This window comes from Halobiforma nitratireducens JCM 10879 (assembly GCF_000337895.1).
Taxonomy (GTDB): Archaea; Halobacteriota; Halobacteria; order Halobacteriales; family Natrialbaceae; genus Natronobacterium; species Natronobacterium nitratireducens.
In genome coordinates, this window is sequence record NZ_AOMA01000069.1 from 1 (window position 1) to 48,440 (window position 48,440).

Consider the following 48,440-nt stretch of genomic DNA (forward strand, 5'->3'; position numbering starts at 1 on the left):
AAACCGACGCACATCCTCATTCAGCAATAGCTTTAGTCACGTCGATCCAGCCACCGCTGAAACATGGCTGCAAGCCTTCGCAGTCTGGTGGAATTCGCTTAACTAAACACGATGATTTCGGTAGACGTAACATCTAATGTGGGGGCTGCAGTAGGGACGGCTGGTGGTTTCGAATGGTAACTCACGGTAGGTGGTCCGGGGATGCGTGAAACCGAACGAACGTCGACGACGCTAACTACGGAGGCGACGCCATCGCTCGATCGCGTGTTCGACCTGCTATCGGATCGCCGGCGACGGTATGTACTGTACTACTTGAACGACCGGGACGACGGTGTCGCGACCATCGGCGAGATTACGAACCACATCTTGTCCCTCGAGCGTCGAGAGAGCGGTTCCACCATCGGTAGCGGTACCGAGGTCGACGCCGGTAGCGACTCCGAAACGGGAAGCGATATCGACGCCGGGACCGACTCGGCCGAACGAATTCGCACCGAACTGTGTCACGTCCACCTCCCGAAACTCGAGGAGGTCGGCGTCGTCGAACACGATCAACGAAGCGAAACCGTTCGGTATTGGACCCAGCCGTCGCTCGAGGAGTGGCTCGAACACGCCGAACACAAGGAGTTGTAACGGGTTCTCGCAGTGGTCGTGTCTCCGGAGAATGTGTCGATCGACGGGTGGCTCTGTCCACGATACGAACCCCTCCTCTCGTTGCTGAAAGATTTAAGAGTGCGTCCGTGGTGTAAGTCGACGCAACGCCGCCCACGAGACCGGACATCGGATCTCGTGAGCCGTGATATCGTTTCACTCCTCAACGTTTAACAGGGGTGGAACCATAGAACTGTCACAGGTGTGTACCTATGACTGACCACGAATTACCACCGCTCCCATACGACTACGACGCACTGGAACCAGCGATCTCCGAGCAGGTCGTCACCTGGCATCACGACACCCACCATCAGGGATACGTAAACGGTCTCAACGCCGCCGAGGAGACCCTCGCCGAGAACCGCGAGTCCGGCGACTTCGACTCGACGCCGGGCGCGCTCTCGAACGTGACCCACAACGGCTGTGGTCACTACCTCCACACGCTGTTCTGGAAGAACATGTCCCCGGACGGTGGCGGTGAACCCGAGGGCGACCTCGCCGACCGTATCAAGGAGGACTTCGGCTCCTACGAGGGCTGGAAAGGCGAGTTCGAGGCCGCTGCCGGCGCTGCCGGAGGCTGGGCGCTGCTGGTGTACGACCCGGTCGCCAAGCAACTGCGCAACGTCGCGGTCGACAAGCACGACCAGGGTGCACTCTGGGGCTCCCATCCGATCCTCGCGCTGGACGTCTGGGAGCACTCCTACTACTACGACTACGGCCCCGACCGCGGCAGCTTCATCGATGGGTTCTTCGACGTGGTCAACTGGGACAAGGCCGAAGAAGAGTACCAGACGTGTCTCGACCACTTCGAGTAAGCGCACGCGACGAGTAGCCGCTCCGACGACACGGTCGATCCCGATTTCTTTCGGCAGTTACACGCGAGCAACCCCGGGTGCGTTCCCGTCACAGAGGCCGGTACGAAGCTGGGCCGACGGAAGCGGTGGGTCGGATCGACCGGGCAATTTCTGGGGGTTCGGCGTGGTCGTCCCGTTCCAGTAGTCGACGTTCAGCGTCGTCGCCGACTTCCCCGAACTCGGCAGTCGGTACCATCGTTCGTGCCCCAGGGCATGGAGTTCGACGGAGTCTCGGGGCAGGTCCCGGAAGCGTCAAACGAGTAACTGTACGTCCGATTCGGCCATGTGCTGGAGGGCTGTCGCCGCGCCGACGCCGGTCGTGACCTCGTCGTAGAAGTCGTCTTCGTCGTAGTCCATCAACTCGACGGTCATCTGACAGGCCTGCAGGTCGACACCCTGGTCGAGCGCGAGGTCGACCAGTTCCTCGATGGTAGCAGTGTCGTTGTCGTCGATGCGCTTTCGCATCATCTTCGTCGCCATCGCATCCATCCCCGGCAGCGCGGCGACGGCGTTTGGCATCGGCATATTCGGGTTGCCGACCGCACTCAGCTTGAGGTTCTTCGAGTGTTCCTCATGAAGGATGTCGAGCCCCCAGAAGGTATGGAAGACGACGACCTCCCAGTCGAAGGCCGCCGCCGTACTCGCGAGGATCAGCGGCGGGTACGCCATATCGAGCGTGCCCTTCGTGGCGACGATCGTCATCTTCTGTCCGCCGTCGTCGGCCGTCTCGGCGACCGACTCCTCGAGTTCCGCGACCCGTTCGCGCAGGGCCTCGAGTTCCGCGGGGTCGAACTCGTCGGACGATGCCGTAGGGGTGTCCGTACTCATCGTCTTAGCTCGTCTTCTTCACGTAGTGTGTGTACGTGTCGTCGCCCTCGACCTGCTCGAGCAGTTCGACCCCGGCGGTTCCGTCGGCCCAGCCCTGGATGTCGCTCATACTTCCCGAATCGGTCGCGACGACCTCGAGCACTGCACCGGTCTCGAGATCGTCGATGGCCTGTTTCGTCTTGACGACGGGCATCGGGCAGGACTGTCCTTTTACGTCGAGCGTCTCCGTGGTATCGTGTTCCGAACTCATGTGTAATCGTCCCGCTCTATATTGGAGCTAATACACAATATTGCGTGTGGCTATAAAAGCGTGCCGGTCATTGTCCATCGCCTGAACAGCCGTCGTTCGACGGAACGTATTTTCTCCCTCGAAATAACTTCTCCGGCGATCTACCGTCAGTTCGCTGGTTTTGACTGTGGGAGGTGTATTGCTCTGTTGTTGAAATACCACACAAACGCTTAAGTGAGCGTAGCCGGTAGAAGGGAGTATACTCATGGACGAGTTCGACTTCCCGACGCCGGACGTGCCGGTCGACTCGGTGACGCCCGGCGAGTTGAAAGCACGTCTCGACGCGGCCGAAGCCGTGACGATTCTCGACGTGCGGATGGAAAACGAGTACGAAGAGTGGCGCATCGACGGCGATCCTGTCGAATCGATCAACGTCCCGTACTTTCATTTCCTCGACGAGGATATCGACGACGACGTTCTTGCACGAGTTCCGGACGACCGGGAGCTGACGGTCCTCTGTGCGAAAGGCGGCGCTAGCGAGTACGTCGCCGGCACGCTGGACGAACACGGGTACGAGGTCGACCACCTCGAGGAGGGAATGAACGGCTGGGCACGTATCTACGAGGCCGTCGAGGTCGAGCGGTACGACGGTCCCGGGACGGTCTTGCAGTACCAACGTCCCTCCTCGGGTTGTCTCGGCTACTTCGTCTACGACGACGGCGAGGCGGCCGTAATCGACCCGCTGTGGGCGTTCACGGACCGGTATCTCGAGGACGCGAACGAACTCGGCGTCGACCTGCAGTACGCGATCGACACGCACGTCCACGCGGATCACATCTCGGGGCTTCGTACACTCGCTGCGGAGGGCGTCGAGGGCGTCGTCCCCGAAGCTGCCGTCGATCGCGGCGTCACCTACGCCGACGAGATGCTGCTGGCCGAAGACGGCGACGAGTTCCAGGTCGGCGACGTCACCATCGAGACCGTTTCCACGCCCGGTCACACCTCCGGAATGACGTCGTACCTGATCGGCGACGCGCTGCTTGCGACCGGCGACGGCCTGTTCGTCGAGAGCGTCGCCCGCCCCGACCTGGAGGAGGGTGACGATGGCGCGCCAGAGGCGGCTACACAGCTTTACGAGTCGCTTCAGGAACGCGTGCTCACTCAGCCCGACGAGGTGCTGATCGGCGGCGCACACGTCAGCGACGCAGCCGACCCCGCCGAGGACGGCACCTACACCGCACCGGTCGGCCAGCTCGTCGAAGAGATGGACGCGCTGACGATGGACGAAGACGAGTTCGTCGAGTTGCTCCTCTCGGACATGCCACCCCGGCCGGCCAACTACGAGGACATTATCGCGACGAACCTCGGCCGACACGAGGTCGACGACGAGGAGGCGTTCGAACTCGAGCTCGGTCCGAACAACTGCGCCGCCAGCCAGGAATCCCTGGCCGGTGACTGACACGCTTTCTCCGCCGAATGGGACCTGAACTCTTCGCACCTGCGCTGTACGAGACGCTGTTCCCGGTCGGGATCAGCCGCTACGCCATCGGCGGACTGCTCGTCGGCCTCGGGGCGACCGTCATCTATCTCGGCACCGGCATTCCCGCAGGGGCGAGTACGTTTCTCGAGTCGACGCTGTCGTACGCCTCGGACCAGTCGCGGTTCCAGCAGTACGTTTCCTCACGGGACTGGCGGGTCGTCTTCACGCTCGGGATCGTCGCCGGCGCGTTCGTCTACGCGCTGACCTTCCAGTCCGGGCTGGTCTCGAGCGGGCTCTACGAGTCAGGAACGACCGGCCGGCTGTACGATGTCGGCGGGCTCTCGCTCTGGCTGACGGATGTCCAGCCGTGGCGGCTGTTCCTCGGGGGCGTGCTCGTCGGGATCGGCACGCGGCTCGGCAAAGGCTGTACGTCGGGCCACGGCGTCTGTGGCGTCGGCTCGGCTTCGAAGACGTCGATCGTCGGCGTGATCACGTTTCTGGTCGTGGCGATCGTGACGGCCCAGGTCGTGCTGGCACTGGGGGTGACGCCGTAGCCATGGCTGGCAGACATCCCCTGTTCGTGCCGCTGATCTTCGTCGGCGGCCTGATCTTCGGGTTCGGACTCGGATTTAGCCACATGGCTCGCCCCGAAGTCGTCCTGCAGTTCCTGCAGTTCGAGGACTTCGGCCTGCTGTTCGTCATGTTCGGTGCGGCGATCGTCACCGGAATCGCCTTCGCGGTGATGCCGCGGCTCCGCGATCGTGCGCCCCTGACCGACCGCCCCTACGGTCGGCGACTGAAGTCGCTCGATCGTAACGTCCTGATCGGCGGCGCGATCTTCGGCGTCGGCTGGGGACTCTCGGGAATCTGCCCTGGTGCGGCCTACGCCAGCCTCGGCGTCGGCAACGTCACGATCCTCTGGGCACTGGCCGGCATGTTCGTGGGCGCGTACGTCCAGGGCGTCGTCCGTTCCCAGCGGACGACGACGAACCGGGGCGTCTCGAGCGACGATTGAACTCCGCCACGTTCGCGAGCCGTTTGTGATTTTCATCAGATGGGAACGAGAGGGGGGACGATTGTATCCGGTATTCGTACATCCAACCATGAGCCAGCCGGCAACTGCAGACAAGGGGGGAGGGGGAGCCGCCGAGAGGGTCGAAGATCGGACGCTCAGGGTCGTCCTGGAGATCGTTCGCGGCGGGTCCTGTTTCATGGACGACCTCGACGGCGAAATCATCGACGCCGACGTCCGGTTCGAGAACGATCAGTGTCACTGCGACGTCTCCGTTCGCAAAGAGGACGAAGAGGGAGACCGAATCGAAACGAAGTTCGGCTCCGAGGAGATCTGCACTCACTGCCCAGGGGTTCTCTTCGCCAAGCACGACTGTATCCCGCGATTTCTCGGGATCGGAGATGGGTGGTTCGTCGTCGAGACGTACGCGGCTGACACGGATACCGTCTCGTCGCTGGTAACGGACATTCGACGGGCCTGCGAGCGAGTCACGGTCAAGAGTCTCGTCTCGACCAGCCGCGACGAACACGACGACGTCTGTACGATCGATATCTCGCCGCTGACGCCGAAACAGCGGGAGGCGGTCCACCACGCGCTCGAGTCGGGGTACTACGATCCCGATACGCGGGTGCCACTCGACGACCTGGCAGCGCAACTCGACATCTCCCCGTCGGCGCTCTCCCAGCGCCTTCGTCGGGCCGAGAGCAACGTCATGCGGCAGTTCTCCGAGAGTTGCGACTGTCTCGGCCCGGAGTAGGCGGACGTGACGGTCGCCGACTGCGTGTTTCCGCTTTTCGTCCGGGGACCGGCCTCGGTCGTCCGATCCCGTCGACGATCGTGACGCCGTCACATCCTATATAAAACCTTCATCGTTTCCGAGATATCGCTACCCCCTCGAGGCGGCTAGTTGTACGTGTATGAACAGCATCAATCGGCGGCGGTTCCTGGGTGCAGCCGGCGCGGTGGGTCTGTCCACGATCGCGGGCTGTACTGGTGAGGAACCCGAAGAAACGGTCGAGGAGGAGCCCGAACAGGAGACAGACGAGACCGGGGAAACGGTCGAGGAGGAACCCGAAGAGGAGCCCGACGAGGAGGATGCCGATCCGCCGGACCCGACGGCCACCGACAACGCCTTGATCGAACCGGCGACGTTCCACGAGTGGTACGAAGCGGGACTGGTGAACAACGACGACCCGAGCGGGTCCCACCGCGTCGTGACACTTCGAATCGACGACTGGTACCCCGAGGACGGCGCGATACAGTCGTTCGAAGACGGTCACGTTCCGGGCGCGGTCCCCTGGGAACCCAGTGCCATCCACGCCCAGCGCGAGGAGGGACTGGGCGTTGCGGCACCGATGGTCGCACCCGGCGACGTCATCGACGACGTCCTGCAGAAAGCCGGCGTCTGCCCGCGGACGACCCTCGTCGTCTCCGGGTCGAGTCCGCTCCGGCAGGCTCGAGGCTACTGGACGCTGCGGTACTGGGGCTTCCCCCGAGAGCGCGTCAAAGTACTCAACGGCGCGTACACCCGCTACGGTGAGGAGTACGACCTCGAGACGGGGGCCTTCGATCCGGCCGAAATCCCGGACTCGACGTTCAGCGTCCAGGCGAACGGGGAGCTGAACAACGACCTCCGGCTTGGCATCGGACAGATGATCCAGCGGGTCGACAACGTCAACGACGGCGAAAGCGACGACGTGATCCTCGAGAACCGGAGCGATCCGAAGCCGGACGTGATGATCCAGAACGCCATCTGGGACGATCCGGCGGGCGCTCACGAGGGAGATCACTTCCTCGATACCTTCGAAGAGGGCGCGTACTGGAAGGACGCGGATGCGGTTCGCTCCCACTACGACGACCTGGGTGTCTCGGCCGACGACACCATCCTCACGTACTGTGGCTCCGGCTACCGGGCCACGAAGAGCTTCTTCGCGCTCGACGGCATCCTCGAGTACGACGACGTGATGATGTACGACGGCTCGTGGGGCCAGTGGGTCCAGTACGCTGGCGACGACGTTCCCGAAGAGTGGCGCGTCGACATGCACGATCGGACCGACGGGGAGTTCGACGGCGGCGGTCTCGAGATCACCGTCGACGAGACCCCAGCGGTCGATTCGGCCGATGGCAACCAGCTCGAAGCGACCGACATGGAGTACATCGCCGGTGGTGACGTCGATATCGCCGACGGGGGCGGAGACGGCGGCGGCGATTTCGCGTGTTAGCTCGACGGGTCGGCTCCTCCCCCGCGGTGGGAGAAACCGGCCGTTCTCGAGCCTCGGTCACACGGAGAAACGACGACCCGCGCAGTTTCCTTTTTTCGATCGGACGCTCGAGTTCGTCGAGCGACTGGTGAGTATTGTGTCAGGAGTGAAATCACACACAGCTTACTTATAAAACCCAATTTGGTCCAGAGTGGGTGATACCGTCCCGCCGCCCCTCCGTTTAGATGGAGGGAACGCTATGCACCAGCTCTCACACTTCCGGCACGAACTGCCGGACAGGACGACGGATGCAGACGGTCGTGAACCGGTACCACCCGGGACGGACGTGCTCCGTTTCGGGCCGCAAACGGAGGTGACGGACCCGTGAGCGAACGCGATCGAGGCGGTGACGGGGTCGATCTCACCCGCCGGAGCCTGCTACAGACGGCTGGGGCTGCTGCGGTCGCGACGAGTCTCGGCGGCTGTCTCTCCGGCGACGAGAGCCCGGCGGCAGGCCCGAACGTCGACGAGGAGACGGCCTACGGCACCTGCTGGATGTGCCATCACGCCTGCGGTCAGAAACTGACCGTTCGCGACGGAACGGCCGTCGACATCACTGGCGTCGACGGACACCCACGAGGCAGCGCCGGCCCCGGAACCGAGGGCACGCTCTGTCCCAAGGGACAGGCCGAACTCGAGAAGCTGTACGATCCCGACCGGATCACACAGCCGTACATCCGTGAAGACGGTGAACTTCGCGAAGCCGACTGGGACGAGGCGTTCGAGTACACGGCCCGGCGACTCGAGGAGTTCGCGGACGAACACGGCTCGGAGAAGATGCTCGACGCGGCCAGTTGGTCGACGACGAACGTTCACAGTTACTTCTGGGGGAACCTGTACGGAACGCCCGAGCGGATCGGTCGCGGTCGACACGTCTGTCACGGCGGCTCGCACGTAAGTGGCGATCTGATGGGGATCGGGACGTCCGATATTCGGTTCGTCGACTACCAGCACTCCGACTACATCATCATGTGGGGCCGGAACGTCTTCGAGGCGTTCGCCGGCCAGTGGGAGGCAAAACAGCTCCTCGATGCCATAGACGACGGAGCGACGCTCGTCACCATCGATCCACAGCACACGCAGACGGCGGAGAAAGCCGACTACTGGCTCCCGATCGAGCCACGGACCGACGGTGCTCTCGCGCTGGCGATGGGCCACGTGATACTCGAGGAAGAACTGCACGACGAGGAGTTCATCGAAGAACAGACGTACGGGTTCGACAGTTACCGCGAGGCTGTCGAAGACAAGACGCCGGAGTGGGCCGCGGAGATCACTGGGATCGATGCCGACCTCATCCGCGAGATCGCGATCGGGTTCGCCGAGGCGGCTCCGGCAGCGGGGATCGCGATGTGGACCGGTGTCGGCCAGTACTCGGAAGCACAGAAGGCCTCACAGAACATCTTCGCGTTACACGGGCTCGTCGGAAACATCGACCGGCCGGGCGGGCTCCGCATGTGGCAACCGCCGGCGATGAGTCTGAACCCGTTCGCCGAACGGGGTATCGACCTCCCGAACAACGCGGCCGACAAGACCCCAGCTCTCCGCAAGTACGACGAGTACGCGGGCATCCCAGCGCGCCATCTCTCGGGGATCGTCCACGACCTGGTTCCCGAGATGGTGGACAACGGGCACATCATGGGGATGTTCAACCACTACGACAACCCGCTGAACGACGGCTCGACGCAGGCCTGGCTCGAGGCGGTCGAGACCATGGACCTCGTGATCACCATCGACGCGTACTGGAACGACCTCACCCGGAACGCCGACGTCGTCTTCCCCGAGGCGATCCAACTCGAGAAGGACACGCTGATCAACTACGCGCCGCTGTGGAGCGCCTACAACGATCGGACGTGGGTTACTGCCTCGAAGGCAGTTCACGAACCGATGGGTGAGTGCAAGTCGGGCTACCAGATCTACAAAGGGATCGCCGAGGAGATGGGCTGGGGCGAGTACTTCCCCTGGGAGAACGAGGCCGAGTACAGCGACGACATGCTGGCGAACATCGACTACTCGTTCGAGGAAGTGGCGGCGGAGAACTACGTCCTCCTCGACGAGTACGGCTACGAGCAGTGGGAAGATCGCGGCTTCCCGACCGCGACCGGGAGGTTCCAGTTCGATCTCGATCAAGAACACGAGTACCTGCAAGCCGCGATGGAAGCCGGGATCGAGACCGGCCCTCAGTGGCAACCACCGGGGACGTGGGGCCACGAGACCGACGAGGAGTACCCGCTGCACCTCTATGACACGCGCAGCGTGTTCTTTACGTTCTCTGCCGATCAGGTACTCGACCACCTCACAGAACAGTACGCCAGGAAACACGGTCTGGAAGCCGAAGACTACCGTGGCAACTACCTGGCCATCAATCCGGCTGACGCGGAGCCACGGGACATCGAAACCGGCGACATGGTGACCGTCGAGACGCCCACCGGATCGGGCGAACTCATGGCTTACGTCAGCGAACGGACCCGGCCCGGGTTCGCCACCGCCGAGTTCGGGTTCGGCACCGGAACCGGACACGAGGAAGGGACAAACACCATGATGCTTCACGACGGCCAGTTCGATCCGATATCGTCCCAGGTGGACAGACACATGCCTGGTGAAGTGCGGAAGAACGGAGGTGACTGACGATGGGCGAACAATGGATGTTCTACTTCGACCCGAACCGGTGTATCGGCTGCCACGCCTGTTCGGTCGCGTGCAAGCAGCGTCACGACCGGGACGCCGACGCCGACGACTGGCGGACGGTTACCCACGTCTCGAAGGGTGAGTATCCCGACTTCGAGCAGATACCGGTATCGATGTCGTGTATCTGTCTCTTATACACATCTCTGATGGCGCGAGGGAGGCNCATCAGAGATGTGTATAAGAGACAGCGTGACGAGGACGGCATCGTGACGGTCGATCGCGACCGATGTATCGGCTGTCACTACTGTGCGTGGGCCTGTCCCTACGGCGCGCCGACCTACGACGACGAGGGGCTGATGTCGAAGTGTAACTTCTGTCTCGGCGAAGGGCCGGGCGGCGGGCACGGACAGCCCGAACGCAAGACCCCCGAAGAGGGTGGAGCGGAGCCGGCCTGTGTCGCCGACTGCGTCGGTGACGCGATCAAGGCCGGGCCCAAAAGCGAGGTCATGTCGGAGGCGTCGGACCGTGCGGCCGAACGGTTCGAAGCCGGAGCCTACGAGGGGCGCGTCATCGTCGAACCGATGGCGGAGGACGCCGACCTCGCGGAGTCGATCCGCGAGGGTGAGACCGCCGCCGGTGCCGTCACGTACGAGGGGTGATCCCGATGAGCCCCGATCTCACCCAGGCGGCCGTCCTCGCCCCCGGGTTCGCCGAGCCCTACTGGCTCCCGGCCGACTACTGGGACCTCTCGATCCCGGTCTACCTGTTCCTGGCGGTCGTCGCCGGGGGCGGGTTCCTCACCGGCGCGTCCGCCTCGCTGCTGGGCTCGCGGACCGACGCGGACGCCGACGGCCTCGAGGGCGAACTCGCCCGATGGGGGTTCCTGGTTGCGGTCGTCGGCGCAGCCGGGGCGGGGCTTGCGGTGCTCTCGCACCTGGCAGTGATCCACCGGGCGCTGCTGTTCCCGATCTACCTGACGAACTTCGGGTCGTGGATCACAATCGGGACGTGGATCCTCGTCCTGTTGGCCGTGGTCGCCGTGCTCTCGCTGGCGTTCGAGGTGTTCGGCGAGGAGGCGGCCGACCAGGACGGCGCGAGCCTGTTCCCCCGGACGATCGTCGCCAAGCTAGGGTTGCTCGAGACGATCGACAGCCTCGTCGATCGCGTGCGACCGTCCGAGACGGTTCTGACGGGACTGTACGTCGTCGGGGGCGTGCTCGCGCTGGGAACGGTGTACACCGGATTCGAACTCGCCATCGTCGAGACGGTGCCGCTGTGGAACATGCCGGTCGTGGTTCCGGCGGCGTTTCTCCTGACCGGGCTCGCCTCCGGCGTGGGACTGACCGTCGCCGTGACGGCGCTGTTCGAACGCGAGGTGGACTCCGTCCTCGGCGGCTACGCCGTCGTGACTGGTCTGTGCTCCGGAATCGGTCTGGCAGTCGTCTGGTACGGCTGGACGGGGATCGCGACAAGCGACGCACCGGCTGCGGCCGCGTCTTCGGTCGCACTCTCGGAGGGGAGCCTCGCCGTCGGTTCGTGGCTCGTCGTCGTCGGTCTCGCCGTCGGTCTGCTGGCGGGGCTCGTCGTCGGCGGCGCAGCGTTGGTCGACAGACGGGTACCGGCACTCGAGCGCGCCGCGGTGCCGGCGCTGGTCGGCTCGTTCGGGCTGCTCGTGGTCGGCAGTCTGGCGCTGCGAATCGTACTGTTACTCGCGGCCCAGCAGGACCCGGTGGTGGTCGTCGGATGACGTCCGCGACGACACCGTCGGCCGCGACGGACGGACGCGGCGAGGTCGACCAGCGACGGACGCTCTCGGAGCTGTATGCGCTGCTCGCGACGTGTTTCGCCCACCCCGACGAGACGTTCCACCGCGCCGCCAGCAGCGGCGAGTTCGAAGCGCAAGTCCGCACTCGCCTCGAGCGACTCGAGCGACTCGAGCCGGACACGGATACAGATGCGGATGCGGACCCGCTTCCGGCTCCGTCGCCGCCCGTCGAACCCGATCTCGACGCACACAGGAAGGCGTATCTGCGGACGTTCGAGGGATTCGACGGCCCCTCGGCTCCGCCAGTCGAGTCGGTGTACGAACCGTGGTGGGACGGACAAGAGCGGGAACTGCTGTCCGGCCCCGCGGCAGTCGACGCTGAACGGCGGTACGAAGCGATCGACGCCGATCTCCCCGACGTTTACCCGGCGGACCACCTCGCCGTCTTACTCGAGTACGCGTCACTGGCCCTCGAGGCCGGGCGGGACGACGAGTACGCCGACTTCCACGCTCGCCACTTCGACTGGATCGACGCGTTCGCCGACCGCGTCGACGAGACGGCCGACGCACCGTTCTACGAGTGGACGGTCGACGTACTCGAGACAGTCGTTTTGACGGCCGAGCGGCGCTATCTGACCGACAAAGCGGGGGAGGACCGTGGTGATGCTGGATGAACGCAGCCGCCGACGAACGCCAGTTCCGAATGACGCTGTCGTGGACGGAGCCGGGCATCGGGAACGACATTCTCGAGTGTCTGGCGACGGCGACCGACGAGGGTGCCGTCTCGGTCGACGCAGTGGTGCGAACGGACGGTGTCCGGACGGGGCCCCGACAGTTGTCGATCGACGTCGGGCCGCTGACGCGAAAACAGCTCGAGGCGGCACGACTGGCGGTCGATGCGGGGTACTACGACGCACCGCGTCGCGCTCGACTGGCTGACCTCGCGGCGGAACTGGGTATCTCCGAGTCGGCGGTCTCCCAACGGCTGGCAAACGTCGAGCGGACGCTGATGCTGGCGCTTGCCGAGGCTGAGGCTGAAGCCGAGGCCGAGGCCGAGGACGGTGGGACACGTTGAACGGCCGGCTGCGGTCCGTCCGTCCGTCGTTCTCGTTCCGGCCCGTTCAGGCGTACTGTTCGATCAGTTGCTCGAGTCGTCCCTTGTTCTGTGCACCGACCAGCCGCTGGACCGGCTCCCCGTCCGCGTAGAGGACCAGCGTCGGCACGCTCTGTGCCCCGAGTTGCTGGGCCAGTTGCTGGTGGGCGTCGATATCGACTTTCGCGACTGCGGCGTCGGTTTCGGCCGCCAGCGCCTCGATCGTCGGCTCGAGCATCTGACAGGGGCCACACCAGTCGGCATAGCAGTCCACGAGCACCACGTCGTGTTCGGCTAGTACCTCGTCGAGGTGGCTCCGACCACCGATTCCGATCGGTTCCCCTGGCGTCTCGGCGGCGTCGTCACCCACTTCCCCGCCGTTCTCGAGACGCTGTTGGAGCTCCCGTTTCTTCCGTTCTCGGATTCGCTTTCGTTCCTCGTCCGGTAACTCGCTCATCGGGACGACGTACGGGCTCGACGGACATAAAATTGTTCAGACATCACAATACTATACTGTGGGGCGGAACGAGTCGAGACTCGGTTGCCGAACGACGGCCGATCACCAGCTCCGGTTGGCCGATACCGTACCGGCACTCTATAGTCCCAACTGCAACGAGTTTGCACACCGAGTGCCGATCCGTCTGGCGATCAGGTGCGCACTGACTTGCAATGGCTACTATACAAAAAGGGTCGATCGGACGGCGGCGTCCGTCCTCACGGACCCGGTACTTTCCCGAACGGCCTCACGGTGACGCGTCAGAGGCGTGCGTTCCGTGAGACCGGGTGGACGTTCACGCAGGTCCGTAGTTATCGTTTCGGCCGTCACGCCGAGGGCGGCCGCTGGGGTCGCCGTATCGGGTACGGTCAGCTTTCCGGGCTCGGCGACTGCAGCCGCGAGAGGTACGACGCCAGGTCAGTCGTCGTAACGATCCCGATGACGCCCTCCGTCTCGTCGACGACGGGGACGTGTTTGAACCCGTGCTCGATCATCAGGTCCGCGACATCACGGATCGAATCCTGGGCCGACACAGTGACGACATCGGTGGTCATGTACCGCGAGACGGTCGTCTCCGCTTTCGGGTGACTCTGTGCGACGATGTTCACGAAGTCGGTCGTGGTGAGTATCCCCTCGAGGCCCCCGTCCTTGTCGACGACGATAACCGAGCCGATCTCGTTGTCGAGCATCGCCTGGCCGGCGTCCTCCACCAGGGTGTCCGGTGTGACGGTGTGCAGCGACGAGGACATGACTCGCGCCACAAAAATGTCTTCCATACGGAAGCGTTGTCAGGTAGCGCTATTAAGCGTTGGCGAACCGGAACGGCTACGCCCGCTGTCGTCGTCGGAACCGACAGCACAGAGAGCGGCTGTACTCGTGGCTCCCGGGCGAGATATCGTTCGACGACAGTCCCACTCGGTCACGGTCGCAGCCTCCCCGTTCGAATCACATCCTCAACCTTTACGCTTCGCACCCAATATTGCCAGGTATGCAGATCAACGAGGCCGTCATCGATCGCCTGGTGGCAAACGACATCAGCGTGCTGTTCGGAATCCCCGGCAAGCAGACGTTGCCGTTGAACGAGTCGGTCAGCGAGCGCGAGGACGTCGAGTTCGTGATGGCTCGCCACGAGACCGCAGTCTCCCATCAGGCGTGGGGATACGCCGAGACCAGCGGCGAGATGGCCGCGACGGTCGTCATCCCCGGTCCCGGTGACATGAACGCGATGAACGGCCTGAAGAACGCGAAAAACGACTGTACACCGCTGCTTCACATCGCAGTCGAGACCGAGCCCGACATTCGCGGCGGCGACGGCATCCACGAGACCCCACCCGACACCTACGACAACGTCGTCAAGGAGAACATCACTGTCGAGACGCCCCACAGCACGGTCGCCGAACTCCAGCGTGCGATCGACATCGCCCGCACACCACCGAACGGACCGGTCCGTGTCGGTATCCCGAAGAACTTCCTCCCCATGGACGTGCCGCTTGCCACACCTGCCGACTCCGTGGCTGCGCCCCACGCAGACGACGCCGCGGACGAGGTTCCGCGCGACGAACTCGAGGCCGCCGCCGACCTCCTCGCGGACGCGACGGCTCCGATCGTCGTCGCCGGCGGCGGCGTCCGATCGGCCGAGGCGAGCGACGAACTCCGCTCGCTCGCGGAACGGCTCGAGGCTCCGGTTATCACGACGTACAAGGGCAAAGGCGTCTTCCCGGACGATCACGATCTCGCGGCGGGGACGCTGTGTGGGGGCACCGGAACGGCAGTCAAGGAGTGTCTCGCCGAAGCCGACGCGGCGCTCGGCGTCGGCACCGACTTCGACGCGGTGACGACGAAAGCCTGGTCGATCGACGTACCCGACGATCTCGTCCACGTTACGCTCGAGGCCGCGGACATCGGTACTGGCTACGAGCCGACGGTCGGAATCGTCGCCGACGCCGCGGCGACGCTGGCGGCCATAGAGGAGACACTCGCCGAGCGTGGGCTCGCCGCCGACGCCGGCGACGAACGCGCCCGGCGCGCTCGAGCAGGCACGCGAGCCCGCATCGAAGAGCTACGGGAGGGTGACGAGCCGCCGCTTACGTCCGTCAGTGCTCTCGATGCACTCCGCGATGCGATCCCGCGGGATGCGGTCGTTGCCGCCGACGCGGGCGGGTTCCGCCTCTGGACGCTGGTCGCGTTCGAGGCCTACGATCCTCGCGACTACGTCAACCCCGGTTCGTGGGCGACGATGGGGACCGGCGTCCCGTCGGCGATCGGCGCGGCCGCGGCGAATCCCGACCAGGACATCGTCGCGCTCACCGGTGATGGCGGCCTGATGATGTGTATCCACGAACTCCACACGATAGCCGAGGAGGGATTCGACGTCACCGTCGTCGTTCTCAACAACGCCGACTACGCGATCATCAGCGAGGAGGCCGAGCGTAGCTACCGGATGGACGCCGGCGAGTACGGCTGGGAGGGTGTTCCGATCGACTTCACGACCGTCGCCGACGGTATGGGTCTCGAGACGATGCGGGCCGAGACGCCCGAGGAGATCGAGTCGACGGTCACGGAGGCCGTCGACAGCGATGGCCCGACGCTGGTCGAAGTACCGACCGATCCGTCCGAACCACAGGCGAGTGTCTGGATGAACGAGTAGCGTTCGGCTCTCGGCCCCCAGCTCCCAGCTCCCGGCTCTCGGCTTCCGGATCGACGGCACTGCGTCCGCCTGCTCGGCCACGAAACCGTTCAATTCTGCCGGTTTCGCCCGTCTGGAGTTAGCAACCGTTATGCATGCGGCTCTCCGTCTGTCGACACACATGAGTACGGAGCAGTCGGGCGGAATGAACGACAACGATAGATCCATCACGGGGTTCGTGATGATCTCCCACGCCGTCGTTCATACCTACGAGCTCTCGATTCCGATCTTGATGGTGATCTGGCTCGCCGAGTTCGGGGTAGGGACGGCGATTCTCGGCACCGCGGTCGCGGTCGGCTACGGCCTGTTCGGCATCGGCGCGTTGCCCGCCGGCGTCCTCGTCGACAGGTTCGGCTCCCGCGAACTCGTGTTGGTCTGTCTCGCCGGAATGGGTGGCTCGTTCCTCCTGTTGAGCATCGCACAGGGCGTCTGGTCGATCACCCTCGCGCTCTGTGTCTGGGGAATCGCGGCCAGCATCTACCACCCCGCCGGTCTCTCGCTGATTTCGACCGGCGTCGAACAACGGGGCACCGGCTTCGCCTACCACGGGATGGCCGGTAACTTCGGCATCGCGTTCGGGCCGCTGATCACCGCCGTGTTGCTGCTGTTTTTCGACTGGCGAGTCGTCACCACTCTCCTCGTGGTGCCGTCCGTGATCGCGATCGCCTACGCGATTACCGCCAGTTTCGACGAGAAGGCAGCCGTGCGTGCTGACGGCGGCACCGATACGGACGATCCCGACCCCGACGACGGGAGCCCGACCTCCCTGTCCGGGTTCGTCGCGGATAGCCGCGCCCTGTTTACTTTCGGGTTCACGATCGCGATCCTCGTGGTGATGATGAACGGGCTGTTCTACCGTGGAACCCTGACGTTCCTGCCGGACGTGCTGAGCGACTTCCTGCCGGATGTCGCCGACCAACTGCAACTGTTCGATCCCGATAGCCCGATGGCCGAGGAGTTCGACCCGGCCTCGTACCTCTACGCCGGGCTGTTGATGGTCGGGATGGCCGGCCAGTACGTCGGCGGCAAGCTGACCGACCGGATTCCGACCGAGACTGGACTGATCGCGATCTTCGGCTCGCTGGCCGTCGTCGCCGTCCTCTTCGTCCCGGCCGCCGAGGCCGGGATGACATCGCTGTTGCTCGTCAGCGCAGTGCTCGGATTCTTGCTGTTCTCCCTGCAGCCGATGTACCAGGCGACGATCGCCGAGTACAGCCCACCCGGCGACCGCGGTCTCTCGTATGGCTACACCTACCTGGGCACCTTCGGTATCGGCGCTGCCGGGGCGGCGATCGCCGGCTACCTCCTCGAACTCACCACGGTGATGGGGACGTTCGTCGGCCTCGCGGTGTTCCCCGCGCTGGGTGCCGTGCTGGCGGTCGTCCTCTACCGGTACGGCACGCGTCGGGTCTGACCCACAGCGCCGAGCGGCGGTCGTCGGCGCGTTCGTCCGGCGGTCGATCGATGTGGTGTGTCGTCGTCTTCGACGGTTCGACTCCGACTTTGACTCTGACTCCCCTGCGTGCTTGCTCTTTTCTCCACTTCGACGGGATCGCCCGTCAGCTCCGGGGTTCGCCCGTGGCGAAACTGAATCCGAACGGCAACGGCGGTCCCCGCGAGTGCTGCCCCGCCGGGACTGTCCGACCATACCCCCGCGGCCGGGTGCCACGCGTTCGAAAGGCGTTAAAGGTCCTCTCCCGTTCGTTTGGCCTATGGGGTCGAACAGCGACGAGGGGGCCGGAATCAAGGCGACGGAGACGACGTTTGCCATCGTCGAAACGCTCGCCGACCTCGAGCGGGCGCGGTTGACGGAGATCGCCGACGCGGTCGGTATCGCCAACAGCACGGCGTCGGACCACCTCCGGACGCTCCGTGAGCACGGCTACGTCGTCGCGGACGACGAGGGGTACCGCCTCGGGCTCGCGTTCATGGACACGGGAACGCGGGCAAAGCGGTACTACCGGGACCTCCTCGAGGCCGCGGACCCGGTGCTCGAGCAGTTGGTCGAGGAGACCAACGAGACCGTCAACCTCGTGGCCGAGGAGAACGGGGAGGGGGTCTACGTGGATCGTCGCGTCGGCGAACGCGGCGTCCCGACCGATTCGTGGGTCGGCAGGCGAAAGCCCCTGCACACGATTTCGGCCGGGAAAGCGATCCTGGCGGAGCTTTCCGAGCAGCGCCGCGACGACATCCTCGATCACGGGCTGGCTGCGCCGGCCGAACGGACGATCACCGACCGGGCGGAACTCGAGGCGGAGCTCGCTTCGGTCCGGGACGACGGCGTCGCGTTCAACGATCGGGAGTCCCACGGGCGGATTCGGGCCGTCGGCTCCCCCATCGTCCTCGAGGACGAGGTAGACGCCGCGGTCTCGGTCGCGGGGCCTGCAAAGCGGCTCACAGACGACTACTTCCGGGAGGAGATACCGTCCCTGCTGCAGGGTGCGGTCAACGAGATCGAACTGAAGCTCACCTACCGGTGACGGCGTCGGCCCGCCGCTGCTTTTGCCTCTGGTCTCACACGGCTCGCCGCCGCATCTTTAAGTACGGACTCGCCCCTACAGGAGACGTATCGACCGATGTCATCGCCACCCGCTCCCTCGTCTCCGTCTCCGTCCTCGGCTGCGGTCCCGCTCGAGGGCGTCTGCAAGCTTCGCCCGGTCCCCGCAAGCGACCCGCTCGAGGTCGTCGCCGACGAGTACGCGGCCCTCGCGGCGGAGCACGGGGCACGGAACGTTCTGGTGCTGAAGCGACACCCGACCAGCCTCGAGGCGGTTCGACGGCGACTCGCGGACGCGACCGACGGCACGTCCCGTTCCGCTCGCGTCGAATCGGTACCCGAGCACGCCTCGAAGGTTCTCGAGGAGTACGACCCGACGCTGGACCGACTCGAGTACGAGGAACGGATCGAACTCATCTCGCTCGTGATCGACGGGGCCAGCCGGGACGTGCCCGACTACCTCCGGCGGGCCGCCGAACGCGAGAGCTTCGCCAGGGACGTCGGGCAACTGCTGCTCGAGGCGACGCGCCAGCGACTCCGGCTCGAGGACCTGCCGCCGGCAGACGAACGGGCCGACTCGATCGAGGACTGCCTGGCGTTCCTCTACGCGATGAACGATCGGTTCCACGACGAACTCGAGGACCGAGGCTACGTCGAGCGAGCCGACGTGATCCCGCGAGTCGTCGACCTCCTCGAGGCCGACGCCGACGGGCTGTGCTCGCGCGTGACCGACTCCTTCGACGCGGTGTTGGCCATCGAGTTCGAGGAGTTCCGGCGACTCGACCGACGATACCTCGGCGCGCTCACGGCCGACGCCCGGCTGGTCTGTCTCGGCGAGCGCCACGCCAGCGTCGAGCGCACCCGCGTCGAATCCGGCCGCATCGACGCCCTCGTCGGCGACGGACTCGAGGTCGAGGTCGAACTGCTCGAAGACGGCCCCGAAGACGCGGCTGAGCCGCCCCACGCGGAGATCGTTCGGTACCTGGCGACCGGCACCAGTTCCCCTTCCGCTGTCGAGAACGCGACCGAGGACTCGAGTGCACAGCGATCGGAGAACACGAGCGAACCCGAGCCCGAGAGTCGAGCGTACCGCATCCGCGCTCGGACGCCTCGCGAGCAGGTTCGAGCGGTCGCGACCGAGATACAGTCGCTCTCGGACCGGCGTGACTGGCGTTACGACGACGTGGCGGTCGCCGTCCCCTCGATCGAGCGGGTCCCGGAAACCCGGCGTCGACTCCGCGAGGCCGGCGTCCCGACGGCGACGATCGGAACCCCGTCGCTCGCCGAGGACCCCGCAGTCAACGAGCTCTACGCGTTCGTCACGCTCCAGTGCGAACTGGACCGCGCGGATGCGACGGCCTCGGTCGACACCGTCGTCCTCGCGGACGACGCGGACGGAGCCGCGACGCCCGGCGACGGCCGGGAAGCCGCCCTCGAGCGCCTGCGGGCCCGCGTCGATGGGTTCTCGCCGGCCCTGCTCGAGTCGTGTCGCGATCCGAGCGTCGTCCGTTCGCTGCAACTGTGGCTCCGTCGGACGGACCTCAAGGACCGCATCGCCGCCGAGGAGGAGTGGGTCGACGCCCGCGAGCAGTACGAGGGTATCCGGCGTGTCCTCGAGGTCGCGTCGTTCGTCGAGGAGACCGACCTCGTTGCACCGGACTGGGACGGGCTCCGACGGATGCTCCGCCGGACGATTCAGTACGACGCACCGTACGTCCACGCCGTCGAGACCCGCCCACTCTCCGGCGGCGTCACGGTCTGTGTGGTCGACGACCTCAAGTACGACTCGCGGGCGGTCGTCTTCCTGCTCGATCTCGTCGACGACGTGTACCCGGGCGAACAGTTCCTCTCGCAACTGTTCCCGTCGGCGTGGCTCCGCGACGCCGCGGCCTACCCCGCCGTCACGGACCCGTCGGCCGAGACCGTCGCGGCGACGTTCGGCGCGATCGATGCCCCCGACGAGGTCGGGGACCCCTTCGAAACGTACCACGCACAACGGGCGCGAAGAACGCTCGCTCTCGGCGCTCGCGCCGCCCGGGACCGGCTGTACTGTTGCTCTTACGAGCGCGGCTCGGGAGGGCTGCGCCGAACGTACGACGAGTCACGGTACCTGCAGGGAATCGCCGCGACGCCCGGCCTCGAACTCGTGGACGCCGACACCCGGTCGAACGCGGCCATCTATGGCGAGACCAACGCCGTCGAAGCACTGCTGGACCAGCCACGCGGGGAACTCGAGCGCGTCCTCCGGGAGGCCAGCACGGGCGGGGACGCCGACCTCGCGGCGACTGAAGCACTGTTCGAGGAGATCGCCGTGGTGCTCGCGGAAGGCGACATCGACGAGGAGCTGGCCGAGGCCGTCCGTTCGCAGTTCGAGTTCGCGGCCGGGGAGGTGGTACGCGATGACTGACGGCACGGCCGTCCCCGACGACAGGAGCGACGACGTCGGCCCGTCGTTCTCCGTCGACGGGCTTCGGACGTACCTCCGGTGTCCCCGACGGTACGAGTTCACCCACGTCCACGACCTCGAGGGAGCCGCCGACGTTGCTACCGGTTCCGGCGGGCCCGAGGCCGAGGCGACGGTCGAGCGCGTCGCACTGTTGCGGACAGCGATCTGTGACGCCCTCGAGGACGGCGCGTCGGACGCCGACGCTGACGCCCTCGCCGAGCGGGTCGCCGCGCGGTTGGCGTCGCTGTGGGCCGACCACGACGAGCGGTTCCACTCCCGTGCACAGCGACGCCACGAGCGACGGATGCTCGAGGCGACGGTCGAGGCCTACGCCGAACGGTTCGGGGCCGATCACGCGGCAGGGGTTCGGCGGCTCGAAGAGGAGTTTGCCGACGGCAGTCGCGATCACGACCGGAACGCAAACGCTCACGACAGCGAACGCCACACGGAGACCGACGCGGGCTCGCCGTTCGTCGGTCCCGACCTCCGGCTCTCGAGTTCGGTTCGTCCCGCACGCTCCACCGAGGGCGGCCCGCGCAGCGACCTGGCCGGCAGAGAGGAGGAGCCGGCCCCCGTCGAGATCACGGCGTCGATCGACTACGTTTACGCGGACGACGCTTCGCTCGTCGCCGTGCGCTTCGTCCCGACGCTGTGGTCGCTTGGCTCCCTTCGGTATCGCTCGGACTGGGAGCGCGTCGAGGACCTGTTCGTCGACCACTTCGATCCCGAGGCCAACGCGTTCGACCCCGACCCGGCCGCGGCCCTGCTCGAGACCGCGGTCGTCCTCGACGGGCTGCGGAACTACCGCGACCGGCTCGGGCTCTCGGCTCGGACCTGTCGGTACGTCCAGATTCCGCTTGCGGACCGCTCGGACGCGTCGATCAACTGGGTCAGGGACACCGTCGAGACGACGATCGACGCCGCGGACCTCACCGACGTCTACGTCGACCACCACACGTTCGGGATGACCCACGAGCACCGCAACGAGACGGTCGACGACCGGCTCGAGTCGGTCGTCGGAGAGATTCGGTCGGGGGCGTTCGATCCGAGCGAACGATGGGACGACATCGCTTCCGACGCTTGCCCGGACTGTGCCTACCGGGTGTGCTGTGGCGACTTCCTCGAGACGGAGGTGGGATTCGATGCGTGAGCCCGACCGCGATGAGGACGGGAACGGGAACGGGAACGGGGACGGCGACAGCGACAGCGACGTGCCCGAGACGACCGCCGGCGCGGCCGACCTACTGACCGGCGACGACGGCGACCTCAACCCACGGGGGAACCAGCGGGCCGTCATCGAGAGTACGGCCGCCTGCACCTCCGTCGACGCCGGCGCGGGGACCGGGAAGACGACGACGATGCTCATGCGGATCGAGCGCGCCATCGACCGGGGTGAGGTCGACCCCGAGGACGTGCTCGTGCTCACCTTCGCCAACGAGGCCGCCGGCAGCATCCGCGAGGCCGTCGCCGAGCGACTCGACCCCGAGGCAGCCGCGGCGATCGACGTCTACACCTATCACTCGTTTTGCCATCGGCTGGTCCGGGAGTACGCCTACTACCTCGGGCTCGACCCCGAGTTCGACGTGGTCACCGACCGCAAGCGACGCCGGCTCGTCGGCCGGCTGCTCGCCGAGAACGACTACGACTTCGCGGCCGCGACCGGCGACGGCTCCCCCGCCGAGCTCACACGCGAGGTAGACCAGTTCGTTCGGGAAATGAGCCAGGAAGACGTCACCCCCGACGACCTTCGCGAGCGGCTCCCCACGATCGAAACTCTCGAGTTGTGCGCCGAGTTCGTCCTCTGGCTCGAGCGCAGGGCACAGGACGACCTCTCGTTCGACGCCGACTCGCTCCGATACTTCAACGAGCCCGACCACCTCGAGACGGCGACGGCGTCGCTGATCGACTACGGGAAACTCATTCAGTACTGCCGCGAGAAGATCGAGGAGTCGCCGGCGTTTACCGACGAGGGCGTCGTCAGCGATGTCGATCGCTATCTCGGGGTCCTGCAGGACTGTGTCACCCGAACGATCGAGACACTCTCGCTCGAGGACTCGGAGACGAAACAGCTCCCGCGGGCGCTGTTTTGCAACGTGATCCGCCGGGACGCCACGGGGCAGCTCGAACAGAGCCCGTTCGGCCGGCTGAAACACTACGTCGAGTTCCTGCGGCTCGCACGCCACTACGCCGACGTCTACGCGGCCTACCACACCGAACTCGAGACGCGAGGCGCACTGGACTTCGACGAACTCGTCCGGACGGCGACGGACCTACTCGCGGACGAGCAGGTCGCCGACGAGATCGCCGGACAGTGGCATCAGGTCTACTGCGACGAGTTCCAGGACACCGACGAGACCCAGTTCGAGTTGCTGACCGAGCTTACGCACGGGCCCGACCGGCCGTCGCTGTTCGCGATCGGCGACAAGGACCAGTCGATCTACGGCTGGCGCGGGACCGACCGAAAGGGGCTGGATCGGCTCGAGAACGTCTACGACGATCACGAGACGATCGAACTCGGACTCAACTTCCGGTCGCGCCAGGAGATTCTCGAGCTCACCAACCGCTGTGAGTACGGCCACCAGTCCTCGAAGACGCTGCGGGAGGTGGATCGGGACCGAGACGAGTACGGCGCGTACGACGGGTACGAGTACGCTGGCGGGAGCGATGGCGATGGCGATGGAGACGGCGACGGCGACGGAAACGACGGGAACGACCTCGAGCCCCCCTTCGACCACGTCGTCAAGATCGAAAGCGACGAGATCGAACGCGCGACGGCCGATCAGGTCGCGACGACCGTCTCGCGGCTGCTCAACGGCGAGGCGGAGAACGTGCCCCGACGCCGCCTCGCGGACCTCGCGGTCGTCGTCCGGACGAACCGTCACGCCCAGGCAGTCGCGGACGCGCTGCAGGAACGCCGGATACCCCACGAAGTATCCGGGTCACCCGGTGGGGAGGTCTCGCCCGGGATTCGAACCGTGCTGTCGTACCTCCGGGCGCTGGTCGATCCCGCGGCCGACGCCCACCTCCGCCGGGTGTTGCTCTACCGGTACCGCGTTTCGAACGGCGACCTCCGAACCCTCCAGCGGGCCGCTCGAGGCGACGAGCGGTCGCTTCGGGACGCCGTGTTCGCGGTCGGCGAGACCGGAGAAGGCGGCGAGGGGGAACGGGGAGCTGACGGCACGAAACGAAACGCCGAAACCGACCCGGAGCTCCCCCGAGAGCGACTGGCCCACCCCGAGCGCGTCGAACGCGCTCGCGACCACCTCGTGACGCTCGATCGCTACCGACGTATCTATCCCTTGTCGGGCTTTCTGCGACGGTTCCGAGACATCACCGACGTCGAGTGGTACCTGACCAGCGAGGAGCGAGCGGCGTTCGACCGGATCGACCGGTTCGTCGACGCCTACGACGCCGACTCGGTGTTGCGAACCCTCTCCCCGCAGTTCCTCGACGCGCTAGAGGGGGCCCTCGAGGGCAGTGGGAGCGACCGAAACCGCGGCACGCACTCGGACGACCGCGTCGACGTGATGACCGTCCACCAGGCGAAAGGCCTGGAGTTCGACACCGTGCTCGTCCCCTACCTCTCGGACGAGGAGTGGTGCGTCGAGTCGGACTACGCCGAACGCTTCCGGGAGCGGCTACTCGCCGCCACCCTCGAGGACGACGTGGACTCGCCACTGCAGGCCGACCTCGCGGCCGAAACCGTCGGCGAGGAGTGGCGCGTGCTGCACGTCGCGCTCACCCGGGCGGCGAACCACCTGTTCCTGTTCGGCTCCGCCTACGAGTACGACACCGACGAGAGCGGGACACTGAGCGTCTCGACGGCCGACGCCTGTCTCCCGTCCGCAATCGAGTGGTCCACCGCGGGGCGGCGGATGAACCTCTGGTCGTCGGTCACCGAGAGCTTCGCCCAGGTCCGTGAACGCTATCCCGACAGCGTCGCCGACCGAACCACGGCGCTTGCACGGTCAAGCGACGTGACGCCGGGCTCGATCACCTACTACGCCGGCTACGAGGACCGACAGGTCGAACCCCTGCGAACGCAGGCGGCGATCGACCGGGTTCACCGGCTCGGGCGACTGTTACGGGACGGGAACCTGCTCCCGGCCGCCGACGCGGCGACTCACACGGCCGCGGACGGCTCCGACCGCTTTCGGGTACCCACCGAACGCAGCCTCTCGGCGCTGACAGCCGATACCGTCCGATTCCCGGTCGACACCCTCTCGGACGCGAGCGAGCTTCCGATCGCGCTGACCCACAGCTACACCGCGATGCGGACTCACGAAACCTGTCCGCGAAAGCACTACCTGGATCACGTCGTACGGGCGGTCGACGACCCGCCGACGGAACGCGGGGAGGATGGCACGTCCCCGGCATCGGTCACCAGCCGAGGGGAACGAGGGTCACGCATCGTCGGGACCGTCTTCCACGCCGTCGCCGAGGAGGCGTTCCACCGGGAGTACGACACCCGCGAGGAGTGGCGTGCAGTCGCCCGACGACAGCTCACCGCCCGTGGACTCGAGTCGTATCGGGCCGAGGTGCTCGCCTGCGTCGACCGGTTCTTCGAGGCGACGGCCGCCGACTACGATCGCCCGGTCGTCGACTGGGACCCGATCGCCGCCGAGTTGCCGTTCTCGCTCGCGTCGGTCGACGGCGTCGCGGGCGAGGTGGTCGGCTACGTGGATTCGGTCCGGCTGACTCCCGACGGTGACGTGGCCGTGCTCGACTACAAGACGACAGCGGATCGGGTATCGCCCGAAGACGCCGTCCAACTCGCGCTGTACGCCCGTGCCTGCAAAGAGCGGTTCGACGACCCTATCGGGGCCGTGGGGTACGTCTACGTCGGCTCCGACGCCGCGTCCCGCGAGGGCCACGACTCGACGGCCACAAATGCCCCTCGCGTGGACCTCTTCGATCCGACCACCGACGAGTTGCCGGCCTGGGAGACGGTGCTCGAGACCCTCGAGTCGGTCGACGAGCCATCCTACGCGGAGACGACGCCGGGAGAGCACTGCCGTTACTGTCCACACCGCTCGCTCGGCTGTGGGCCCGACGAGTACACGCCGAGCGTCGACGAGTGAGTCGGCCGCGTGTATCGTCTCGGGAGTCCTCGGAGTGCTCGATCCGTTTTGCTTCGTCCGCTCTCCACGCCCCCCGTTCAGAGTGAATCGTGGCTCCGCAGGCGTCGGTTCCGGACCAGTGAACGGTCGTCGGCTCTTATTCCCGCTCGACGGCGGCCGATCGCCAACTCCCCGAACGCGGCGCGGAAGGTGCTGGCGACGGATACGTGCGCTTATGTCGGTCGGAACGAACGATCCAGTATGATCGAGGCGACGCTTTGTTTTCCGCTCCGGACGAGCCCAGGCGACGGCGAGTCGGAGTCCCAGCCGGCAGACGACGTGAGCGAGGCCGACGAGGTACTCCTGATCGAGAAACGCCGTGGACTCGGCGACGGCTGGTACAACGGTCCCGGCGGGAAACTCGAGGGCGACGAGACGCCCCGGGAGTGTGCAGTCCGAGAAACCCACGAGGAGGTCGGCCTCGAGATCGATCCCGCCGACCTCGAGAAGGCCGGCGAACTGACCTTCCTGCTGGACGGGGAGGTCCACACGTTCTGTCACGTGTTCCGGACGACCGCGTTCCGCGGCGAGCCGCGGCCATCGGAGGAAGCCCGCCCGGAGTGGGTCGGCGTCGAGGAGGTCCCGTACGATCGGATGTGGGAGGACGACCGACTCTGGCTGCCCGGCGTCCTCGAGGGACGGACGATCGCCGGGGAGTTCGCGTTCTCGGGCGGTGAACCGCTCGACGAAGCGGAGTTCGTCCGCCACGACCTCGAGTGGGACATCTCGTTTACCGACGACGGGTAAAGCGACGACGCTGTTCGGTCGTGTCCACGGCACGTACGGAAGAACGCATCCGAACTCACGCCGGTAGACCGCGACGGTGTACAGCGGCCCCTCTCAGTCGATCGTCGGTTCGTCGTGGAGAATCGGTCGGTCGTCGATTTCGGTTTTGCTTCCCGCCTGCGGCAGTTCGACGGTCACCCGTGTGCCCTCGTCGGTCACGTCGAACGCGAGGCTGCCGTCGGCGCGTTCGACGACCCAGTTGATCAGCCAGAGACCGGTGCTGCTCGCGTGCTCGAGTGGTGTCTCTGCCTCGCTGTCGAGGGGCGCGAGTTCGTGCTCCGGAATGCCCGGCCCGTCGTCCTCGACGACGAGGCGGGCCGTCCCCTCGTCGGTAGTCGTGGCTGCAATTTCGACCGTCGGTTCCGGCCCGTCGTTGTGCCGGACTGCGTTCTCGACGAGATTGTCGACCGCGCTCCGGAAGTGCGTTCCCGCCGTGACCCGACAGTCCGACGGTACGTCGACGGCCATCGTCGCGTCGGGGTACCGTTCGCGGGCGGTCGCGACCGCGCCCTGGACGACAGTCTCGAGGTCGTGGTCGGTCAATTCGCCGCTCTCCTCGAGAATCGAGCTGATCGTGCGGGCCTTCTCGCTCGTGCGTTCGATCCGCTCGGCCGTCTCGAGGATCGCCTCCCCCATGGAGGCGTACGGCTCCGTGAGGTCGCCGGCGATCCGTTCGGCGTATCCCGCGACGAGGGTCAGATCGTTCCGGATGTTGTGTCGGAGCACACGAGTCAGAATCTGTCTGAGAATCTCGAGTTCCCGTTCTCGCCGCTCGAGTTGTCGCTCCCGACGAATGCGGTCGGTTATATCGGAGTTGACGGAGATGTAGCCCTCGATATCGCCGTCGGCAGTGATCGGCGCGACGGTTTGATCGACGACGTATCTCGTCCCGTCTTTTCGTTCGTTGATGACCGCGCCTTTCCAGACCTCGCCCGCCGTGATCGTCTCCCAGAGGTCCGTATAGAAGGCCTCATCGTGAGCGCCGGACTTGAGAAGCCGCGGGGTCCGGCCGATCGCTTCGTCGGCGTCGTACCCCGTTACTCGCTCGAAGCTCGGGTTGACGTACTCGATCGTTCCGTTGGTGTCCGCGATCAAGATCGAGTGGCCGGTCTGTTCGACGACGCGTTTGAACCCGCGGAGTTCACGCTTCCGCTCCTCGAGGGTCGATACCCGCGTCGCGAGTTCGATCGACTGGCTCCGGCGCACGAGGTGACTCCGAAGGCGACGAAAGAGCCGCGGCGAATCGATCGGCGCGTCGATCACGTCGTCGACGATCGGCGGCCGCCCGTCGTCGCCGGTCCGGGGCCCGGCGTCCTCGAGGAGCGACGCCGAGCGCCGACGGGCACCCTCCTGCCGGACGAGAACGACGGGGAGAAAGGTCGGGTGACTCTCGTGGGTCAACTCGCGTAGTTCGCTCCGGTAGCGGGGAAACACACGGTCCTCGACGAGATACAGGTCGGCGCGCGGGGAGGGACCATCGCGGTCGGTCAGGACGCGATACCGCTCCGCGAGCAACTCCTCGAGAGCGTCGCGGTCCCCTTCGTTCGCGACGAGGAGGTGGACGGTTTCCGTCTCGGTAGGACCGGCTCCCGCAGCCTCCTCTCGAGTGTCCTCGCGTCCGGTCGAACCGGCCCCACGGCTGTCCGGGGGCGAAGACGCTGACTCCGGAACGTCACTCATCGAGGTCACCCTGGTCGTCGACCGGCCGCGACGGGCCCGACTGTCCTCCGGTTCGACCGTCGAACACCCCCGTATAGCCCGGAACCGGATCGCCGATCCGGAGCCCGTCGGACGTGATCTCGAACCGCCGCATCGTGTGTTCGAACCCGCCCGTACGTTTTTTCAACACGCCGATCACCTTCTCGAGCCCGCCGTCGACCTCGAGATAGCTGACGAAGACGATGTTGTCGGCGAGGTGGCTGAGATTAGCGCTCGTCGCCGTCGTTACGCCCGACAGCTGCCGAATCTCGTCGGTTATCAGCACCGTTACGCCACGATCCGTCAGGTACCTGGTCAGCGCGCGGAGTTTCCGGACGAGCCGTTCGCGCCGTCCCTGCAACGACATCGTGTAGCCGTCGATCCCGTCGATCAGCACGACTTCGATGCCGTCGTCGACGTGATCACGGACCTGGTGTGCGAACTCTTCGGCGGATCGCGACAGCGGTTCGACCGGTTCGATCGAGAGCGTCCCGTTCCCCCGGTAGGCTTCGATCGGTACCCCGACGGAGTCCGCCCGCCGGACGAACGTCTCGACGCTCTCCTCGAAGAGGTAGAGCGCGGCGTCGCTTCCCTCCGTCGCAGCCTCTACGAGGAACTGCGTCGACAGCGTCGTCTTCCCCGCACCGGTCGGTCCGCTGACGAACGTGACGGTCCCGCGCTCGAGGCCGCCGCCGAGCAACTCGTCGAGGGCGGGGTTGCCCGATTGGAGTATTCCGGGGTCGCAGCCGACCCCGGTTTCGGTTTCGGTTTCGGTTTCGGTCTCGGCCTCGACCCCGACACCGGGTTCGTCCACAGACGACTTCCCTCGCCGTTCTCTATCGGAGACCAGCGCGGGAAAGACCTCGACGCCGCCGTCTCTGATCGCCATCCCGTGACTCCCGCGTCGCTGCCCGTACCCGCGGTGTTTGGTTACCCGGAGCCGGCGTCCCCCGTCGCCACGTCGCAGCTCGATGACGCTGTCGCTCAGCGACTGTACCTCCACGTCGTACTCGGTTCCGCCCTCCTCCGAAGATGCCGCACCGTCGTTCGAAACGGTTGCGGTCGTGAGAACGGTCGCGTTCCGTTCCTTGAGAAAGCGCATCAGCGACAGAATCCGCTTTCGGAACTGGTGGTCGTTGGGTTCGATGTATCGCAGTTGTGTGATCGGATCGATGACGACTCGGGACGGGTCGATACGGCTGATCGCCTCGTGGATGTCCTTCGTATATCGATCGTGATCGACGGTCCCCGGATCGACCAGTTCGTACGATCGATCTTCCGTAAAAAACTCCGACTCCGGCCCGAGATCGAGAAACGCGGCGTCCTCGACGTCGATCCCGAGTCGCGAGCCGTTGGTGACGATCTCCTCGCGGGACTCCTCGCCGTGGACGAACAGAACGGTCTCTCCACGTTCGAGCCCTGCCTCGAGGAAGTGCATCCCGAGCAGCGTTTTGCCGGTCCCGGGCGCGCCACAGACGAGATAGAGGCGACTGTTTACTAACCCGCCACGCAGCACTTCGTCGAGGCCGTCGATGCCGCTCCCGATCCGTTCGGGTGCGGCGTCGTTCGCGTCCACTTCCGATTCGTCGCGTTCCGCGTCGGTGTCAGTAGTCATAGCTGTGTTCGTTCCGTGCTCCTATTCCTGGAGCAGACGTGGCTGGTGGTTCGGTGAGGCCGATCGTTCCAGCTCGTCGAGGTGGTTTCTGTTCGGTACCACCATCGGGCCCGCCGACCGCTCCCGTCCGGTGGCACGGGCCGTCCCGACCGGTCATGGTGACTTCCCTGCTCCCCCTTGTCCTCGCTTACTGTCCGCGATTCGGAGCGTAACGACCACGACAGTCCCTTTCGGGTCGTTGTCCTCGAGCCACACGTTACCGCCGTACTGCTCGACGAGCGTGCTGACGAGATACAGACCGAGCCCCGTTCCGGGGCTGTCGAGGCCCTTCTCCCCTTTCCCGAAGACCTCGTCCTTTCGGTCGTCGGGAACACCGGGACCGTCGTCCGCAACTCTGAGTTCGACCCGTCCGTGCTCCGGGTCCGCGTCCGCCGACACCGTCACCCGCGGCGTCGGCCCGTCGTTGTGAACGATCGCGTTCACGAGCAGGTTTTCGACGACCGACTCGAGCATCTCGTCGGCGACCACGGCCACGTCGGGAACCGGGGTTTCGAGCTCGACCCTGGCGTCCGCGTAGCGGGACCGAACTCCCTCGAGTTCGGACCACAGTACGTCCTCGAGCGGGATCGGCTTTCGGTCCGCGTTTCGCTCGAGCATCGTTTCGGTCAGATCGCGTGCAGTCTTCGTCAGTTCGATCGCCTCGTCGGTGGCTTCGAGCATCTCCGTGAGATGCGTTTCGACGGTCGGCATATCCAGCGTCTCCCCGTCGAGTTGGTCGGCGAGCAGTTGCAGCCGGCCGCGAACGACCTGCATGTCGTTGCGGACGTCGTGGCGGACGACCTGGTTGAGCAGATCGAGCCTGTCTCGCTGTTCTTTGAGCTCCGTCACGTCGCGTGAGTACCCCAGCACGGCCGGTTCGCCGGTTCCCGCGACCTCGAAGGGAATCTTCGTCGTCTCGAGAACGAGCGTGTTCCCGTCGGCTGCAGTCAGCGTCTCTTCGGGAACGTGTTTGGGCTCTCCCGACTCGATAACCTCTCGATCGTCCGCCCGGAACGCCGACACCTCTTTTGCGGACTGGAGCAACTCGGCGTCGGTCTTTCCGACGATCTCCTCGACCGACCGCCCGTACACCGCCGCGACGGCTTCGTTCGCCAGGAGGTACTCCCCTTCCCGGTTCTTCGCGAAGAGCAGGTCCGGAACCAGATCGACGACCTGCCTGAGTTGCGTTCGCGCGAGGTCGAGTTTCCGCTCGCGTTCCTTTCGGGCCGTAATATCACGGGTCGTCACGAGTAACCCTTCGATCGTCGGATCGTCGAGCGTATTCCTGACGTTCGATTCGACCCAGCGCCAGGACTCCTCTTCGGAAGCGGAGCCCGACTCCGGGCTGGCGGTATCGTCGGCAGCGTCGCCGCAGTTCCGACAGCGAAAGCGATACTCGACGGTCTCGACGCCACTACCGTTCAGCACGCGCTCGAGAGCTGACTCGACGGCCGACTCGTCGTCCGGATGGACGTGCTCGAACAGGGACCCGTCCACGAGCACGTCCGGCGAACAACTGACCACCGTCTCCACAGCGGGACTCGCGTACTCGACGGTGCCGTCCCGGTCGAGGACCGTGATCGCATCCGAGACGTTCTCGACGAACGCCTCCCGGCGCTCGAGTTCGCGTTCGCGTTCCTTTCGATCGGAAATCTCGCGACTGAGCGCGAGAAACCGCCGTTCGTCCTCCAGTTCGATACAGCTGACCCAGACTTCGACGGGGTAGATCGAGCCGTCGGCTCGTACGTGTTCACCCTCCACTTTCAGGACCGACCCGGGCTCGAGGTCCGCCCAGACCTCTCGTAACTTCGGCAGCGAGAGGCTCGCCTCGAGGTCGGCGACGTTCATCGAGAGCAACTCGTCGCGGTCGTAGCCGCTCTGCTCGAGTTGCGTGGCGTTGACCTCGAGAATCCTGCCGTCGGCGTCGTGGACGACGATCCCGTCCGGGGAGCGATCGAAGAGGACCTGCAATCGCTCCCGGCTTCGAGCGAGTTCGGCCTTGGCACGCTCGCGTTCGGTTACGTCCTGGATGATCCCGTCGACGTAGCCGGCGGTGACCTCGCCTTCCGAACCGTCGGTCGCTCGATCCGTCGCTCCGTCGAGGCCGAATTCGAACCCCCTCTCCGTAGCGTTCCCGTCTCGCCGCTCGATCGCCGACACCGACCCGTAGAACGGCTCGCCGTCGACCGTCTCGAGTTCGACGACGGCGTTTCGAACCTCGCTGCTGTCGGCGAGTTGCTCGGCGAGGTCGGCGTGTCGGTCCGGATCGCGGTAACAGTCCGGCACCGGCCGCTCGAGGAGGGCCGCCTTCGAGGGAGCGTCGAATAATTCGACCATTGCCTCGTTGACCGCCTGGAACCCACCGTCGCCGTCGGCGCTCGTCCGGAACACGCCGACGGGGACGTTCTCGATGATCTCCTCGTAGCGCTCGAGGTCGCGCTCGTAGCGTCGACGCTCGAGTTCGTGGCCGATCCACTGTGCGAGCGCTTCGATCGTCGATCGTTGCACGCGCCCGACGTACGGATCACGAGACTCCTCGTCGGCGAAACAGACAGTCCCGAAGACCTCGCCGTCGACGACGATCTTGCCGCCGAGATAACAACTGAGACCGAACCGATCGACCGCCGGATCGTCGGCCCAGTCGGCGTCGGACTCGGCGTCGGTGACGACGACCGGGTCGTCGGCCTCGATGGTGTGTCGGCAGTAGGTCCGTTCGAGGGGATCGGTCGCCCCCTTCTCGAGGGACTCGTGATCGCCGACGGCCGCGACGATCTGCTGTGTGTCCCCGTCGATCCGAGTGACGTACCCCATGGGAAAGTCGAGCGACTCCGTGCCGATCTCGAGTAACTCCTCGAGTTTCGCCTCGAGCGGTCGATCGAGCTCGAACGCGGCGTCGTGCAGTCGCGAGAGGGTTCTCGCAGAGCGTTCGATCTCCCGTTCGAGCCGTCGGCGATCGGTCACGTCCCGCTGGACCGCGACGAACCGCTCGACAGTGCCGTCCTCATCGACGAGAGGGGCGATCGTCTGGTGGGCGTGATAGTACTCCCCGGACTTTCGCTCGTTGACCACCTCTTCTTCCCACAGTTCCCCGTTCAGGATCGCGCTCCACATCCGCTCGTAGTACTCCTGGTCCTGTTCACCCGATTTGAGAATACGTGGGTTCTTCCCGATCGCCTCTGCGGCCGAAAAGCCGGTGACCCGCTCGAACGCGTCGTTCGCGTACTCGATCGTCCCGTCGGCTCCGGTGACGAAGACGGCGTCGGGGGCGCGTTCGATTACCTCCTCGAGTCCCGGGCGGGACCCACCCTCGCTCTCTCGACAGACGGCCGCGTCGATCCGCCGTGCCAGGAGTTCGTACGAACGGTCGGAGGAAGCGTCCGTACCGGTCGTTCCAGGGTCCTCGACAGAGGCCCCGGTCGGTCCGGCACTGGGGCCAGGGCTGGTCACGTCGGCAACACCGTTGCCGGTACAATCGGGAGCCACCGGTCTCGCCTCGCGACGATCACGTTCCGATTCGTTTCCCTCGCTTCGGGCGTCGGGTTTCCGGACGTAGTCCGTCGCACCCGCGTCGAACGCCTCCGTGACGGGGACGTTCGCTCCCCGATCGACGAACAGGACGATCGGGAGCGACGGGTCCTGCGTCCTGACCCGCTCGAGAAAGGCGATCGAAGCCCGACCGGCGTCGACGTCGACCCCCGTGTCGGCTCCGCCCGAACCGGGCAGTGGGACACCGCAGACGAGGCAGTCCGCTTCGTCGAGTCTCGAGAGCGCGTTCTTCGGATCGGCGTCAGTGTAAACGTCGAACTCGGCCACGTCGGTCCCGTCCTCGAGGTACCGACGGACCGGCTCGAGTCCCGGCTCCCGGTCGACGTACAGCACGCGAAGCGACGGCATTCGTCTCTAACGGATTCGCGAACCGAACAATCAACCCGAGCGACGATTCCTATGGAACAGGAAGCAGTCTGCCGTTTATGCGTCGATCTGTATTTTTGAGCCGCATTGATAACCCATCGTCCTGAGGGTACAGAAATCGTGGCGCGGTCGGCGGGAGCGAACCCTCCTCGGAGGACCGCAGTCGGCGGGTTTCCCTTCGACCGCCCGCAGGACCTCTCAGGGCTTCAACACGACCTTGCCGGAACTCTTGCGGTCCTCGATGAACTGGTGGGCCTCGGCGGCATCCTCGAGCGCGAACGCCTCGCCGAGGATCACCTCGAGGTCGTCGCCGGTCAGCCCTTGTGTGAGCTCGGGAACCGCCTTCATAATCCTGCTCGAGTCGTGGTAGGCGGCCTGGCCGAGGTGGAACCCTTTGACGGTCTTGTTCTCGAAGAGAAGTCGCTGGTTCTCGGCCGAGGCGGGGACGCCGCTGGCGACGCCGAAGGTGACCATCCGACCGAAGTGTTTCATGGCATCGAGACTACGGTCGAAGACGTCGTCGCCGACGCTCTCTAAGACGAGGTCGACGCCCTCGCCGTCGGTCTCCTCGTCGACCACCTCGCGGAAGTCCGTCTCGGTGTAGTTGATGGGATGGTCACAGCCCAGATCGGCCGCGAGTTCGAGTTTTTCGTCGGTACTCGCGGTGCCGAACACCTCCGCACCGGCGTTCGAGGCGAGCTGGACCGCTGCAGTGCCGACCCCGCCTGCGGCGGCCTGGATGAGCACGGTCTCGTCTTCCTCGAGGCCACCCCACTCGAACAGACAGGAGTGAGCGGTGAGAAACTGGACGGGGAAGCCGGCGGCCTCCTCGAAGCTCATCCCCTCGGGGATGGGAAAGAGCATCTGGGCGTTCGCGGTGGCGTACTCGGCGTAGCCGCCGGTGTCGAGCATCGCGACGACGCGATCACCCTCGCTGAGCCCCACGTCTTCACCAGTGGCGTCGATCCGTCCGGCGGCCTCCATGCCCGGCACGTAGGGCGCGTCGGGACCGCCGGGGTAGTGGCCGCGCCGTTGCATCACGTCAGCGAAGTTGATTCCCGCGGCCTCGACCTCGATCCGGACCTCCCCCACATCGGGTTCGGGTTTCTCGGTCTCGACTACCTCGAGACGGTCGCTGTCGCCGTACTCCGTAACTTCGATAGCTCGCATGAGATTACAATGGTAACCAAGACCCATAAATATGTGAGAAAAGGAAACAAATTTAGCGTCAGAGACCGCCGACATCCAGCCGGTAGAACGGAGCACTAACCTACTCCCTACGTCCGGGACTAGTAGGTCGGCCACCGTTGTGGCTGCAAACTGCGTTGCCAATACAGGGAGCTCTATCCGCTCACGACGGCGAAGCCTTCACATGGTCCGTCAGATCATCGGTCCCACGCCACCCTCGAGGAGCGAACCACTACCGTCGCGAGCGAGTAGGGTAGGGTAGGGTAAGGTAGAGTAGTTCACTACGGGGCCCGAGGCACTCTCCTTGCAGTCTGTACAGGCACCCAGTACCGAATACGTCGACTGCTCCCTTGGGAGTGTTGCTGGACAAGGTAAAATGAGAGTTCTCACGCAGATTCAGGGAGTCGGGAGAACGGGCGAGACGATAGTGTACCGAGAGAGAAGGACAGTCGAAACTGCACCGACGAGATTTCCTCCAGCGCCGGCCTTCGCACGATTTAAGACCGCGGTGACTGACTGTCGAACCAATGAGCGACGAGAGTCAGGAACTCGGTATCACCGAGTCGAAATCGCACAAACCCGGCGACTGGTACGCCGAAGTCGTCCAGAAGGCCGGGCTCGCCGACTACGCGCCGATGGGCGGGTTCATCGTCACGAAACCCCGCGGCTACGCCCTCTGGGAGCGCATCCAGGACGCCCTCGACGGCTGGTTCAAAGAGACCGGCGTCGACAACGTCTACTTCCCGATGTTCATCCCCGAGTCCTTCCTCGAGCGGGAGAAAGACATCGTCGAAGGGTTCGATCCCGAGGTCGCCTGGGTGACCCAGGGTGGCCACGAGGAACTCGAGGAGCGACTCGCCGTCCGACCCACGAGCGAATCGATCATCGCGCCTTTCATGGCCGACTGGACGCGCAGCCACCGCGACCTGCCCCTGCGACTGAACCAGTGGTGTTCCGTAGTACGGTGGGAAGCCACCGAGACGAAGCCGTTCTTCCGGACGAAGGAGTTCATGTGGCAGGAGGGCCACACCGCCCACGCCACCGACGAGAGCGCGTGGAAGGAGGTCTGGACGCGTCTGGGCCAGTACGAACGCGTCTACGAGGACGTACTCGCCATTCCAGTCCTCCGCGGGAAGAAACCCGAACACGACAAGTTCCCCGGCGCGGACACCACGACGACCGTCGAGGCGCTGATGCCCGACGGCAAGTCCGTCCAGGGCGGCACTAGCCACCACCTCGGCCAGTCCTTTGCGGAGGCGTTCGACATCACCTACGTCGACGAAGACGAAGAAGAGAAGACCGCCTACACCACCTCGTGGGGCCTGTCCTGGCGTGCCCTCGGTGCGCTCATTATGACTCACTCGGACGACCAGGGCCTCGTGCTTCCGCCGACCATCGCGCCCACGCAGGTCGTCGTCGTCCCCATCTGGCAGGAGGATACCAAAGACGACGTTCTCGAGTACTCCGAGAACATCGCCGAGGACCTCGAGGACGCCGGCTTCCGCGTCGAACTCGACGACCGCGACGAGCGCAATCCCGGCTTCAAGTTCAACGAACACGAACTCAACGGCGTCCCGCTCCGACTCGAGATCGGCCCCAACGAGGTCGAGGACGAGGAAGTCACGCTGGTCCACCGGCCCGACAACGAACAGTCCGTCGCGGACCGCGAGGGGCTGGTCGAGACCGTCGACGCCCACCTCGAGGAAATCTACGACAAACTCTACGAGACGGCCGAAGAGAACCTGGAAGAGAACGTCCGGGAAGCCCACAGCCCCGAGGACATCATGGGAACGATCGGCAAACACGGCGGCTACGTGAAGACCCCGTGGTGTGGCGACGAGGCCTGCGAGGAAGCGATCAAGGAGAAAGTCGCCGCCGAGATCGTCATGCAGCCCCTCGAGGACCAGGGTGGCGAGAGCGGAGCCGAGGTGCCCGAGCCCGACCACGACGAGTGTGGCGTCTGTGGCGACCCGGCCGACGAGATCGCCTACTTCGCGAAGAGCTACTGAGCCGTCGCCGGGAGGTACCGAGGGAGGCGACGTTCGTCCCGACGCGTGGCACGACGGGCTCGTCGCTCGCGTTCGCCGAAGACCGTCCCCCGGTTTCGTAGCCGGGATCGCCGATGTCTTCGACCGTTCGGAGCGGCCGGTTAGTTCTGTTATAGGGCCTAAGAAGTCGGTATTGCGAGTGGCTGAATCCGACAGTTATCTTAGCGCCTAACTGTTTAACCCAAGGTTGCTTACCAATGGGGGGAGAACTGCCGATGTGGTGTTCACTCCGGTGGGTGAACACTACGTGCCTCTGACATTTCCTTCCAGCGCGATCACGTCCAAGAGACGGGCAACCGCGCCTCCTTACACCTTATATATCCTTGCATGTGTCTAGAATACACTTAGCCATTATGGGCTAACCTCTTATACTGATTCCCGCTATTCGGTCGTATGTCACAGCCACACAGAGCGGCATCCACCAGCCGCTCTCGGGGTCTCGCGGACCCCGAGGACGCTCGGTCGAACTGCGGCGTCGGCGTCGTCATGGACCTCACGGGCGAGGGCGGTCGCGATGTCGTCGCCGACGGACTCGAACTACTCGTCAACCTGGAACACCGCGGCACTACCGGCGCGGAGGAAGATACCGGCGACGGTGCCGGCATCATGCTCCAGACGCCCGATGCTTTCTTCGCCGACGTTCTCGAGACCGACCTTCCCGATCGGTACGCCGTCGGCTCCATCTTTTTCCCGCAACGCGAGGACACCCGGGAGCAACTCCAGTCACTCGCCGAGGACGTGTTCGCCGAGTACGGGCTCGAGACTCTCGAGTGGCGGTCTGTCCCCACGGACAACGAGGAACTCGGGCGGACGGCTGTCGAGTCTGAACCGGACGTCTGGCAGGTTGCAGTCGCTCCCGACACGGAGGGGAGACTTACCGACGATGCGTTCGACCGCCGTCTCTACGTCGCACGCCGCGCCCTCGAGAACGAAGTGGAGGCGACCGACCTCGAGGGAGTCGAACGCTTCTACGTCTGTTCGCTGGATTCGGATATCGTCGTCTACAAGGGGCTGCTCAAAGGCGAGCAGTTACCGACCTACTACTCCGATCTGACCGACGACCGACTCGAGTCGACGTTCGTCATGGTCCACGAACGGTTCTCGACGAACACGCTCGGGGCCTGGCACCTCGCCCATCCCCATCGACGGATCATCCACAACGGCGAGTTCAACACCATCCAGGGGAACGTCAACTGGATGCGCGCCCGTGAGACGGACGTCGAAAGCGAGACGATTCCCGATCTCGAGGCGGTCAAGCCGATCATCGACGATCCCGACCAGTCGGACACCGCAAGCGTCGACAACGCGCTCGAGCTTCTGATGCAGGACGGACGCAGTCTCGAACACGCCCTGCGGATGCTCGTCCCCGAAGCCTGGCGAGGGGACGACGCGATGGACGAGGATCGCAAGGACTGGTACGACTTCCACGCGTCGCTGGTCGAGCCGTGGGACGGGCCCGCGCTGGTCGCCGCGACCGACGGCGAGCGCGTCGGTGCGGTCCTCGATCGCAACGGACTCCGCCCCTGCCGGTACGAGGTGACCAGCGACGACCGGCTGATCGTCGCCAGCGAGAGTGGCGCGCTCGAGACCGATCCGGAAGAGATCGAGGAGCAAGGACGGCTCCAGCCGGGACAACTGTTCCTCGCCGACCCCGAGGAAGGACGGGTCATCCCGGACGAGGAAGTGTTCGCGGAGCTGACCGACGAGCGATACGGCGAGTGGGTCGACAGCGAGCAAGTCCATCTCGACGACGTGTTGTCGACGACCGATAGCAGCCCACGAGCGGACGTTTCGGGGCTTCGTGCCCACCAGACGGCGTTTGGCTACACCCACGACGAACTCGAGAACCTGATCGAGCCGATGACCAAGAAGGGGAAAGACCCCGTCGGCTCGATGGGGGACGACACGCCGCTGTCCGTGCTGACGGAGTTCAATCGGCCACTGTTCTCCTACTTCAAGCAGCTGTTCGCCCAGGTCACGAACCCGCCGCTCGATTACATCCGCGAGGAACTCGTCACGTCGATGGAGTCACGGCTTGGCTTCCAGCGGAACCTGCTCGAGGAGTCGCCGGCCCACGCTCGCCAGCTCGTGCTCGACTCGCCCGTTCTGACGGACGCCGAACTCGAGGCGGTCCGTGACTGCGAGGCGAGCGACATCACGGCCGCGACGGTCGACATCACCTACGAGCCCGAACGCGACGACGGGCTGGACCTCGAAGCGGCGATCGAACGCGTTCGGGAAGACGCCGTCGAGGCCATCGAGGCGGGCCACGATGTCTTGGTCCTCTCCGACCGGAACGTCTCCGCGGACCGGGTCGCGATTCCGAGCCTGCTCGCGACCGGCGCGGTCCATCACCGGCTCGTCCGGAACGGCCTGCGAAACCACGTCGGGCTCGTCGTCGAGTCCGCCGAGCCGCGAACGGTCCATCACTTCGCGACCCTGATCGGGTATGGCGCGGGCGCGGTAAATCCGTACCTCGCGTACGAGACCATCGCGGACCTCACTGCCGGCCCCGACGGGGCCGATACCGAGGCGGCGATCGACGCCTACGTGGGCGCGATCGAGGACGGCCTTCTGAAGACGATGGCCAAGATGGGTATTTCGACCGTCGAGAGCTACCAGGGAGCCCAGATATTCGAGGCCGTCGGGCTCGACTCGGACCTGGTCGCCGACTACTTCGAAGGGACCGAGAACCGCACCGAAGGGATCGGCCTCGCCGAGATCGAGGCCGACCTCCGTGAACGGCACGCGACCGCCTTCGGCGACGACGAGACGGACCTCGAGCGCCACGGCGAGTTCGAGCACCGTTCCGACGGCGTCCACCACCAGTGGAACCCCGAAACCGTCGGCACGCTCCAGCAGGCCGTCCGCTCGAACGATTACGACCGCTACCAGGAGTTCGCAGAGCTGATCAACGACCAGAACGAGGAGCTGCAGACCCTGCGGGGCTTGCTCGAGTTCGATTCGGACCGCGAGCCGATCCCGATCGAGGAGGTCGAACCGATCGAAGACATCGTCGAGCGGTTCTCGACCGCCGCGATGAGCCTCGGATCGCTCTCGCCGGAGGCCCACGAGAACAACTCGATCGCGATGAACCGCATCGGTGGCAAGTCCAACTCGGGTGAGGGCGGCGAGCCGCCCGAACGGTTCGGTACCGAGAAGGAGTGCAACGTCAAACAGGTGGCCTCGGGGCGGTTCGGCGTCACGTCGACGTACCTCTCCTCGGCGGACGAGCTCCAGATCAAGATGGCCCAGGGGTCGAAGCCGGGCGAGGGCGGCCACCTCCCCGGCGAGAAGGTAAACGAGATGATCGCTCACGTTCGCAAGTCGACTCCCGGGGTCGGCCTGATCTCGCCGCCGCCGCTGCACGACATCTACTCCATCGAGGACCTCAAGCAGCTGATATTCGATCTCAAGGCGGCGAACGAGGGGGCGGACATCAACGTCAAGCTCGTCAGCGAGGCCGGCATCGGTACCGTCGCCGCCGGCGTCGCGAAAGCCAACGCCGACGTGGTCCACATCTCGGGGCACTCCGGCGGCACGGGTGCGTCGCCACGCACCTCGATCAAGAACGCGGGGCTCCCCTGGGAGCTCGGTCTCGCCGAAGCGAACCAGATGCTCCGCGAAACGGGACTGCGCGACCGCATCCGCGTTTCGGCCGACGGCGGCATGAAGACCGGCCGCGACGTCGCCGTCGCCGCCCTGCTCGGAGCCGAGGAGTACGTCTTCGGGACCGCCTCGCTCGTCACCTCCGGCTGCGTGATGGCCCGACAGTGTCACAAGAACACCTGCCCCGTCGGCGTCGCCACCCAGCGGGAAGACCTGCGCAAGCGGTTCCCCGGCGAGCCCGAGCACGTCATCAACTACATGAGCTTCATCGCGCAGGAACTGCGCGAGATCATGGCCGATCTCGGGTTCGAGACCGTCGACGAGATGGTCGGCCGCGTGAATACCCTCGAACAACGAGACGACGTCGACCATCCGAAGGCCCGCACCGTCGATCTCTCGGCGGTACTCGCCGAGCCCGCAGGCGACGTGCGCCGGAAGGTCCGCGAGCAGGATCACGGTCTCGAGGACCACCTCGACCGCGACCTCGTAGAGGCGGCCGACGCCGCCGTCGAGCGACGGGAGCCGGTCGCGCTCACGACCGAGGTAACCAACGTCGACCGTGCGGTCGGCGCGATGCTCTCGAATCGCATCACCGACCGCTACGGCGAATCCGGCCTGCCGGACGACACTCTCACCGTCGATCTCGAGGGGACGGCCGGCCAGAGCTTCGGCGCGTTCCTGGCAAACGGCGTCTCGATGCACCTCGAGGGACGGGCCAACGACCACGTCGGCAAGGGGCTCTCGGGTGGCAAGCTCACGGTGCGGACGCCCGACGATGCTGGCTACGAGCCGACCGAGAACGTCGCCATCGGGAACGTCGCGCTCTACGGCGCGACCGGCGGTCAGCTGTACGTCAACGGCGTCGCGGGAGAGCGCTTTGCCGTCCGCAACTCCGGTGCGAAAGCCGTCGTCGAAGGCGTCGGCGACCACGGCTGTGAGTACATGACCGGCGGCGTCGTCGCCGTCCTCGGTAAGACGGGCAAGAACTTCGCGGCAGGAATGAGCGGCGGCGTCGCCTACGTCTACGATCCCGACGGCGAGTTCGCCGACCGGGCCAACACCGGCATGGTCTCGCTACACGACGACCTCGAGGACGCGGACGAGCGGATGCTGCGGCGTCTGGTCGAGAACCACGTCGCCTACACGGGCTCCGAGCGTGGCGAGCGCCTGCTCGAGAACTGGGAGCGCACGCTCGAGTGCGTCGTGAAGGTGATGCCCGACGCCTACCACGAGGCGATCACCGAACAGGGATCGGACGACGTTCGCAACGAACTCCCGGAGACGCCCGAGACGCCGGTCGAGGCCGACGCGACGGAGTTTGCAGCGAGCGACGACTAACGTCGACCAACGTCGACTCGATCGCTCGAGTTGGCTTCTCTACTCTCTACTCTCTACTCCCTACTCCTCGCGGTTGATAGACGAGACTCCGTAGACGACTAGCGCGGCGTTGAGCGCGATCACGGCGACGGCCAGCAGTCGGGGCGCGTTCCTGATGTCGTCGACGGCCGTCACGACGACTACGAGGGCACCGATACCAACGACGACCAGTCCGACCGCCAGCAGTCGGTCGAGCCACGCATCGTACTCGAGCGAGACTGCCTCGCGCAACCGGTTTGCTTGCTGGCGACGGCGCTCCCGGTACCGCGTTGCGTCCGGATCGTCGTCTGACACCGAACGAAGGCCAAACGTCAGGAAGGCGTCGATGTCGACTCGCGCCTTCGCGATCGTTCCGCAGGTGGACGCGACGAACAGCAGGACAACGACTGCGATCATGGACTCGAGTGCGGCGGCCGGCACCAGCGCCAGCGCCGCGAGGACGGCGACGACGGCTGCGAGCCGTTCCAGCCGCGTCGGAACGCTGTCGTGCACGTATATCCGTTACCGTCCCAGCGTGTGGAACTCGTCGTTCGGCCGCATATCCGCGAACATCGCCATCCGATTGCTCAGATTGAAAAAGGCCGTAACGGCCGCGATGTCCCAGATCGCTTCCTCGCTGAAGCCGGCCTCGCGCAGCGCCTCGAGGTCGTCCTCTTCGATGTCGGTCGGGCGTTCGGTGAGTGTCACCGCAACGTCGAGCATCGTTCGGTGGGCGTCGTCGATATCCGCGGTCCGGTAGTTCGCGACCAACTGGTCTGCCAGCTGTGGATCGTCGGCGTAGATTCGTGCGAGCGCGCCGTGAGCCACGTTACAGTAGTAGCAGTGGTTGACCCCCGACACCGCGACGACGATCATCTCGATTTCCTCTCGCTCGAGAGCCGAGTCCTCGACCAGCGCGTCGTGGTACTGGAAGAACGCTCGGAAGTGGGAGGGCTTGTACGCGAACGCGGAGAAGACGTTCGGGGTGAATCCGGCGTCTTCGGTCTCCGCGGCGATTCGGTCCCGGAGGTCGTCCGGCAGTTCCCCGTAGTCGGGCACCGGAAACCGGATCATCGCGTCGTCGGAGAGTTCGGGCTGAACGGGCGGTTCGTCGGCGTCGGAATCGGAGTCGAGGTCGGAATCGGGGTCCGCGTCTGCATTGCCCATACCACACGTTTGTCGCTCGCTGTACTAATCGACGGTGGAACACACTTCCACTCACACTTACACACCCGCACTCGAGCGCACTCGAGCGCACTCGAGGACGGCCGTACAACTCAGCCGGCATCGAAGGAGCCGCCGGCCGCTCGCAGCGTTTCGAGCACCGGTTCCGTCTCGCCATCCGGGGCCGAGAGCAGGTGTGCCGGGCAGTCACAGTCCGAAGCGCCGAACGCCTCGACCGGTTCGCCGGGCAGTCGGGCGGCCAGTTCACACTCCCGATCCTGCTCGGGGAAGCGGGCGACGGTCTCGATGGTGGTCGCCGGATTCCCGAGCAGGTAGTCGACGTGCCAGTGGCGGGCGTCGCGTTCCCCGCGGGCGAGTTCTCCGTGGCGCTCGACCCGGGAGAACCCACCCGGGCCGAACGCGCTGCCAACGTAGGCGTATGCGCCGGCAGCGAAGGAGAGTTCGCCGAGCGCGCCGACTTCGATCGTCGTTTCCCGGTCTACCTCGAGGACGAGGACGTACGTACCGCCCATACCCGAGGCTACCGGGAGCGGACAGAAAGCGCCGGTGATTTCGGACGACGGAGCGGCTGGGTCGGTGAGTGCGAGCAGGTAGGCGGGGGTATTTCAGTCCCGGTCTCGGTCTCGATCCCCGTCCCGGTCGTGATCCCGGCCGTCGCCCTCTCTGCTTCGTTGCTCCTGTGTGTCGTCGACCCGTGGTTGATCGTGGACGTGCCGACGATCGCTCGGGTCTTCCTCGCCGCCCCGACGACCGGTCTCGGTCCCCCGTTCGGTGCGGTCGCGTTCGTCGGAACTCGGCTCCGAGTCGGTCCAATGGCCGCTCTCGTCCCGGTGACCTCGCTGCCGGTAACGGAGCCCGCCGCCGGACTGGGGTCGATCGCCGTGGCTTCCCTCGGGACGCTCGGACTCGAAGCGGTTGGTCCTGCCGCGGTCGTACTCCCCGCCGCGGTCGCGGCTCTCGCCGGATCGGTGGTCGCTTCGCTCGCGGTTCCCACCGCGGTCGCCCCGACCGCCGCGCTCGTGTCGGGTCCCTCGCTCGTCGTGACCACGATCCCCGCCGCGACGCATCGGCCCCTCGCTACGGCCGCCGCGATCCGACGATCCGCCACGGCCGCGATCCTGCATTCGACCGCGATCGGGTTCAGGTTCTTGCTCTCGGCCCCGGTCGTACCGTCTCCCGGCCGGTTCCCCGCCGAACTGCGCGCCGCCGCGGTGTTCCGTCTGCCGGTCGGACATGCCGTGGCTTCGCTGGTGACGGCCGCCCTGTGACTGTCCCTGTCCCTGTCCCTGCCCCTGTCTTTGTCTCTGTCCCTGTCCCTGTCCCTGTCGCGGTCGATCCTGGCGTTGCTCTCGCCGATCGCGTCGGCCACCCCGGCCGCGTTGCTCGACGTCACCGCGGGGCTGGCGCTGTTGGACGCCCCGTCGCCCGCCTTCTTCGCGGCCGCGGTACTCACCCCCTTCGTCGGGGGATGATCGGCCTCGAGGTCGACCGCCGCGATCGGACTGCTCCCCTCGCGGTTGTCCTGGGGCCTGCGCGTGGCGGTTGCGGCCGCTTTGGCCCCGATCCCGGCCACGATCGCTCCGGATACCCTCGTCTCGGTGGTCCGAACGTCGGCCGCCGCGGTCGCTCTCGTCCCGTGTTCGACCGCGATCCGGCCCCCGATCCTGTCCTTCCATCCGACCGCGGACCTGGTCGCGACTCCGCATCTGGCCCCGGCCTTCTCCACGGTCCCGCATCTCGCCACGATCACTGCCTCGACGATCACTGCCTTGAGGACCGGACTGGGACCCCGACTGCCGGTCCATTCGACGACCGCGCCGGGACTCGTCCCGGTCGTCGTGTCGCGCTTCGCCGCCGTACTCGAGTGTGCCCTCCCTGCGAGCGTTCGTCTCGAACCCGCTTCTGTCGCTGTCCTGGCGATCGCCTCGGTCGTCGCGGCTACGCTGACCTTGTTCCTGTCGCTGTCCCTGTCCTTGTCCCTGTCTCTGTCTCCGATCAGCTTCGGACCGGCGGCGACCGCGCTCCTGGCGGCCCTCACCTCGCCGCTCTTCCGGGCCGCCGCGGCCGGAACCGCGTTCGTCGCGGCCCTCGGCTCTGCGGGGCGAGTCCTGCATCGAGTCGCGGAACTCCTCTCCACCGCGGTTGTCGCCACGGGGGCGATCCGAACCGCCGAGATCGCGATGGCCCGTGCGGTACTCGTCGCGTCGGTCTCGATCCCGATCGTCCGTGCGGTGCTCCCGTTCTCGCTCGTCTCGCCGGTCGTAGTTTCTGTCGCTCATAAGTATCTGGACGTAAGCGCAACGCTCGACGCTGCTGGTGGCGCTCAGCGCTGGACGCTACCCCGAGCGGAGGCTTAAAGCCGGACCGTGGGTTTGCCTGCAACCTGCGTCACGGTCCGTCGTCTTTTTCAGCCGAAGCGACGACCTCCGAGCATGGACGACACGGGCTCGGAAACGGACGCTTCTACACACACGACGACTGCGAGCAGGGACCTCGAGGACGCGCTCGTCATCGGCGGCACGCGGTTCATCGGCCGCCACCTCGTCGACGAACTGCTCAGACACGACTACGACGTGACGCTTTTCAATCGCGGTACCCGGGAGAACCCCTTCGCCGACGACGACCGCGTCGACCACCTCGAAGGGGACCGGACGGACGACGACGCGCTCGAGGCGGCCGCGGCCGAGGTCGATCCCGACGCCGTCTTCGATTGCGTCGCGTACTACCCCGCGGACGTCCGGACCGCGACCCGCGTCTTCGCCGACTGCAAGGCGTACGTCTACGTCTCGAGCGGCGCGGCCTACGGCCGTGAGGACGTTCCCAAACGCGAAGGGGAGACGCCGCTTGCAGCGTGCACCGCGGAGCAGGCGACCGACGACTCCCACGACACCTATGGGAACCGGAAAGCCGAGGGAGACCGCGCGGTCTTCGAGGCCGCCGCCGACGGCGTGAACGCGATGTCGCTTCGCCCACCCATCGTCTACGGGCCACACGACTACACCGAACGGCTCGACTTCTGGATCGACCGTGTGAACCGCTTCGACCGGGTGATCGTCCCCGGCGACGGGACGAACATCTGGCACCGTGTCTACGTCGAGGACGTAGCAAGCGCCCTGCGACTCGTCGCCGAGCGCGGCGAACCCGGCGAGGCGTACAACACCGGGGACCGACGGCTCGTCACGCTCGAGGAGATGGTCGAGTTGATCGCCGAGCAACTGGCTCGCGTCGGAAGCGGCGACGAGGAGCCCGCGGCCGACGACGGGATCGAACTCGTCCACGCCGGGCCCCGGGAACTCGCCGCGGGCGGGATCGAACTCGAGGACTACCCGCTCTACCGGTCCCATCCCCACGTCATGGCGACGAACAAGCTCGCGGCCCTGGGCTGGGAGTCGACGCCACCGGCGGAGGCGATGGCCCGTGCGGTCGAGGACCACCTCGAGAGCGACCGCGACGGTCGCGATCAAGGGCCGGACCGTGAGGACGAGAAGCGGGTACTGGGTGTGCTCGAGACGCTTCAGTGACATCTCCCGCGCCGTAAACGGCGCGGCTTCCCTGCATGGGAATTCCGGCTAACTACCGGCAGTGGGTTCCGACCCGACCCCGCCGTCGCTGGTTCCTTCGTCGGCGAACAGCGCCATGCTCGCCGGTTCACGGAAGGCGTCGGCGACGCCGAGCAGGCCGCTCAGCGCGAGCAACGGAAGGAAGCCGGGACCGAGCGCGGCGACGGTTTCCACGGCTATAGACGCGGAATCGGGAGCGACGGCGGCGACGGTCGAAATCGCCGTTGGAACGGCGAGCGTCTCGCCGATCCGGGGCGACAGTGGGACGAGAAAAGCGATCAGACCGTACGCGCCGCCGCCCGCGAAGACGAAATCGCGCGGCCGAACCGATCCGACAGCCGCCCTGTATAGGGCTGGAAGAGCATGTTCGTCGTTCGCTCGGCGGTGACGACGAGACTGACGGCAACCGCGCCGTACGCGGGCCCGCCGGTCGCCGCGGCGGCCCCGGCGTAGATCGGTACCCAGGCCCGGACGACCTCGACGGAGAAGGCGTACTGCGCGCGAAACGTCGTAAGCGTCAGTATTCGACGATTGAACGCCAGGTCCGAGAACGGAACGCCGCCGATCCGGGTCGGATCGCTATCGACGAAGAGGGTAACGGCGCAAACGGCTGCAAACATGAGCGCCACGACGACCGCGTAGACTGCCGAGAAGCCGGCGAACTCGACAGTTGACCGGCCGCGAGCGCGCCGACGATCCCCGCCGCGAGCCGCCAGGCGTTGGCCTTGCCGATCGCGTTCGCGCGTTGATCGACCGGGGCGAGTTGTCCGACGAGGGCAGTGCTCAGCAGCCCCGTCGCGACGAGGGTGACACCCTGGAACGCTCGCACCGTGATGAACCCCAGACTCGAGGCCACGAACGCGAAGGCCGCGTAGACGGCAACGCCGAGACCGATCCCGAACAGCAGGACCTGGCGTTTGTCGTAGCGATCGCCCGCCCACGCAAGCGGGACGATCGCGCCGGTCTTGGCGACCGTCACCGCGCTGACGAACAGCCCGAGCACGAGTCTGGACGGCTCGAACTCGTTGATGTACGTCGGCAGCAACGTGACGAGAGTCATCAGTCCGAACCCCGCGGCGAACCGGGTGAGATACAACGCGTACAGCTGTCGGTGCAGGTTCTCGGGCCCAGTCACGGTCTCCCCATCGGCCGAGTTGCTCGAGTCGCCTTCTCCCCTCTCACTTTCCGATGTCGCCGCTCCTCCGTCGCTCGAGCCCGTCACGGCCCTCACTCTCGTGCTCTGTTGAAGAGCGATCTAATCAGCTGATATCACGGGTTAGAAGGGTGAAGTCGAGGAAATCGAGGTTGGTATGGGAATCGACATCCTCGACTTCGTTGAGCAGTGTCGAGACCTAGCTAAACAAGCGTTGGGGAAGCACGCGGGCGAGCCCGTCAGCGGCGGGT

The 48,440-nt window shown here is 65.8% G+C and carries 34 protein-coding genes and 3 pseudogenes; 24 read left to right on the plus strand and 13 right to left on the minus strand.

Translation table 11 applies throughout. From position 1 onward, the window contains the following. From C446_RS18610 to sod, 3 genes and pseudogenes are all read left to right on the plus strand, one after another. Window positions 1–106, plus strand: a pseudogene (locus C446_RS18610) (IS6 family transposase); the annotation flags it as partial. A 95-nt stretch (window positions 107–201) separates the two neighbouring features. After that, the gene (locus C446_RS06300; protein WP_006672244.1) at window positions 202–630 is read left to right on the plus strand and encodes a DUF7344 domain-containing protein; all 429 of its coding nucleotides are present in this window, start codon (window positions 202–204) and stop codon (window positions 628–630) included. A gap of 230 nt (window positions 631–860) precedes the next feature. Beyond that, entirely contained in the window at window positions 861–1,463 is a 603-nt protein-coding gene (sod, locus tag C446_RS06305; protein WP_006672245.1) for a superoxide dismutase, read from the plus strand. A gap of 291 nt (window positions 1,464–1,754) precedes the next feature. Here sod and C446_RS06310 read toward each other — a convergent pair whose 3' ends face one another. Beyond that, window positions 1,755–2,330: a DsrE/DsrF/DrsH-like family protein gene (locus C446_RS06310; RefSeq protein WP_006672246.1), complete on the minus strand. Its 576-nt coding sequence runs from the start codon at window positions 2,328–2,330 to the stop codon at window positions 1,755–1,757. Between the two features lie 4 nt (window positions 2,331–2,334). Further along, window positions 2,335–2,580, minus strand: a complete 246-nt coding sequence (locus tag C446_RS06315; RefSeq protein ID WP_006672247.1) for a sulfurtransferase TusA family protein — start codon at window positions 2,578–2,580, stop codon at window positions 2,335–2,337. A gap of 244 nt (window positions 2,581–2,824) precedes the next feature. On the opposite strand from C446_RS06315, the gene C446_RS06320 reads away from it, so the two are divergent. From C446_RS06320 to C446_RS20235, 10 genes are all read left to right on the plus strand, one after another. Continuing rightward, complete coding sequence (locus C446_RS06320) at window positions 2,825–4,018, plus strand: MBL fold metallo-hydrolase (protein WP_006672248.1); 1,194 nt, start codon at window positions 2,825–2,827, stop codon at window positions 4,016–4,018. Between the two features lie 17 nt (window positions 4,019–4,035). Beyond that, window positions 4,036–4,593, plus strand: a complete 558-nt coding sequence (locus C446_RS06325; protein ID WP_006672249.1) for a YeeE/YedE family protein — start codon at window positions 4,036–4,038, stop codon at window positions 4,591–4,593. 2 nt (window positions 4,594–4,595) lie between these two features. Continuing rightward, window positions 4,596–5,054: a YeeE/YedE family protein gene (locus C446_RS06330; RefSeq protein WP_006672250.1), complete on the plus strand. Its 459-nt coding sequence runs from the start codon at window positions 4,596–4,598 to the stop codon at window positions 5,052–5,054. Between the two features lie 88 nt (window positions 5,055–5,142). Beyond that, complete coding sequence (locus C446_RS06335; RefSeq protein ID WP_006672251.1) at window positions 5,143–5,808, plus strand: helix-turn-helix domain-containing protein; 666 nt, start codon at window positions 5,143–5,145, stop codon at window positions 5,806–5,808. A gap of 160 nt (window positions 5,809–5,968) precedes the next feature. After that, on the plus strand, window positions 5,969–7,273 hold the full coding sequence (extH, locus tag C446_RS06340) for a selenite/tellurite reduction operon rhodanese-like protein ExtH (RefSeq protein ID WP_006672252.1): 1,305 nt from the start codon (window positions 5,969–5,971) through the stop codon (window positions 7,271–7,273). 363 nt (window positions 7,274–7,636) lie between these two features. After that, window positions 7,637–9,937, plus strand: a complete 2,301-nt coding sequence (locus C446_RS06345; RefSeq protein ID WP_006672253.1) for a molybdopterin-containing oxidoreductase family protein — start codon at window positions 7,637–7,639, stop codon at window positions 9,935–9,937. Between the two features lie 17 nt (window positions 9,938–9,954). Beyond that, a complete protein-coding gene (locus tag C446_RS06350; protein WP_455349922.1) occupies window positions 9,955–10,596 on the plus strand; it encodes a 4Fe-4S binding protein in 642 nt (213 codons plus the stop codon). Between the two features lie 5 nt (window positions 10,597–10,601). Beyond that, a complete protein-coding gene (locus C446_RS06355; RefSeq protein ID WP_049920073.1) occupies window positions 10,602–11,684 on the plus strand; it encodes a dehydrogenase in 1,083 nt (360 codons plus the stop codon). Then, on the plus strand, window positions 11,681–12,376 hold the full coding sequence (locus tag C446_RS06360) for a TorD/DmsD family molecular chaperone (RefSeq protein WP_006672256.1): 696 nt from the start codon (window positions 11,681–11,683) through the stop codon (window positions 12,374–12,376). Before C446_RS06355 ends, C446_RS06360 begins: the two co-directional genes overlap by 4 nt. Then, on the plus strand, window positions 12,373–12,777 hold the full coding sequence (locus C446_RS20235; RefSeq protein ID WP_006672257.1) for a helix-turn-helix domain-containing protein: 405 nt from the start codon (window positions 12,373–12,375) through the stop codon (window positions 12,775–12,777). The genes C446_RS06360 and C446_RS20235 overlap by 4 nt, the downstream gene beginning before the upstream one ends. A 46-nt stretch (window positions 12,778–12,823) precedes the next feature. Here C446_RS20235 and trxA read toward each other — a convergent pair whose 3' ends face one another. Together trxA and C446_RS06375 are read right to left on the minus strand one after the other, a co-directional pair. Beyond that, window positions 12,824–13,252 carry a thioredoxin gene (trxA, locus tag C446_RS06370; protein WP_006672258.1) on the minus strand — a complete coding sequence of 143 codons (429 nt, stop codon included), beginning with the start codon at window positions 13,250–13,252 and terminating at the stop codon, window positions 12,824–12,826. Window positions 13,253–13,659: 407 nt separating this feature from the next. Continuing rightward, on the minus strand, window positions 13,660–14,067 hold the full coding sequence (locus tag C446_RS06375) for a CBS domain-containing protein (protein ID WP_049920072.1): 408 nt from the start codon (window positions 14,065–14,067) through the stop codon (window positions 13,660–13,662). 212 nt (window positions 14,068–14,279) lie between these two features. Between C446_RS06375 and C446_RS06380 the strand changes: the two genes are divergently transcribed. The 7 genes from C446_RS06380 to C446_RS06410 all read left to right on the plus strand — a co-directional run bounded on the left by C446_RS06380 (window position 14,280) and on the right by C446_RS06410 (window position 26,787). Further along, entirely contained in the window at window positions 14,280–15,938 is a 1,659-nt protein-coding gene (locus C446_RS06380) for a thiamine pyrophosphate-binding protein (RefSeq protein ID WP_006672260.1), read from the plus strand. A gap of 160 nt (window positions 15,939–16,098) precedes the next feature. Beyond that, complete coding sequence (locus C446_RS06385; protein WP_006672261.1) at window positions 16,099–17,391, plus strand: MFS transporter; 1,293 nt, start codon at window positions 16,099–16,101, stop codon at window positions 17,389–17,391. Between the two features lie 298 nt (window positions 17,392–17,689). Next, window positions 17,690–18,457 carry an IclR family transcriptional regulator gene (locus C446_RS06390; RefSeq protein ID WP_006672262.1) on the plus strand — a complete coding sequence of 256 codons (768 nt, stop codon included), beginning with the start codon at window positions 17,690–17,692 and terminating at the stop codon, window positions 18,455–18,457. A 96-nt stretch (window positions 18,458–18,553) separates the two neighbouring features. Further along, window positions 18,554–20,881 (plus strand): PD-(D/E)XK nuclease family protein, encoded by a 2,328-nt coding sequence (locus C446_RS06395; protein WP_006672263.1) that lies wholly within the window; start codon window positions 18,554–18,556, stop codon window positions 20,879–20,881. Further along, a complete protein-coding gene (locus C446_RS06400) occupies window positions 20,874–22,070 on the plus strand; it encodes a PD-(D/E)XK nuclease family protein (RefSeq protein WP_006672264.1) in 1,197 nt (398 codons plus the stop codon). The genes C446_RS06395 and C446_RS06400 overlap by 8 nt, the downstream gene beginning before the upstream one ends. Further along, complete coding sequence (locus C446_RS06405; RefSeq protein WP_006672265.1) at window positions 22,063–26,001, plus strand: UvrD-helicase domain-containing protein; 3,939 nt, start codon at window positions 22,063–22,065, stop codon at window positions 25,999–26,001. Before C446_RS06400 ends, C446_RS06405 begins: the two co-directional genes overlap by 8 nt. Before the next feature lie 240 nt (window positions 26,002–26,241). Further along, window positions 26,242–26,787, plus strand: a complete 546-nt coding sequence (locus C446_RS06410; RefSeq protein ID WP_006672266.1) for an 8-oxo-dGTP diphosphatase — start codon at window positions 26,242–26,244, stop codon at window positions 26,785–26,787. A 93-nt stretch (window positions 26,788–26,880) separates the two neighbouring features. Here C446_RS06410 and C446_RS06415 read toward each other — a convergent pair whose 3' ends face one another. The 4 genes from C446_RS06415 to C446_RS06430 all read right to left on the minus strand — a co-directional run bounded on the left by C446_RS06415 (window position 26,881) and on the right by C446_RS06430 (window position 35,260). After that, window positions 26,881–28,506: a PAS domain S-box protein gene (locus C446_RS06415; protein WP_006672267.1), complete on the minus strand. Its 1,626-nt coding sequence runs from the start codon at window positions 28,504–28,506 to the stop codon at window positions 26,881–26,883. Beyond that, window positions 28,499–30,139 carry an ATPase domain-containing protein gene (locus tag C446_RS06420; RefSeq protein ID WP_006672268.1) on the minus strand — a complete coding sequence of 547 codons (1,641 nt, stop codon included), beginning with the start codon at window positions 30,137–30,139 and terminating at the stop codon, window positions 28,499–28,501. Before C446_RS06420 ends, C446_RS06415 begins: the two co-directional genes overlap by 8 nt. A gap of 153 nt (window positions 30,140–30,292) precedes the next feature. Beyond that, complete coding sequence (locus C446_RS06425) at window positions 30,293–34,072, minus strand: PAS domain S-box protein (RefSeq protein ID WP_006672269.1); 3,780 nt, start codon at window positions 34,070–34,072, stop codon at window positions 30,293–30,295. A 216-nt stretch (window positions 34,073–34,288) separates the two neighbouring features. After that, complete coding sequence (locus C446_RS06430) at window positions 34,289–35,260, minus strand: quinone oxidoreductase family protein (protein ID WP_006672270.1); 972 nt, start codon at window positions 35,258–35,260, stop codon at window positions 34,289–34,291. 545 nt (window positions 35,261–35,805) lie between these two features. On the opposite strand from C446_RS06430, the gene proS reads away from it, so the two are divergent. Both proS and gltB read left to right on the plus strand, forming a co-directional pair. After that, on the plus strand, window positions 35,806–37,287 hold the full coding sequence (gene proS, locus C446_RS06435; protein ID WP_006672271.1) for a proline--tRNA ligase: 1,482 nt from the start codon (window positions 35,806–35,808) through the stop codon (window positions 37,285–37,287). 432 nt (window positions 37,288–37,719) lie between these two features. Further along, window positions 37,720–42,273 (plus strand): glutamate synthase large subunit, encoded by a 4,554-nt coding sequence (gene gltB, locus C446_RS06440; protein WP_083861081.1) that lies wholly within the window; start codon window positions 37,720–37,722, stop codon window positions 42,271–42,273. 60 nt (window positions 42,274–42,333) lie between these two features. Here the strand turns inward: gltB and C446_RS06445 are convergent, their stop codons facing one another. From C446_RS06445 to C446_RS19910, 4 genes are all read right to left on the minus strand, one after another. Then, entirely contained in the window at window positions 42,334–42,804 is a 471-nt protein-coding gene (locus C446_RS06445) for a hypothetical protein (protein ID WP_006672273.1), read from the minus strand. 9 nt (window positions 42,805–42,813) lie between these two features. Then, the gene (locus tag C446_RS06450) at window positions 42,814–43,458 is read right to left on the minus strand and encodes a peroxidase-related enzyme (protein ID WP_006672274.1); all 645 of its coding nucleotides are present in this window, start codon (window positions 43,456–43,458) and stop codon (window positions 42,814–42,816) included. 110 nt (window positions 43,459–43,568) lie between these two features. Next, window positions 43,569–43,988, minus strand: coding sequence for a GIY-YIG nuclease family protein (locus C446_RS06455; RefSeq protein WP_006672275.1), 420 nt, complete (start codon window positions 43,986–43,988; stop codon window positions 43,569–43,571). Between the two features lie 93 nt (window positions 43,989–44,081). After that, complete coding sequence (locus C446_RS19910; protein WP_193363526.1) at window positions 44,082–45,755, minus strand: hypothetical protein; 1,674 nt, start codon at window positions 45,753–45,755, stop codon at window positions 44,082–44,084. Between the two features lie 153 nt (window positions 45,756–45,908). On the opposite strand from C446_RS19910, the gene C446_RS06470 reads away from it, so the two are divergent. After that, complete coding sequence (locus C446_RS06470) at window positions 45,909–46,997, plus strand: NAD-dependent epimerase/dehydratase family protein (RefSeq protein ID WP_006672278.1); 1,089 nt, start codon at window positions 45,909–45,911, stop codon at window positions 46,995–46,997. A gap of 69 nt (window positions 46,998–47,066) precedes the next feature. On the opposite strand, the pseudogene C446_RS20790 reads toward C446_RS06470, so the two are convergent. Continuing rightward, window positions 47,067–48,153, minus strand: a pseudogene (locus C446_RS20790) (MFS transporter); the annotation flags it as partial. Window positions 48,154–48,346: 193 nt separating this feature from the next. Here C446_RS20790 and C446_RS18615 point away from each other — a divergent pair. Beyond that, window positions 48,347–48,440 (plus strand): annotated as a pseudogene (locus tag C446_RS18615) (IS5/IS1182 family transposase); the annotation flags it as partial.

Excerpts from the sequence above, each read along its gene's own strand:
- C446_RS06300 (WP_006672244.1), top strand. The coding sequence starts at position 202 with ATGCGTGAAACCGAACGAACGTCGACGACGCTAACTACGGAGGCGACG.
- sod (WP_006672245.1), top strand. The coding sequence starts at position 861 with ATGACTGACCACGAATTACCACCGCTCCCATACGACTACGACGCACTG.
- C446_RS06310 (WP_006672246.1), bottom strand. The coding sequence starts at position 2,330 with ATGAGTACGGACACCCCTACGGCATCGTCCGACGAGTTCGACCCCGCG.
- C446_RS06315 (WP_006672247.1), bottom strand. The coding sequence starts at position 2,580 with ATGAGTTCGGAACACGATACCACGGAGACGCTCGACGTAAAAGGACAG.
- C446_RS06320 (WP_006672248.1), top strand. The coding sequence starts at position 2,825 with ATGGACGAGTTCGACTTCCCGACGCCGGACGTGCCGGTCGACTCGGTG.
- C446_RS06325 (WP_006672249.1), top strand. The coding sequence starts at position 4,036 with ATGGGACCTGAACTCTTCGCACCTGCGCTGTACGAGACGCTGTTCCCG.
- C446_RS06330 (WP_006672250.1), top strand. The coding sequence starts at position 4,596 with ATGGCTGGCAGACATCCCCTGTTCGTGCCGCTGATCTTCGTCGGCGGC.
- C446_RS06335 (WP_006672251.1), top strand. The coding sequence starts at position 5,143 with ATGAGCCAGCCGGCAACTGCAGACAAGGGGGGAGGGGGAGCCGCCGAG.
- extH (WP_006672252.1), top strand. The coding sequence starts at position 5,969 with ATGAACAGCATCAATCGGCGGCGGTTCCTGGGTGCAGCCGGCGCGGTG.
- C446_RS06355 (WP_049920073.1), top strand. The coding sequence starts at position 10,602 with ATGAGCCCCGATCTCACCCAGGCGGCCGTCCTCGCCCCCGGGTTCGCC.
- C446_RS06360 (WP_006672256.1), top strand. The coding sequence starts at position 11,681 with ATGACGTCCGCGACGACACCGTCGGCCGCGACGGACGGACGCGGCGAG.
- C446_RS20235 (WP_006672257.1), top strand. The coding sequence starts at position 12,373 with ATGAACGCAGCCGCCGACGAACGCCAGTTCCGAATGACGCTGTCGTGG.
- trxA (WP_006672258.1), bottom strand. The coding sequence starts at position 13,252 with ATGAGCGAGTTACCGGACGAGGAACGAAAGCGAATCCGAGAACGGAAG.
- C446_RS06375 (WP_049920072.1), bottom strand. The coding sequence starts at position 14,067 with ATGGAAGACATTTTTGTGGCGCGAGTCATGTCCTCGTCGCTGCACACC.
- C446_RS06380 (WP_006672260.1), top strand. The coding sequence starts at position 14,280 with ATGCAGATCAACGAGGCCGTCATCGATCGCCTGGTGGCAAACGACATC.
- C446_RS06385 (WP_006672261.1), top strand. The coding sequence starts at position 16,099 with ATGAGTACGGAGCAGTCGGGCGGAATGAACGACAACGATAGATCCATC.
- C446_RS06390 (WP_006672262.1), top strand. The coding sequence starts at position 17,690 with ATGGGGTCGAACAGCGACGAGGGGGCCGGAATCAAGGCGACGGAGACG.
- C446_RS06395 (WP_006672263.1), top strand. The coding sequence starts at position 18,554 with ATGTCATCGCCACCCGCTCCCTCGTCTCCGTCTCCGTCCTCGGCTGCG.
- C446_RS06400 (WP_006672264.1), top strand. The coding sequence starts at position 20,874 with ATGACTGACGGCACGGCCGTCCCCGACGACAGGAGCGACGACGTCGGC.
- C446_RS06405 (WP_006672265.1), top strand. The coding sequence starts at position 22,063 with ATGCGTGAGCCCGACCGCGATGAGGACGGGAACGGGAACGGGAACGGG.
- C446_RS06410 (WP_006672266.1), top strand. The coding sequence starts at position 26,242 with ATGATCGAGGCGACGCTTTGTTTTCCGCTCCGGACGAGCCCAGGCGAC.
- C446_RS06415 (WP_006672267.1), bottom strand. The coding sequence starts at position 28,506 with ATGAGTGACGTTCCGGAGTCAGCGTCTTCGCCCCCGGACAGCCGTGGG.
- C446_RS06420 (WP_006672268.1), bottom strand. The coding sequence starts at position 30,139 with ATGACTACTGACACCGACGCGGAACGCGACGAATCGGAAGTGGACGCG.
- C446_RS06425 (WP_006672269.1), bottom strand. The coding sequence starts at position 34,072 with ATGCCGTCGCTTCGCGTGCTGTACGTCGACCGGGAGCCGGGACTCGAG.
- C446_RS06430 (WP_006672270.1), bottom strand. The coding sequence starts at position 35,260 with ATGCGAGCTATCGAAGTTACGGAGTACGGCGACAGCGACCGTCTCGAG.
- proS (WP_006672271.1), top strand. The coding sequence starts at position 35,806 with ATGAGCGACGAGAGTCAGGAACTCGGTATCACCGAGTCGAAATCGCAC.
- gltB (WP_083861081.1), top strand. The coding sequence starts at position 37,720 with ATGTCACAGCCACACAGAGCGGCATCCACCAGCCGCTCTCGGGGTCTC.
- C446_RS06450 (WP_006672274.1), bottom strand. The coding sequence starts at position 43,458 with ATGGGCAATGCAGACGCGGACCCCGATTCCGACCTCGACTCCGATTCC.
- C446_RS06455 (WP_006672275.1), bottom strand. The coding sequence starts at position 43,988 with ATGGGCGGTACGTACGTCCTCGTCCTCGAGGTAGACCGGGAAACGACG.
- C446_RS19910 (WP_193363526.1), bottom strand. The coding sequence starts at position 45,755 with ATGAGCGACAGAAACTACGACCGGCGAGACGAGCGAGAACGGGAGCAC.
- C446_RS06470 (WP_006672278.1), top strand. The coding sequence starts at position 45,909 with ATGGACGACACGGGCTCGGAAACGGACGCTTCTACACACACGACGACT.